Source organism: Saccharothrix sp. CCNWYY140 (genome assembly GCF_037401995.1).
Taxonomy (GTDB): Bacteria; Actinomycetota; Actinomycetes; order Mycobacteriales; family Pseudonocardiaceae; genus Actinosynnema.
Genome location: NZ_JBBEGC010000039.1, coordinates 1 through 57,337, shown reverse-complemented (window position 1 = coordinate 57,337; position 57,337 = coordinate 1). Strand labels below are relative to the sequence as shown.

Here is a 57,337-nt window from a genome sequence, read left to right as displayed (position 1 = left end):
CACCTGGACGTGGTGTTCCTGGGCGTGCACGGCATGGCCGAGCGGTCCGGGTTCACCACCCCGAACCTCAACGAGAGCGAGACCGACCGCGCCCTGGTCGACGCGGCCGGGCGGGTCGTGGTGGTCGCCGACCACACCAAGTGGGGCACGGTCGGCATCTCGACCATCGCCGCGCTGGACGAGGCGGACGTGCTGGTGACCGACGAAGGACTGCCCGAGACCGCACGGGGCGTGCTCGGGGAGCAGGTGGGTGAACTGGTCCTGGCGCACGTGCCGGGACGGGGAGAGGAAGAGTTCGCGTGAAGCGCACGGCGGGGAAACTTGCCGATGGTCGGGAGATCATCTACTTCGACGACACCCCGGAGGCGCCACCCCGCGTGGCCGTCGACACCCGGGACCTCCCGCGGACGCAGCCGCTGTCGGAGGTGCGTCGCGATCCCCTGACCGGCGAGTGGGTCGCGATGGCCGCCCACCGCCAGACCCGGACCTACAAGCCACCCGCCGACCTGTGCCCGCTGTGCCCGTCGACGCCGGAGATGCCGACCGAGATCCCCGAGGCGGACTACGACGTCGCGGTGTTCGAGAACCGGTTCCCGTCCTTCGCGCAGGGCCTGGCGGACCTGCCGTCCACTGTGGACGGGATGCCGATGGTGGCGCGGGCCGCCGGGCGCGGCCGGTGCGAGGTGGTGTGCTTCACCTCCGACCACACCACGTCGTTCGGCTCGCTGCCCGCGTCCCGGGTGCGGACCGTGGTGGACGCGTGGGCCGACCGGACCGCCGCGCTGAACGACATGCCCGGCGTGGAGCAGGTCTTCCCGTTCGAGAACCGGGGTGAGGAGATCGGCGTCACCCTGCACCACCCGCACGGCCAGATCTACGGCTACCCGTTCGTGACGCCCAAGACCGAGCGGATGCTGACCGTGGCGGGCGAGTACTTCTCGGCCCACGGCACCCACCTGATGGGTGACGTGCTGGCCGCCGAACGGGCGGTGGGCACGCGCGTCGTCGGGTCGTCCGAGCACTGGACCGCCTACGTGCCCGCCGCCGCCCGGTGGCCGGTCGAGGTGCACGTCGTGCCGCACCGCCAGGTGCCCGACCTGCCCGCGCTGTCGGAGGCGGAACGGGACGACTTCGCCCAGTTCTACCTCTCCGTGCTGCACCGCCTGGACGCCCTCTACCAGCGCCCCCTGCCCTACATCGCGGCGTGGCACCAGGCGCCGGTGCGGGTCGGTCGCGACCTGGCGTGGCTGCACCTGGAGGTGTTCTCCGTGCTGCGCACCGCCGACAAGCTGAAGTACCTCGCCGGGTCGGAGTCCGGTATGGGCGTTTGGGTCAACGATGCGACGCCTGAGCAGATCGCGGAGCGTCTACGCGGGTGATGTTCACCCTGAGGACTCACAACTGATGCCCAGGTCCGTTTAAGGCTCCTCTCAGGCGCACACCCCAGAGTGGTGGGCATGACCGAGAACGAGCCGCAGCAGCCGCAGGGCAGCCCGTGGGCGCCGAGCGGCGCCGGTCGTGCAGACGCCGGTGACCGGCAGCAGGGTGCCGGTCGGCCGGAGGAAGGTGGCCCCGGAGCTGTGCAGGGCAGCTCCGTGCCGCCCGGAGGAACCGGTGCCGGCGGCGCTGTGCAGGGCAGCGCCGCCGCGCCGGACAACGGCGAGCAGGGTGCTGCGCAGGGCAGCACCCCGCCGCCGACCAGCGCGTACGGTGTCCGGCAGGGGGACACCGCGCGCCTGGACACCGGTGGTGCGCACGCTCCGCAGGGGGAGAGCGCACCGCCGTCGACCGGTGGTCAGGGTGCTTCGCAGGGGAGCACCCCGACCCCGGACACCGGAACGCCGAGCGCCCCGCACGGGAGCGCCGCGTCCCCGGTACCCGGGTTCTTCGGGAACCCGATCGGCTCGCCGGGCGCTGTGCAGGGCAGCGCCGGGCAGTCGTACTCCGGCTGGGGGAGCGCCCAGCCATCCGGTGAGCCGGGCGTCCAGCAGGGGACGCCCGGCCAACCGGGTCCCTACTTCGCGCCACCCGGATCCGTCGTCACCCAGCCCCGGCCGAGGGAGCGGGGCCGCGGCAAGGTCGTCGCCGGCATCACCGCGCTCGTGCTCGGCGTCGGTGGCCTGGCGGGCGGTATCGGTGGCTACATCGGCTACCAGGCCGCCGAACGGTCCGGCCCGGTGACCAACGCCCTGAACGCCCCACCGCCCGCGCGGCAGACCGACAACCCGGCCACCGGCTCCATCGAGCAGGTGGCGCAGAAGGTGCTGCCGGCCGTGGTGCAGGTGCAGGTCAGCGGCGGTGCCGGGTCGGGGATCGTGGTCAGCTCGGACGGCTTGGTGCTGACCAACAACCACGTGGTCGAGTCCGCCGCGGCCGGCGGCCCGATGAAGGTCCAGTTCCAGGACGGCAAGTCGGTGCCCGCGAAGATCGTCGGCCGCGACCCCACGTCCGACCTGGCCGTGGTGAAGGCCGACGACGTGTCCGGCCTGGCGACCGCCGAACTGGGCAGCTCGGGCGACCTGCGGATCGGCCAGCAGGTGGTGGCGGTGGGTTCGCCGTTCGACCTGAACGGCACCGTGACGTCGGGCATCGTGAGCTCCCTCAACCGCCCGGTGAAGGCCGGCGGCGAGGACGGCAGCCAGACGACGGTCCTCAACGCCATCCAGACGGACGCGGCCATCAACCCGGGCAACTCCGGCGGCCCGCTGGTCGACATGCAGGGCCGGGTCGTCGGCGTGAACTCGGCGATCTACAGCCCCAACCGCGAGGGCTCGCAGGCGGGTTCGGTCGGCATCGGTTTCGCGATCCCCATCGACCAGGCCAAGCGCACGGCGAAGGAGCTGAGCGAAACCGGCAAGGCCACCCAGACGGTCCTGGGCGTGCAGGTGGTGGACAACCAGCAGGGCGGCGCCCTGGTCCGGGACGTCACGTCGGGCGGCGCGGCCGACCAGGCGGGCCTCAAGCCCGGCGACGTGATCACCCGCTTCGGCGACCGGCCCATCGCGACGTCGGACGCCTTGGTCGCCGCGGTCCGTTCGAGGGCTCCGGGCGAGAAGGTGCAGATGACGGTCGGCGGCAAGACCGTCGAGGTGACATTGGGCAGCCAGCCAGTGGAAACCCGCTAACCCTTCCCACACCCAGCCCATATCCCATCCCATAGACCCCGGCTCACGTGCCCGAGCCGGTCCAGAGGCCGCATCCCGGCAGGCCGCCCCTCACCTGCCGGCATGCGGCTCCTGTTTGCGGCTCCCGCCCTGTGGCGGACTTTCACCCGATCCAGCGACATGCAGGATCCGAGCCGTTTCGCCATCTCGCGCGTCCCGTAAACAAGGAGCGCGGCACGACGGCAGCCCCGCACCCCAGGCCCCGCCTGTGCCAGGCCCCGGCTGTGGGGCTCACGAGGTGGGGCTTACGAGGTGGGGCTTACGAGGTGGTGACGGTCGAGGTCGTGGGGCGGCTCGGCGGACCGGGTCGCCGTAGGTTGGGGTGGTGAGCGAGACCGGGCGGGTGCTGGTCGTGGACGACGACGTGACGGTGCGGGACGTCGTTCGGCGGTACCTGGAGTTGGCCGGGCACCACGTCGAACTCGTCGGCGACGGCGAGCAGGCGTTGCGGCGCGTCGCCGAGCGGGAGCCCGACCTCGTGGTGCTCGACCTCATGCTGCCCGGGATCGACGGGCTGGAGGTGTGCCGGCGGCTGCGGCAGCGCAGCGCGGTGCCGGTGGTGATGTTGACCGCCCTCGGCCAGGAGGAGGACCGCATCGCAGGGCTCACCCTCGGCGCGGACGACTACGTCACGAAGCCCTTCAGCCCGCGCGAGCTGGCGCTGCGCGTGACGTCGGTGCTGCGGAGGTCCCGCGCCGCCGCGACCGCGTCGCCGTCCGTGCTGGTCGACGGGGACCTGAGGGTGGACGTCGGCGCGCACACCGCGTGGCAGGACGGCGTCGAGCTGGCGTTGACCACCCGCGAGTTCGACCTGCTGGCCTTCTTCCTGACCCACCCCGGGACGGCGTTCTCGCGCGCCGAGCTGCTGTCGCGCGTGTGGGGGTGGGAGTTCGGCGACCAATCCACGGTGACCGTCCACGTGCGACGCCTGCGCGAGAAGGTCGAGGTCGACGCGGCTCGGCCGGTGCGCATCGCGACCGTGTGGGGCGTCGGGTACCGGTGGGACAGGGGTGCCTGATGCTCGTCGAGATCTCGCACATCCTCCCGTACGCGGTGCTGTTCTCGTTGCCGCTCGCGGTGCTGGGCGCGTTGTTGTTGCGGCGGTTCGTGCACGGGTCGTTGGCGGCGGCGTTGACCGTGCTCGCGATCGTGCCGGTGGTGGCGACGGTCGGCGGGGTGCTCGCGGTCAGCGGGTTCATGTTCACGTCGATGCTGGTCACGACCGTGCTGGTGTGCGGGCTGGTCGCGCTGGTCACCGTGCCGGCGGCGGTCGTGCTGGGACGGTCCATCGCGCGGCGCAGCGTGTGGGAGCGGGAGGCGCGGGCCCGGGAGCGGGCGGCGGAGGCGTCGCGGCGGGAGCTGGTGGCGTGGATCAGCCACGACCTGCGCACGCCGTTGGCCGGCATCCGGGCGATGGCGGAGGCGCTGGCGGACGGCGTCGTGACGCAGCCCGCCGAGGTCGCCGACTACGCGGGCCGGATCTCGGCGGAGGCGCGGCAGCTGTCCGGCATGGTGGACGACCTGTTCGAGCTGTCCCGGATCACCGCCGGCGCGTTGCGGTTGACGTTGTCCGAGGTGCCTTTGGCGGACGTGGTGAGCGACGTCGTGGCGGCGGAGCGGGCCGTCGCGGCGCGCAAGGGGGTGGAGCTCAAGGCGGACGCCGTGACCTGGCCGGTGGTGCTGGGCTCGGACCCCGAGCTGGCGCGGGTGGTGCGCAACCTGCTGGCCAACGCGATCCGCCACACGCCGCCGGACGGGACGGTCGCGGTGCAGGTGGACGTCGAGGGCGCGGAGGCGTTGGTGCGCGTGGACGACGCGTGCGGCGGCATCCCGGAGGCGGACCTGCCGCGGGTGTTCGACGTGGCGTTCCGCGGCACGCCCAGCCGGCAACCGGTCGGCGGCGGCCTCGGCCTGGCCATCGCGCGCGGTCTGGTGGAGGCGCACCGGGGCACCATCGACGCCCGCAACCACGGCGCGGGCTGCCGCTTCGAAGTCCGGTTGCCGTTGCGCACCGCGTGAGGCCGTGTCCGGGGGCCGGCCCGGTCGGTCCACTGGGTACGGTGATTCGCATGGAACGCAGCGCTCAGCGCCTGGGACGTGCCCTGGTCGTGATCGTGGACGACCGGGTAGCGCACGGTGAGCACGAGGACAGCACGGGGCCGCTGGTCACCGAGCTGCTGGAGGAAGCGGGATTCATCGTCGACGGGACCGTCGCGGTGGAGGGCGAGGTCGTGGGCATCCGCGCCGCGCTGAACACGGCCGTCATCGGCGGCGTCGACCTGGTCGTCACCGTGGGCGGCACCGGCGTGTCGCCGCGCGACGTCACACCCGACGCGACGCAGGGCGTGCTGGACCGGCCGATCGCCGGCATCGCGGAGGCCCTCCGGGCGTCCGGGCTGGCGGCGGGCGCGGTGGACGCGGGCATCTCGCGCGGCCTCGTCGGCATCTCGGGCAGCACCCTGGTCGTCAACCTGGCCGGCTCGCGGTCGGCGGTGCGCGACGGCATGGCCACCCTGTCGGCCCTCGTCCCGTACGTGATCGAGCAACTCTCGGGCTTGGACGAGGCATGACCGACCCGGCCGACGACGCTCCCGCCTCGGCAGCAGCCACTTCGGCCGCCGCCGAGGCGGCGCGTCGTCGCCGGTTGGCGGAGGTCTTCGGCGAGGTCCTGCCGGAATCACCGGACGAGCCGACCGCCTCCGCCCGCGACGAACAGTGGTACCGCGACAACCGCCCCCCACACCACGAGTAGCGACACACGAGTAGCCCGCGACCGCGATCAGGCGGCTTTGGAGGGCTGGAAGGGCTGCCTGGGTGGTTCAGGGAGCCCTGCCGGCTAAGGGAGCCCTGGGGTGGGTGCAGGGAAGCCCAGGTGGTTGAGGGAGCCCAGGGGCGGGCTGCGGTGGTTAGTTCAGGTTTTGGCGTTGTTGGGCGGCCAGGAGGTCGCGGATTTCCTTCAGGAGTTCCACGTCCGTCGGTTCGGCGGGGCCGGGTTCCTCGCCGCGCTTGCGGCGGTCCTTGATCTTGTTCATGGGCAGGACGAAGACGAAGTAGACGACCGCCGCGACGATCAGGAAGTTGATCGCCGCCGTGATGATCGCGCCGAAGTCGACAGTCGTCTTGTCCGTGCTGCCCAGTTGCACGGCCAGGCCGTCGACGTTGTTGCCGCCGAACAGCGCGACCAGCGGGTTGATCAGGTTGTTCGTGAACGCCGTGACGATCGCGCCGAACGCCGCGCCGATGACGACCGCGACCGCGAGGTCGACCACGTTGCCGCGCATGAGGAAGTCTTTGAAGCCTTTGATCACGACCGGCTCCTCCATTCGGGGGGACACTTGGGGGCTAGCGGAGGGTAACCGGTTGCGCTCCTCCCTGTGACACAGCGGGTGCGTGTGTCGGGTCAGTCCGTGGGGGCGAGGGTGGGTGGCAGGTTCAGCAGCGGGAACAGGACCGTGCCGAAGGTGGTGATCTCGGCGATGCGGTCGCCCTCGACGCGCAGCACGTCGAGCTTGAACGGCCGGAACAGGGTGTCGCCCGGCCGTCGCAGGTAGCTGGCCGCCGCCGGCATCCGGTTCACGCCGGTCGGCAGCAACCGCCAGTCGCCGTCCCGGTCGGGGCCCAGGGCCCGCTCCATCAACGGCGCCACGGCGGCCAGGCCGTCGAAGCACACCGGCAGCGGCGGCATGGTGACGCGCAGGTCCTCCGCCGCGATCGACACCGCGAGGGCGGCGTCGCAGCGCTGGTGCGCGTCGATGAACCGCTCGAGCAGGTCGCGTTCGGCCGGACTGGGCTCGGGCGCGGACCACTCGTGGCGGTGCGACGGCAGGTGCTGCCGCATCGTCGCGCGGGCGCGCTGGAGGGCGCTGTTGGTCGCGGCGACGCTCAGGTCCAGCAGGTCGGCGGTCTCCTTCGCCGACATGTCGAGCACCTCCTTGGCCAGCAGCGCGGCCCGTTGCCGGGGCGGCAGCACCTGGAGCGCGGCGAGGAAGGCCAGTTCGACCGTCTCCCGCGCCACCGCCACCACGTCCGGCTCGTCCTCCGCCGGGGCGAGCAGGGTGTCCGGGTACGGGGTCAGCCAGCTCACCTCCTGCCGCGCCGCCACCGGTCTGCGCGCCTTGGACCGGATCGCGTCCAGGCACGTCGTGGTCGCGATCCGGTACAGCCACGCCCGCACGTTGCCGCCGTCGAACGCGTCCCGCCCCTTCCACGCCCGCAGCAGCGTCTCCTGCACCGCGTCCTCGGCCTCGTCGTAGGAGGCGAGCATGCGGTAGCAGTGGACGTGCAGCTCCCGCCGGTGCCGGCGGAACGCCCCGTCCAGGTCGAGGTCCACGTCGGCGTTCATGGCGTCAGCGCACGCTCTTCGCCACCTGCTGGACGGCCCACGTGTTGCCATCCGGGTCGTCGAAGTAGACGAAGCTGTTGTAGTCCGCGTTCGCCGGGTCCGGCCCGGGCACCATCCCGCCCTCCTCGAAGTGCTGGACGCCCGAGTGCTTCACGCCGGCCGCGTCGAGCTGAGCGGCGGCGGCCTCGATGTCGGCGACCACCAGGTGGTTGCCCTTCAGCGAGCCCGGCTCCATCCCGCCGCCCAGGCCCTTGCCGAAGACGATCGAGCACCCCGACCCGGGCGGTGTCACCTGGACGACCCGGAACGCGTCACCGGCGCGGTGGTCGGTGTCGACGGTGAAGCCGAGCTTGTCGGCGTAGAACTCCTTCGCGCGGTCCACATCGGTCACAGGGACGACGACCACTTCCAGCTTCCAGTCCACGGTGTGCTCCTTCGCGTGCGTGCCTGCTGCTTACACCGAGTGGAACGTCGACCGCGGCCGACACTCATCGGTCTGGCGATGAATTCATGAAAAAGGCAGGTCAAAGCGGGCTCGGGTCAGCGCAGTGTCAGTGCCACGGGTTGCGCCAGCGACTCGGACGCGACCCGGGTCGCCGCCGCGCGGTCCAGGTTCAGCACCGCCACCTCGCCGCCCCGGACCGCCACCACCGAAGCCGCCTCGGCCAGCACGCGGTCCTGCGCCACCACGTCGACGCGGGCGCCGGTTGTCAGCAGACCCGCCACCGCGGGATCGCCCAAGCGGACGGCGACGGACGCCGTGTCCGGGTTCTCCGCCGACAGGCGCAGGTCTGTCAGCGGCTCACCGGCGCGCGCCGGCGACACCAGGGCACGCCCCACCGCCTGCTGTGGACCGACCGCCCCGCCTGGGGACAACTCGGGGGGTATTCGGTGGACAACCACATCCCCGGGGGTGAGCGGCACCCCGGCCGCCAGGTCGCGGGCCGCCACCGCGACCTCCACCCCGGCCGGGCCGGGCCACACCGCCACAACCACCGCCACCAGCAGGAACAGGGCCGCCAAGATCCTTCGAGTCGTGTTCATGGGCTCGACGGTAGGGAAGGATCGGGGGTCGGAAAAGCACGAACCCCCGAGTTGTGGACAACTCGGGGGCTGTGGACAACTTGGGGAAAGTTACGACGCCGCGGCGGCCGGAGCGGAGGACGACGACGACGTCGACGCGGGCTTCGACTCGCTCTTCGCGGACGAAGACTCGCTCTTCGAGGAGGAGGAAGAAGAGGACGAAGACGTCCGGTTGTCGGTCCGGTAGAAGCCGCTGCCCTTGAACACGACGCCCACCGCGCCGTAGAGCTTGCGCAGCTTGCCCTTGCACTCCGGGCACTCGGTCAGCGCCGAGTCGGAGAAGGACTGCACCGCTTCGAACCGGTGGTCGCACTCGGTGCATGCGTACTGGTAGGTCGGCACTGGTCGCCCCTCCACGGTCCTGGTCTGGCACTCGGACGCCCAGAGTGCCAACCACGATGATGCGCCGGCCGGCATACGTGGCGCAAACATCACAGGTCAACGTCACAAACGAACGACACGGACAACGTCACACCGGCAGCCGCACCAGCCCCGAAGGCGTCAACACGGCGTCCATCAGCACGTCGTGCTCCTCACGCGGCAGCGAAGGGACGAACTCCGACTCGCGGACCACCGCCACCAGAGGGCACCGGGCCATCGGCAGCGACCGGTCGTAGTGCCCGCCACCGCGCCCCAACCGGACACCCCGGTGATCCACCGCCAACGCCGGGACCAGCACCAACGCCGCCGAACCGATCGCCGAAGACCCCAACGCCACCCCCGCGGGCTCCCGCAGCCCGTACGGACCGGGCCGCACCGACCCGTCGTACTCCGCCCAGTCCAGCGGCGCCGCCCCCACCACGATCGGCAGCAACACCCGGTACCCCGCCGACCGCAGGACGTCGAGCATCTCCACCGACCCCGGCTCACCCCCGACCGCCAAGTACGCGCACACCGCCTCACCAGGCGAAACGCCGAAATGCGACACCGCGGAGAGCACCACGGACGTCAACGGCGCGGGCGAAGCGACCCGCCGCGCGGCGAGCAGCCGTGTGCGCTCCGTCGTCTTCCGGTTACGTTCATCGGACGTCATCGCGGATTCCCCTGACCACGCCGTTACGCTCGCTGTCCATGAGCGCCTTCCAGACAGCAATCGTGCCCGCGGCGGGACTGGGCACGCGCTTCCTCCCCACCACCAAGGCGGTGCCCAAGGAGTTGCTGCCGGTCGTCGACACCCCGGGGATCGAACTGGTCGCCACCGAGGCCGCGCAAGCCGGGGCGACCAAGCTCGTCATCGTCACCTCACCGGGCAAGGACGCGGTCGCCGAGTACTTCCGCCCCCAGCCCGAACTGGAACAGACGCTCGAAGCGCGCGGCAAGACCGACCTGGTCGAGAAGGTCCGCCGGGCGTCGAACCTGCTCAAGGTCGAAACGGCCATCCAGGACAAGGCCCTGGGCCTCGGCCACGCCGTCGGCTGCGCCGAGGGCAACCTGACCGGCGACGACGAGGCCGTCGCCGTCCTCCTCCCCGACGACCTCGTGCTGCCCACGGGCGTGCTGACCCGCATGGCCGCGGCCCGCGAGCGGTTCGGCGGCAGCGTGCTGTGCGCGTTCGACATCCCCAAGGAGCAGATCTCCGCCTACGGCGTCTTCGACGTCCGCGACACCGGGGACGACGACGTCAAGCAGGTCGTCGGCATGGTCGAGAAGCCCAAGCCCGAGGACGCCCCCTCCACCTACGCGGCGGCCGGCCGGTACCTCCTCGACCGGGCGATCTTCGACGCCCTCAAGCGCATCACGCCCGGCGCCGGCGGCGAGCTCCAGCTCACCGACGCCATCGCGCTGCTGATCAACGAGGGTCACCCGGTCCACGTCGTGGTCCACCGGGGTGGGCGACACGACCTGGGCAATCCGGCCGGATTCCTCAAGGCTGCGGTTGACTTCGCACTCGAGCACCCGGACTACGGGCCCGAGCTGGGGGAGTGGTTGCGGGAACGCCTCGGCAACTCCTGAACGAGGGTCGGCACATGAGGTCAGTGGAAGAGCAGCTCGCCAGGGTGATCGCCGCCGCCGTGCGGCCCGCCCCGGTGCGCGTGGCGATCTCCGAGTCGCAGGGCCTGCTCTGCGCGGAGGAGGTCGTCGCGGAGCGCGCGTTGCCCGGGTTCGACCAGGCGGCGGTGGACGGCTACGCGGTGCGCAGCGTGGACGTGCAGGCCGCCGGCGGGGAACCGGTCCAGTTGCCGGTGGTCGGCGAGATCCCCGCCGGCTCCCGCCAGCCCAGACGGTTGCAGCCGGGCCAGGCGGTCCGGGTCGCGACCGGCGCGCCCCTGCCGACCCTGGCCGACGCCGTCGTGCCCCTCGGGTACACCGACGGGCACGCGGCGAAGGTGACCGTCCACCGCGCGGTGCCGTCCGCGGCGTTCGTGCGGCGCACCGGCGAGGACGTGCAGACCGGTGACGTCGCCGTCCGCCGCGGCGCGACCATCGGCGCCGCCCAGGTCGGCCTGCTGGCCGCCGTGGGCCGCAACAAGGTCCTGGTCCACCCCCGGCCGCGGGTGTCGGTGATCTCCGTCGGCGAGGAACTGGTCGACGTGGACCGCACCCCCGGCCAGGGCCAGGTCTACGACGTCAACTCCTACGCGCTGGCCGCCGCCGCGCGGGACGCGGGCGCCGAGGTCAGCCGGGTCGGGATCATGTCGGTCGACCCGCGCAAGCTGCGCGAGGTCGTCGAGGGACGGCTGCTGCTGTCCGAGATCGTGGTCATCGCGGGCGGGGTCGGCGGCGTCGTGGGCGACGAGGTCCGCGCGGCGCTGGCCGACCTGGGCGACGTCGACTGCACGCGCGTGGCCATGCACCCCGGCTCGGTGCAGGGCTTCGGGCGGCTCGGGCCGGACGCGGTGCCCACGTTCCTGCTGCCCGCGAACCCGATGAGCGCCCTGGTCGTGTTCGAGGTGCTGGTCCGCCCGCTGATCCGGGCCGCGCTGGGCAAGCGCAACCCGTACCGGCGGGCGGTGGGCGCGCGGCTGCTGTCGCCGCTGACCTCGGCCAAGGGGCGGCGCGGCTTCCTGCGCGGCCAGTTGCTGCGCGACGCCGACAACGGCGAGTACCTCGTGCAGCCGCTGGGTACCTCCGGTGCGCACCTGCTGGCGTCGCTGGCCGAGGCCAACTGCCTGATCATGGTCGACCAGGACGTGACCGACGTGGCGGCGGGCGAGGAAGTGCTGGTCAGCTTCCTGGCCCAGAAGAGTTGAACTCGGGACGAGTCGATCGGAGGGGGATGGGCGCGGGTCTCGCGTGGGAAGGCGGCAGGCACCCCGGCTGGCCCGCGCGGCTCGGTCCGCTGCGGGTCGAGGCCGGTGTCGTCGCGCTGCGCCCGCCCAAGCTGTTCGACGCCTCCGCGTGGTCGCGGATCCGGATGCGCGACCAGGCCCACCTGGAGGAGTGGGAGCCCACCGCCGTCGACGGCTGGCCCGAGCGCAACGCCGCCATGTCGTGGCCGGCGCAGTGGTCGTCCCTGAAGTCCCTCGCCCGGCGCGGCCAGGCGCTGCCGTTCGTGATCACCGTGGACGGCGACCTGGCCGGGCAGATCACCGTGGGCAACATCGTGCGCGGGTCGCTGCGCTCGGCGTGGGTCGGGTACTGGGTCGCGGCCGACCGGGCCCGGGGCGGCGTGGCGACGGCGGCGTTGGCGCTGGTCGTGGACCACTGCTTCGGCGAGGCCGGGCTGCACCGGCTGGAGGCCACCGTGCGGCCGGAGAACAAGGCCAGCCTGCGGGTGCTGGCCAAGGCCGGTTTCCGCGAGGAAGGGCTGTTCCAGCGCTACCTCGATGTGGCCGGCGACTGGCGCGACCACCTGTGCTTCGCGATGACCGCGGAGGAGGCGTCCCCCGAGGGGTTGGTACGCCGATTGGTCGCCGCCGGGTTCGCCCGAACCGCCTGATCAGCGTGCCGAGCGGCTTATTCGGATCACCCGAAAGTGGGTGATAGACCACACTTTGGTACGTACGCCGGTCGGCGTGCCTCCGACACAGGTGTGACTGTTGTGACTAGCGTGGCGTACGAAGTCCGCGCGGGTAGGGGGAGGTGACGGGGATGCCGAGTTCGTTGATCATCGTGGGACTGGTGGTGGCCTGGCTGGTCGTCCTCGTCCCGATGGTGGCGCGCAAGCGCGCCGACGCGCGGACCAGCATGGAGGAGGGGTACGACGCCATGCCCGACGCCGAGTTCGACGAGTACGACGACTACGCCGACGCCGAGTTCGAGGAGGTCGCGCACCGGCCCTACCGGCCCGGCCGCGGCGGCTTCGACCCGGAGACCGCGGCGATCGTGGCGCAGGCGAAGTACGCGTTCCGCCGTCGCGTCGTGGGCACGTTGCTGCTGCTCGCCCTGGTCACGGGCGTGGTGGCGGGCGTGCTGTACCCGCTGGCCTGGTGGGGCCACGCGGCCGTCGACGTGACCCTGGTCGGCTACCTCGTGTACCTGCGCCGCCAGGTCCGCATCGAGGAGGACGTCCGGGCCCGCCGCCTGGCCCGCCTGGCCCAGGCCCGCCGCCGGCCGTCCCCGCGCCCGGCGGTTGTCGCCGACGCCGAGGTCGACGTCGAGGAGGAGCCGGGCCTGACCCCGCAGCCGCGCTTCGAGCACCACGTCCGCCCCGGCACGGTCGTGGTGGACGCCGACGACGAGGACCCGGTGTTCGTCGAGCTGGACGGCCCGGAGGCGCTGCCGTACCGGCGGGCGGTGGGCGAGTAGAGGGGGGTGGCGGAACCACCCCCCGACGCCTGATATGCTTTCGCCGCACCACCGAGAACGACAACTGAACACGGGGCTGTAGCGCAGTTGGTAGCGCGACTCGTTCGCATCGAGTAGGTCAGGGGTTCGATTCCCCTCAGCTCCACCAGAGTACGACGTGCACGAACCCAGGGCGGATGCCGGTGAACCGGTCTCCGCCCTTTTTGCTGCGTGCGTTCAACCGGCCCCTGCGGTGAAGTCGGCGGTTCCCCTTAGGCTGCCGCTGTGCCCGTGTCGCGGAAGCGGAAGAAGAAGTCCGGCAAAGCTCCTGGGTCGTCGAGGCCCCGCGTTGATCAGCAGGTGCCGGGCGGTGATCTCGGTGTGCTGGATCGCGAGTTCGGGACCGCTTGGCGAGAACTGACCGCCGCCCGGGAACAGGCGGAGGTGCGGCGGGCCGCGTGGGCCGAGGTGGCGGCGACGGAGTTGGTCGCCGATTTCGTGCGGGTTGTGGCGGATCAGCCGGACGTGGACGTGGAAGACGCGTTGTGCCTGCGGTTGGGGACGCTGTTGGGCGAGGCGGCGCGGTTGCCGGTGGACGAGGACGTGCAGCCGCGGCACATCGCCGACGCTGTGGTGAAGGCGGCTGTGGCCGGCGGTGCGGACGCTTCTCGGGTGCTCACCGCGGTGGCGGGCGTCCTGCCGAATCCGTACGGCGCGGCTGCGGCGGCCGGGATCGCCCGGAACGCGGTGGGGCGGCGGGTGCCGCCGGGTCCGAGGGTCAGTGGTCCGGTGTTGTGGACCCGGGACCGGTACGGCAGCCGGTTCGGTGTCGTCACGCCGATCGCCCGTGCGGACGGGTCGGAGCGTTGGTACTTGTGGGACCTCGACGCCTGCGGGCACGAGGTGTGCACCGTGCACAGCCGCTTCCACCCCACGCCGGAGGCGGCGGTGGCGGACTGGCGGGACGGGGTCGGCGAGATCGCCGCCGCAGGCACGGAGTTCGTCCCGGTCGACGACCCGTGGCTGCTCTCCCAGCTGATGGCGGTGGATCCGGGGATGCACGACCACGGTGGGGAGAGCGAGGCGCAGTTCGCCGAGTTCTTCCGGGCGAGGCGGTTGGCCGAGCTCGTCAAGCAGGCGGTGGCGCGGCGGGGACGTCCACCTGCCCGGGGTGTGGACGTCGCCACGGCGGCGGCCGAGTTCGCCGCGTGGCTGCGTGCCCGTGGCACCCATGAGGCGTCGGACGATCTGGACGAGTTGGCCTGGGAACTGGCCGACTCGTGGTGCGTCTACGACCTCGACGCGTTGTTCACCGCTTGTTCCCCGCACCGGGTCGCCCTGTTCGTGCCGTTCGTGCGGGACTACTACGGCGAGGATTACGCCGGCGAGTTGGTGGCCCTGCTACCCGAATGGACCCGGTGGCTGGCCGAGCGCAACGCGACGCCGCCCGAACTGGCCGAGCGTTGTGTGCCCTACGCCCACGGCCTACAACACCCGCAGCTCGGAGTCGGCGAACCCGACTATTACGCCCGCGTCGTCGAGTAGGTCGGCGGCGCACGTCGTATCCCGTTGCCCAGAACCGCCTCCTCCCCTTGTAGGGAGGGATGCGATGACCACCACCGTGAGCTTTGTCGCTCACCCGGACGACGACCTGCTGTTCATGAACCCGGACATCCTGTCCGACGTGCAGGCCGGTTATGACGTGTGGGTGGTGTACCTGACAGCTGGGGATCTGTTGTGCGGTGAGGGGTTTCCCGCGTGTGGCATGGAATACGCCGACATGCGCATCCACGGTGCACGGGCCGCTTATGCGCGCGCGGCGCATGTGGCCAACCAGTGGACGTTCGAGACGTTGACGTTGGGTGGGCACGAGATCGCCACGAACACGTTGGACGGCACGCGGGTGCGGTTGTTGTTCACGTTCGTCCACGCCGCAGGGGGCAGTGACCAGACCGGGGACCTGGCGCGGATGGTGTTGGACGAGAGCTTTGTGGCGCAACCCATCGACGGTCGCGCGCCTTATACGCGTTCGTCGTTCATCGGGATGCTGCATGATGTCTTGGCCACGGCCCAACCGGACTACGTGCGGACGTTGAGCACCGTTGGGCACCGTGAGACCGACAGGGACCACGTCGACCACGTCGCCGGCGCGATCTTGGCTTCCCTCGCCGATCTGGACGGCGATGGGCGGACGTGGGTGCGGCGTGACGAGTACGACGGGTACGTGATCCGGCAGCGGCCGGAGAACTGGTCCGGGTACTGGAAGGACGAGAAAACCGCCGTGTGGCAAGCGTACCGGCCGCACGACCCGATGCTCCGCCCCGGCGACTGGGACCACCTGATGGGTCGCCAGTACCGGCAGCGCGTCTTCGAGGTCGGCGACCCGTGGACACCGCCGCCGGACTTCACCGGGTAGCCGTGCCGCTACCATCGGCGCGGTGCGATTCGTGGCCGATCTCCACATCCACTCCAAGTACTCGCGGGCGTGCAGCCGGGACTGCGACCTCGAACACCTGACCTGGTGGGCCCGCCGCAAGGGGATCTCGCTGGTGGGCACCGGCGACTTCACCCACCCGGCGTGGCACGACCACCTGCGTGACACGCTCGTCCCGGCTGAGCCCGGCCTGTTCCGGTTGCGCGAGGACCTGGACCGCGACATCGACCGGACCCTGCCGCCGTCGCTGGCTTCGCGGACCGTGCGGTTCATGCTGTCCGTGGAGATCTCGACGATCTACAAACGCGACGGCCGCACGCGCAAGGTGCACCACCTCGTGTACATGCCCGACCTGGACTCGGCGGCGGAGTTCAACCGGCGCATGGCGCGCATCGGCAACATCGCCTCGGACGGGCGCCCCATCCTCGGCCTGGACTCGCGGGACCTGCTGGAGATCACGCTGGAGTGCGGCGGCTACCTGGTGCCGGCGCACGTGTGGACGCCGTGGTTCGCCGTGCTGGGCTCGAAATCCGGCTTCGACGCCGTGGCCGACTGCTACGCCGACCTCGCCGACCACGTGTTCGCCGTGGAGACGGGCCTGTCCAGCGACCCGGAGATGAACTGGCGCGTCTCGTCCCTGGACCGCTACCGCCTGGTCAGCAACTCCGACGCCCACTCGCCACCCGCGCTGGGCCGTGAGGCGACCGTGTTCGACACCGAGCTGGACTACCACTCGGTGCGGCGCGCGCTGGAGACCGGGGACGGGCACGCCGGGTCGATCGAGTTCTTCCCCGAGGAGGGCAAGTACCACGTCGACGGGCACCGCAAGTGCGGTGTGCGGATGGAGCCCGTCGAGACGTTGGCGCACAACGGGATTTGTCCGGTGTGCCGCAAGCCGTTGACGGTGGGGGTGCTGAGCCGGGTCGAGGAGCTGGCCGACCGGGATTCGGGATTCCGGCCCGAGGGGGTGGCGGGGTTCGTGAACCTGGTGCCGCTGCCGGAGATCATGAGCGAGATCGTCGGGACGGGGCCGAAGAGCAAGAAGGTGCTGGCGGAGGTCGACCGGCTGACGGCGGCGTTCGGGCCGGAGCTGGAGATCTTGCAGGACGTGCCGGTGGACGACCTCGCGGCTCATTCCACGTTGTTGGGGGAGGCTGTCGAGCGGTTGCGGCGGGGGCAGGTGGTGCGGGACGCCGGGTATGACGGTGAGTACGGGGTGATCCGGCTGTTCGAGCCGGGGGAGTTGGAGCGGCGGGGTTCGGCTTTGTCGCTGTTCGAGTTCGCGGTTCCGGAGCCGGTGTCCGCCGGTCCGGTGTCCGAGCCGGTCGTCGGTTCGGGTGTCGCGGTTGGCGAGTCGGTTGTCGGTTCGGGCGTCGTGCACGTCGAGCCGGTCGTTGGTTCGGGTGTCGCGGTTGTTCATCCACAGGCCGCGAGTTGTCCACAGCCTGCGGTCGTCGAGGGCTCGATGTCGGACCCCGGCGGTAGACTGGAGCAGGGACGCCCCCGGGAGGGTGGGGGTCTGCCTGGGGGGCGGATTGGGTCCGGCGAGGGTGCGTTTTCGCTGTTGGAGGCGCTTGATCCGGATCAGCGGGTGGCGGCCGGTAGTGGTGGCGGGCCGTTGTTGATCATTGCTGGGCCTGGGACCGGTAAGACGCGGACGTTGACCCACCGGATCGCGCACCTGGTCGTCGAGCGGGGTGTGCCGGCCGAGGAGTGTCTCGCGATCACGTTCACCCGGCGGGCCGCCGAGGAGATGGCTGAGCGGCTGGAGGTGCTGGGGGCGCGGGTTGTGGTGGCGACCTTCCACTCCTTGGGGGTGCGGATCCTGCGGGAGCACCACGCGGAAGTGGGGTTGTCGCCCTCCTTCGGCATCGCGGATCCCGACCGGCAGGTCGAAGTCGCCCGGACGGTGTGCGGGGACGACAAGGAGGCTCGGCGGCTGGTTGCCGAAGGGGCCGAGGTCTACAAGAAAGCCTTGCGGGCGCAGGACCTGGTCGACTTCGACGACCTGGTGGAGCTGCCGCTCGGCCTCCTCGAAACCCGGCCCGATCTGGTCGACGCCTACCGCGCCCGCTTCCGCTGGATCTCCGTCGACGAGTACCAGGACGTCGACGAGCGCCAGTACCGACTCCTCCGCCTGCTCGCGCCCGCCGACGGGAACCTCACGGCGATCGGCGACCCGGACCAGGCGATCTACCGGTTCCGGGGCGCGGACGTCGGCTTCTTCCTGCGCTTCCGGCAGGACTTCCCCTCGGCGCGGGAAGTGCACCTGACCCGCAACTACCGATCCAGCCCGGCGGTCGTGCGTGGGGCGTTGGCGGTGGTCTCGCCGTCCACGTTGGTGCCCGGCCGTGCGCTGGAACCGCACGGGGACCACGGGGACGCGCCGATCGGTGTGCACCACGCGGCGTCCGAGCAAGCCGAAGCGGCGTTCGTGGCGCGGACGATCGAGCAGGTGCTCGGTGGGGCGTCGTTCCACGCGTTCGACAGTGGACGGGTGACCTCGGACGGCACCCAAGGGCTCGGGTTCTCCGACTTCGCCGTCCTGTACCGGACCGACCGGCAGTCCAAGGCCCTGGTGGACGCGCTCACCCGGTCCGGGCTGCCGTTCCAGAAGCGGTCGCACGACCGGTTGTTGGACCGGCCCGGGGTGGCGCGGATCGTGCGGGAGCTGGCGTTCACCGCCGGTGAGTCCATTGTGGACAGGGTTCGTGCGGTGGCGGGTGAGGACCACACCGCCTACGAACTGCTCAAGCCGCTGGCGCTGGACTGCGGCACGGACTTCGAGCGGTTCCACACGACGCTCGCGCTGGGCGTCGAGGTGGACACGTGGGACCCGCGGGCGGATCGGATCTCGTTGCTGACGCTGCACGCGTCCAAAGGGCTGGAGTTCCCCGTGGTGTTCATCGTCGGCTGCGAGGACGGCCTGCTGCCGCTGCGGTGGCCCGGTCAGGACGACGACACCGACGAGGAGCGCCGCCTGCTGTTCGTCGGGATGACCCGGGCGCAGCGGCACCTGTTCCTCAGCCACACCTCGGTCCGGCCGCGCTCGCCGTTCCTGGCCGACCTGGGCGACTTCCGGCGGATCGGTGACGAGCAGCCCCAGCGGCGGAGCAAGGGGACGCAGGTCAGCCTGTTCTGAAAGATCACGAGTGGTATGGACCATAACGCGGTGTTATGGCTGAACTGGCATATCCGCCAGGCCACGCGGCCGGCTAGCGTCGAGGGCAAGGCCCCGCATCCCGTGTCACCACCCCTGCAAGGAGACAGCGGATGACTCGACGCATCGCCGCCGCCGTCGCCGCGACGGTCCTGAGCGCTGCCGGTGTCGCAGCGGTCGTGGCCGGCAGCGCGACCGCAGGCCCGCCACCAGCACCGGAGAGCGACCTGGTCGCCGCCCTGTCGCGCGACCTCGGCCTGACCCCTGACCAGGCCCGGACCCGACTGGTCCGCGAGGCGCAAGCGGCCCGCGCGGACCACGACCTCAAGGCGCGGCTCGGCGCCGCCTACGCCGGCGCGTGGCTGGACAAGGACGCCGCGCTGACCGTCGCGGTCACCAACGAGGCCCGGGTCCAGGCCGTGAAGGACGCCGGGGCCACGCCCAAGGTGGTCAAGCGCAGCCAGATCCAGCTCGACGCGCTCAAGGCCAAGCTCGACGCGAACAAGGACGTCCCCGCCGGCGTGCCCGCCTGGTACGTCGACCTGCCCTCGAACTCCGTCGTCGTCCTGGCGCGGGACCTCGGCAACGCCAAGGCGTTCGCCAAGGCCAGCGGCTTGGACGAGGCGGACGTCCGGATCGAGGCGTCGACCGAGGACCCGCGCCCGCTGATCGACGTGATCGGCGGCAACGCGTACTACATGAGCGGCGGCGGACGCTGCTCGGTCGGGTTCTCGGTCAACGGCGGCTTCGTCACGGCCGGCCACTGCGGCACCACCGGCCAGGGCACCACGCAGCCGACCGGCACGTTCGCCGGGTCCAGCTTCCCCGGCAACGACTACGCCTGGGTCCGCGTGGGCGCCGGCAACACCATGCGCGGCCTGGTCAACCGCTACCCCGGCACCGTGCCGGTGGCCGGGTCGACCGACGCGCCGGTGGGCGCCTCGGTGTGCCGGTCCGGCTCCACCACCCAATGGCGCTGCGGCACCATCCAGCAGCGCAACACCTCCGTCACCTACCCCCAGGGCACCGTCTCCGGAGTGGTCCGCACCAGCGCCTGCGCCGAACCCGGCGACTCGGGCGGCTCGTGGCTCTCCGGCGACCAGGCCCAGGGCGTCACCTCCGGCGGGTCCGGGAACTGTTCGTCCGGCGGGACCACGTACTTCCAACCGGTGAACGAGATCCTCCAGGCCTACGGCCTCCAGCTGGTCACCAGCGGTGGCACGACGTCACCGACGTCGCCGACCACCACGACCAGCAACCCCGGCCAGACGACCTGGCAGCCGGGCACCACGTACGCGATCGGCTCCCTCGTGACGTACGGCGGTGTCGGGTACCGGTGCTTGCAGGGGCACACGTCCCAAACCGGCTGGGAACCGCCCAACGTGCCCGCCCTGTGGGAGCGCGTGGGCTAGCGGCGAGCCACATGCGCGGGGGAGGGGTCCGGCGCCCGTCGTCGGACCCCCCTTCCGCGCACACCGGGGGTGCGAGGCGGCTGCGGAGACGCCTCCCCCCACCGGGACCGCGCGGGCGTTTGCGGAGGCGCCCCGGGTCCCACCACCGGGTGGCGGGGCGTTTGCGGAGACGCCCCGCCCCCACTTACAGGTGCGCGCCCCCGGTGGCGTCGATCCACGCCCCGGTCACCCACCGCGCGTCCGCCGAGGCCACGAACGACACGACGTCTGCGATGTCCCCGGGCTGCCCGATCCGTCCCAGCGCCGACCGCGCCGCCATCGCCGCCTCCGCCTCCGGGTTGCCCCGCAGCCACCCGGCGTTGACGTCGGTGTCCACGACCCCCGGCGCGACCGTGTTCACCGTGATCCCGCGCGGCCCCAGGTGCTGGGCCAACGTCCGCGTGAACGTGTCCAGCGCCCCCTTGGTCATCGAGTACGCGATGCCCTCCGGGAACGCGATCCGCGTGACGCCCGACGAGATGTTCACGATCCGCCCGCCGTCCCGCAGCAACGGCAGCGCCCGCTGCACCACGAAGAAGGGCGCCCGCACGTTGACCCCGAACACCTCGTCGAACTCGTCCGGTGTCACGTCCTCGATCGGGTTGAGCAGCCCGATCCCCGCGTTGTTCACCACGACGTCCAGCTCCGGCAGGTCGGCGAACAGCGCGTCCACCTCGTCCGGCAGGGACGCCCGCACGGCGAACGCCCCGCCGCCCGCCGCCGCCACGACCTCCTTGGCCGCCACCTCGTCGCGCCCGTAGTGCACGACCACGCGCAAGCCGTCCGCCGCCAGGCGCAGCGCGATCGCCCGCCCGATGCCCCGGCTCGCCCCCGTCACCAGCGCTGTCCTCATCGTCCCGCCAATCTGTAGTGACTGTTACAGAATGCCACTGTAGCGGTCGTTATAAAATGGCGGGCGTGGCGGGGCGCAGGCGTGGGTTCGACCGGGAGGAAGTCCTCGACCAGGTGACGCGCGCCTTCTGGCGGGCGGGCTACGACGCCACCTCCGTGGCCGACCTCACCAAGCTCACCGGAGTGAACCCGCCGAGCCTCTACGCGGCCTTCGGCGACAAGAAAGCCCTGTTCAACGAGGTCGTCGAGCGGTACTGGCGGACCTACGGCGCGTTCACCACCCGAGCCCTCGACGAGGAGCCCACCGCGCGCAGGGCCGTCGAGCGGGTGCTGCGGGAGGCTGCCGTCGAGTACACCGCCGACGACCGGCCGCGTGGCTGCCTGGTCCTCAGCGCCCCCGAACTGGGGCACCTGCGCGAGGTCGCCCTCGCCGCGGTGGAGGACAAGATCAGGAACGACGTCGCCGCCGGTCGGCTGCCCGCCCGAACCGATCCGCACGCCCTGGCCGTGTACGTGGCGGCCATCGTGCGCGGCATGTCGGACCTCGCCCGCGACGGCGCGACGCGCGACGAACTCCGCCACGTTGCGGATGCGGCCATGTCGGCGTGGCCCTCACCCGTACCCTGAGGGGCGACGAGAAGGGGTGGTGGAGGGCGTGGAGCTGGCCAAGTCGCTGCTGGACTGGCTGCACGGCTTTACCGGCATCCCCCTGTGCCCGGGTGACTGGGCGTGGACCACGACGGCCCTCGGCGCGCTGATCGGCGTGCTGCCGACCATCGCGGCGCTGCTGTCGATCACCATCCGCCGGGTCGTCGGCAACTCCTACGGGCCGGTCACCGGGGCGATGTTCGCCGTCCTGGGCGTGACCAGCACGCTCGTGCTGCCGTGGGTGCTGTTCTCCGGAACGTTCGAGACCCTCCAGCGCGGGTCGCTCTACGGGATGGAATCGCTGTCGACGTCGCCGTGCGTGGCGTTCACCCAGCAGCGGTACCTGGTCAACGCGCCGTCGATCATCCGGGCGGTCAGCGGCCAGTCCGACAAGGTCTTCCTGATCGCCGCCGGGATCACCGCCGTGCTCGCGCTGCTGTGCCTGGTGTTCGTGATGATGCAGGCCGGCTCGGCGTTCCGGCTCGGACCCAACTGGCCCCGACGGGTGTTCTGGCCGCCCTTCCTGGTGCTGTTGGTGGCCACGTCGTTGCTGCCCGTGACGCTGGTGGGGCACCTGCTCCTCGGGTTCTTCCCGATTGCGCTGATCGGCTCACTCGTCGTGCGGATTTTCGGGTTGACTACCGCCATGCTCAACCGCCCCGGCCGGGACCGCGGTGCCCCGGCCACGCCGCAGCAGCCCGCGTCCTCGTCGCACGGCCCGTCGGCCCGGCCGACGCCGCAGCAGCAGGCCGTGTCCGCGCGGCAGAACCCCCCGCCGCACAACCCCCAGCAGAACCCGCCGCCGTACCAGCCGGCCGGCAAGCCGCCGCCCTACCAGCCCGCGCACATCCCGCCGTACCGGCCGATCCCGCCGTACAACCCGACGCCGCCGCCGATGCAGAAGCCGGTCCAGCCGCGCCAGTACCCGCCGACGCGGGTCGCCGAGGTGCCGCCGGTGCCGGGCGCCGAGCCGCCGCGCCCCACGCGCGTGGAGCAGCAGCCCGCCCAGCTCGCCGACACGCCCGGTCCGCTGCCCTTCGGCCCCGGCGCGACCCCGTCCACCCCGACGCCACCGGCCGACTCCGGCAAGGTGTGGAACCCGGCGGGCGGCCGGTTCCGGCGCGTCCGACAGCTCGGGCGGGGCGGGTTCGGCACGGTGTGGCTCGCCGTGGACACCCAGCTCGACCGCACGGTCGCCGTGAAGCTCGCGCACGCGCCGGACAACGACACCGAGCAGCGCATGTTGCGCGAGGCGCGGGCGCTGGCGGCGGTCCGGCACCCGAACTGCGTGCGCGTGTTCGACATCGTGCAGGACCCGGACGGCCTGGCCATCGTCATGGAGTACATCGACGGCCAGCCGCTGTCCGACGTGGTGCTCAAGAACGGGCTGCTCCAGGACACCCTCGCCGCCCGCCTCTGGGTCAACATGGCCGACGCGCTGGCCGCCGCCCACGAGCAGGGCGTGCTGCACCGGGACGTGAAGCCGTCCAACGTGATCGTCGACGGCAGCGGCACCGCGCACCTGATCGACTTCGGCATCGCCCGCTCGAAGGGCGACAGCACCCTGACCGCCACCGGCATGATGGTCGGCACCCCGGACTTCCTGGCCCCTGAGACCGCGCGCGGCGAGGCGGCCAGCCCGGCCTCGGACTCCTGGCAGCTGGCCGCCACGGTCAGCTACGCCCTGACCGGCCACCCGCCGCGCGGGTCGCGGGACAACCCGATCTCGTCGCTGATGGCGGCGGCGCAGGGCGAGCCGTGCGTGAAGCTGCCCCAGCACAGCGCCCACACGCGGCTGCTCACCAACGCCCTGGACGCCGACCCGGCCAAGCGCCCGTCGCTGTCGTCGGTGCGGGCCGAGCTGGGGTCGTGGCTGTCGAAGGCCGGCGTCAGCACCGAGGGCCCGGTGACGCGGCTGATCGACCGGCCCGAGCCGCCGACCAGGCCAGTGCGCTGACCACGGCCGGCACCAGCAGCCACCAGCCGGAGAACCCCAGCACCACCAGCGTGAACGCCAGGGCGACGGCCGGCGGGGCCTTGCGCGGCAGCAGCTTGACCGCCGCCGCCATGCCCGCCGCCGTCACCGCCGCGAGCGTCGTCGCGGTGACACCCATGAGCGTGGCCAGGTCGACCCGCCACACCGCCGTCACCACGAGCAGCACCGCGCACCACCCGGCCTGCACGCCGAGGGACCTCTTCAGGCCCATCGCCGTGCCGAGTTCCTTGGCCCCGGCCAGGTAGGTGTTGACCGCGCCGAAGGTCAGCAGCACGGCCGCGACCGCCGTCGTGGCGCGGGCGGCCGGCCCGAAGGTCTGCTCCAGCAGCACGGCCAGCGGCACGTCCCCCGGCACCGCGACCGTCGTGACCGCCAACCCCAGGTAGAGGACTGCGACGACGACCAGGGTCCGCCGGGTCGCCCGGCGCGGGTCGGCCGCGCCGGACAGGTGGCTGCCCGCCTCCCAGCCCGCGAACGCGAAGAACAGCACGGTCGCGGCCGTGCCGACGGCGAGCCAGCCGTGCGGCGCGAAGGGCGTGAAGTCGGCGGTGGTGACGTGCGGCAGGCGGAACGCGATCGCGGTCGCCACCAGGGCCGTGAGCAGGCCGACCAGCAGCACCTGGGCGGTGGCCGAGACGTGGAACCCGGCGTGGTTCGCGAGGAACGCGGCGGCGAGGATGAGCGTCCCCCACAACAACGGGTGCCCGCCCGCCGCGTGCGCCACGTACTGCCCGCCGACGAGCGCGCCACCCAAGACCCCGACCGGCACGCCCACGGCGTAGAACCACCAGGCGACGGTGTTCTGCGCCCGAGGACCGAAGGCGTGCCCCACGAACCCGGCCACACCGTGTCCGCCGGGGTAGCGGGTGCCCAGTTCGGCGAACGACATCGCCACCGGGACGCTCAGCACCAGCAACAACACCCAGGCCGGCAACGACGCCGGGCCGGCGGCTCTGTTCGCCAGCGCGGGCAGCACCAACACCCCCGGCCCCAGCACCGCGCCGAGGTACATCGCGGTCAGCCTCATGACATCAACGGCAGCTTGCGGGTCAGCTTCGTGACCACGTCCCGCGGCCCGTGCAGCGCGACCGCCACGAACTCCGGGTCGTGCGCGCGGGCGAGGTCTTCGAGGTAGGCGTCGTAGGCGCGGGCGCGGCGGGCGACCTCGGTGAACCCGATCGCGGTGACCCCGGCGGCGGCGTGCAGGTCCTTGATCGTGGCGGCGTCGGCGGTGAGGACGGGGACCGGGTGGTCGGTGATGCCGAGGTGGGTGGCGCCGTCGGCGTCCTTGCCGTCGTCGCCGAGGGTGTCGGGCAGGCGCGCGCCGAGGCTCAGCCCGAGGACGACGGCGGCGTTGGCGGCGAGGTTGGGCGGCAGGTCGGCGCGCAGGACGAGGACGATCCTGGTGGACAGCACAGCGCGTTTCCATTCATTCGATCGGTGGAATGCGCCCGAAGTTAGCCACCCGGTGCCCACTCAGGGTTGTCTGCCGAACCCTATTCGGTGGGACGTGCGATGATCCACCAGTGGACGAACTTGATTCGGCGATCATCCGCCATCTCCAGACAGATGCCCGGCTGACCAACCGGGAACTGGCCAGACGACTGGGCGTGGCCCCGTCCACCGCCCTCGAACGCGTCCGGCTGCTGCGCGAGCGCGGCGTGATCAAGGGCTACCACGCCGACATCGACCTGACCGCCCTGAACCGCCCGGTGGAGGCCTTCGTTGCCTGCCGCATCCGCCCGTTGAGCCGCGCGGTGATCGACAACTTCAAGGCGGCCCTGACCGCGCTGCCGGAGGTGCTGGCGACCTACGTCTGCGCGGGCGACGACGACTTCCTCATCCACGTCGCCGTCCAGGACCTGGAACACCTGCACGAGTTCCTCATCGACCGGCTCAGCGAACGCCGTGAGGTCCTGAGCTTCCGCAGCTCGGTGATCTTCGAAAGCACCCGCAACGCCGTCCTGACCGAACTGCCGCGCTGACAGCGCAACCACTGCGGCTGAACGGGTGAAGCGGGATCGGGGTCGTAACGAACCTTCGGTCGACGCCGAACTACGCCATGTTTCCGATCAGCCGTACGTGCAGCGAGGTGACCGATGTCGTCCGAGGAGAACTGGCACGCCGCGAGGCTGATCCCCACATCGGGCATCAACGGCGCGGAGGAACAGGAACGCCGGGCGACCTCGGCACTGCTGGCCGTCATGTCCTCCGTCCGTGAATTCGGGCGGGCGCTCACCCAGCCCTTCGGCGCGCCGGCGGCCACCGTGCGGACCTTCATCGAAGTGCCGTTCGAACTCGACGGCCGCAAGTTCATCCCGGACGGCCTCATCCGGGTCACCCGCGGCCAGCGGACCTGGACCGCGCTGGTGGAGGTCAAGACGGGCACGAACGAGTTGCAGCGCGAGCAGCTGGAGAACTACCTCGACGTGGCGCGCGACCAGGGGTTCGACGCGCTGATCACGATCTCCAACGAGATCCCCCCATTACCGGACCAACACCCGACCCCGGTCGACCGCCGCAAGGTCAAGAAGGTCGCGCTGCACCACCTGCCCTGGACGCAGGTGCTCTGCGAAGCGGTGATGCAGAAGGAGCACCGGGGCGTCGCCGACCCCGACCAGGCGTGGGTGCTGGGCGAGCTGATCCGGTACCTGGAACACCCGAGGTCGGGGGCGATGGCCTTCGAGGACATGGGGCAGTCCTGGGTGCCGCTCCGCGAGGCGATCCAGGCCGGCACGCTGCGCGCCACCGACAAGGTCGCGCCCGAGGTGGCCCTGCGGTTCGACGCGTTGATCAGGTTCGCCTGCCTGCAACTCGGGCGCAAGCTGGGCACCGAGGTGACGCCCGCCCTGCCGCGCCGGGAGGTGGCCGACCCGCAGGCCCGCGTGACCAAGCAGGTCGCCCAACTGGTCGCCGAGGGCAGGTTGAGCGCGGGCATCCAGATCCCCGGCACCGTGGGCACCCTCCACGTCACCGCCGACCTGCGCGCCGGCCAGGTGATCTGCTCCGTCGACGTCGACGGACCCCGGGAAGGGCGTTCCACCACACGGGTCAACTGGCTGGTGCGCCAGTTGAAGGACGCACCGGAAACGCTTCGGCTGGAAGCCTTCGCACTGCACGCGCGGGGCGCGGGCGCTTCGGAGCTGCTGCGCACCGTGCGGGCGAATCCGGGTGTTCTCGTGGTCGACCCGGCTCGGGAGATCCGCGGTTTCCGCGTGGCGCACTCGATTCCGGCCGGCACCAAGCGCGGCACCGGTCGGAACTCGTTCATCGACTCGGTGCTCGGCGCCGTGATGGGGTTCTACGAGGACGTCATGCAGAACCTGAAGTCGTGGGCCGCGGTGCCGCCGCGCATCCGGTCCGAGGAGTCGTTCACGCCGCCGGCCGACGTGCCCGCCGCGCTCGTGTCCTCCGCGCCGTCGTCGCAGGACGGCGCGGAGACCGCGGCCCCGGCACGTGACGAGGTGTCCGCGGACTCCGCCTGACCGCTACCGCCAGGACGGCAGCCAGCGCTGGGCCTCCCACATCTCCGGTGTTATCGGGATGCCGTTCAAGATCGGCCACAGCCACACGAAGTTCGCCACGACCAGACCCACGTACAGGGCCACGGTCAGCAGGCCCGTGCCGCGGCGTTCCTGGCCGGAGTTCGCCGCGCCCAGGATCTCGCCCAGCGCCAGCGCGATGCCGAGCACCAGGAACGGCGCCATCGGGGTCACGTAGAAGAAGTACATCTGCCGGTCCACGTTGATGAACCACGGCAGGAAGCCCGCGCCGTACCCGACCAGCACCGCCGCGTAACGCCAGTCCAGCTTCGCGATCGACTTCCACATCGCCCACGCCAGCACCGGGAACGCCAGCCACCACATCGCGGGCGTGCCGATGAGCATGATCGCGCCCACGCACGACGCCGCGCCGCAGCCGGTGACGGCGCCCTCGTAGTAGTAGAGCATCGGGCGCAGGCCCATCGGCCACGTCCACGGCTTCGACTCCCACGGGTGCCGGTTGGTGTCCGACGTGACCAGCTTGGTGTGGAACTCCAGCACGTTGCTGCTGTAGTACCAGAGCGCGCGCAGCGGGTCCGGGACCCACGAGTCGTCCGGCAGCTTGGCGCCCACCACGTGCCGGTCGATGGCGGTCTCGCTGGCGAACCACGCCCACCACGTGGCCAGGTAGGCCAGGATCGGGATGACCAGCAGCCCGAACAGCGACGGCAGCAGGTCGCGCACGATCGTGCCCACCCACGGCCGCTCCACGCCCGCCGACCGCCGGGCCAGCGCGCTCCACAGCACGGACAGCACGCCGAAGAACGCGATGTACCACAGGCCGGACCACTTCACGCCGCACGCGAGCCCCAGCGCCACACCCGCGCCGAACCGCCACCACCGGAAGCCCAGCGCCGGTCCGAGCACCGACTGGGTCGCCCAGCCCTCCCGCACGGCCACCGCCAGCCGCGACCGCACCTGGTCACGGTCGGCCACCAGGCACGCGAACGCCACCACGACGAAGAACGCCAGGAAGATGTCCAGCATCCCCATCCGGGACTGGACGTGGCTGACGCCGTCCGCGATGAGCAGCACACCGGCGATCGCGCCGATCAGGTCCGACCGCGACATGCGCCGCGCGATCCGCACCACCAGCAGGATGGTCAACGTCCCGACCACGGCCGAGGCGAATCGCCAGCCCACGCCGTCGTAGCCGAACAGCCACTCGCCGATCGCGATGAGCTGCTTGCCCAGCGGCGGGTGGACGATCAGCTCGTAGCCGGGGTTGTCCTCGTACCCGTGGTTGCGCCACACCTGCGCGCCCTGCGGCACGTAGTGCTTCTCGTCGAAGATCGGGGTGCCCTTGTCGGTCGGGAACCCGAGGTTCCAGAACCGCACCACACCGCCGAGCAGGGCGACGGCCAGCGTGACCAGCCACCCGCGCAGGGGGCTGCTCAGCGGTCCCGGTTCGAGCTGCTGCGCCCGCGTCGCGCGGTCGTTGCCCGGTGGGGGGCTGGTCGGGGGCACGTCCCCGACGTCGACCACGTCGTCTGCGGACTGCGGTGCGATCAGGCTCACGGGGCCGATCGTAGGGTGAACGGTGTGAGACCTGTATCCGGATCAGGCCGTTTGGTGCTCGCCGCTACTCCGCTCGGCGACGTCCGAGACGCCTCGCCGCGTCTGGTCGACGCCCTGGCGACGGCGGACGTGGTGGCGGCCGAGGACACCCGCCGCCTGCGCTCGCTGGCGTCGGCGCTCGACGTCGAGGTCGGCGGGCGGGTGGTGAGCTTCTACGACCAGGTGGAGACCAGCCGCCTGCCGGGCCTGCTGGAGGCGCTGCACGCGGGCCAGACGGTGCTGCTGGTCACCGACGCCGGGATGCCCAGCGTGTCCGACCCGGGCTACCGCCTGGTCGCGGCGTGCGTGGAGGAGGGGCTGGTGGTGACGTGCCTGCCGGGTCCTTCGGCGGTGACCACGGCCCTGGCCGTCTCGGGCCTCCCGTCGGACCGGTTCTGCTTCGAGGGCTTCCCGCCGCGCAAGCAGGGGGAGCGGCTGCGCTGGTTCGCCGCCTTGGCTTCGGAACCGCGCACGTGCGTGTTCTTCGAATCACCCCATCGGCTGGCAGCCACTCTGGCGGACGCGGCTTCGGTGCTCGGGGAGGACCGGCGTGCGGCGGTGTGCCGGGAGCTGACGAAGACGTATGAGGAGGTCAAGCGCGGCGGGCTGGGGGAGCTGGCCGCGTGGGCGGCGGAGGGCGTGAAGGGCGAGATCACGGTGGTCTTGGGGCCGGCTGCCCCGACCGAGGGTCCCTCGATGGAGTCGTTGATCGCCGAGGTGAAGCAGCGGGTCGCGGACGGTGAGCGGCTGAAGGCGGCGGCGGCCGAGGTGGCGCAGGCGGCGGGCGTGAGCAAGAAGGCCCTGTACGACGCCGTGGTCAGCGGCGGCTGACCGGCTCGTCCACCTCGGGCGACCACGCGTCGCCGTCCAGCTCGGCGGAGGCCAGGTCACGGGCAGCGGCCACGTTGGCCGCGAACTCGTCGTCGACCTCGGCCTTGCCGGCCCACCTCTCGAACAGCTCCCGCACCGCGCTCCCGTTCACGCGTCCATGATCGCCCAGCGCGGACGCCGGTTGGCGGCAGCTGCCAACGGCGAGCCGCGCGAAACCGGGTGGCGGCACCTCCGTAGGCTTGGACCATGAGTGCCTCCGTGTTGACCGCGGTGGCGTGGCCGTACGCCAACGGGCCCCGCCACATCGGTCACGTATCAGGGTTCGGTGTCCCCTCCGACGTGTTCTCGCGGTACATGAGGATGTCGGGGCACCGGGTGCTGATGGTGTCCGGCACGGACGAGCACGGCACCCCCATCTCCGTCCAGGCGGAGAAGGAGGGGCTCACCGAGCGCGAGCTGGCCGACAAGTACAACCGGGTCATCGCCGAGGACCTGCACGGGCTGGGCCTGTCCTACGACCTGTTCACCCGCACCACCACCGGCAACCACTACAAGGTGGTGCAGGACCTCTTCCTCGCCCTCTGGAACAACGGCTACGTCGTCCCCAAGACCGAGATGGGCGCGATCAGCCCGTCCACCGGCCGCACCCTGCCCGACCGCTACATCGAGGGCACCTGCCCGATCTGCGGGTACGACGGCGCGCGCGGCGACCAGTGCGACAACTGCGGCAACCAGCTCGACCCGATCGACCTGAAGAACCCGCGCAGCCGGATCAACGGCGAGACGCCGAAGTTCGTCGAGACCGAGCACCTGTTCCTGGACCTGCCGCAGTTCATCGACGCGCTCGGCGGCTGGCTCCAGACCCGCACCGAGTGGCGGCCGAACGTGCTCAAGTTCAGCCAGAACCTGATCAAGGATCTCCGCCCGCGCGCGATCACCCGCGACCTCGACTGGGGTGTGCCGATCCCGCTCGACGGGTGGCGCGACCAGCCGCTCAAGCGGTTCTACGTGTGGTTCGACGCGGTGATCGGGTACTTGAGCGCGTCCGTCGAGTGGGCCCGCCGCAGCGGGAACGACGACGCCTGGAAGGAGTTCTGGACCGGCGACGCCCAGGGCTACTACTTCATGGGCAAGGACAACATCGTCTTCCACTCCCTCATCTGGCCCTCCCTCCTGCTCGGCCAGAACGGCCAAGGCGCCAAGGGCGGGCAACCGGGGGTGTTCGGCGAGCTGAACCTGCCCACCGAGGTCGTGTCCAGCGAGTTCCTCACCATGAGCGGCTCGAAGTTCTCCACCTCGCGCGGCACCGTCATCTACGTGACGGACTTCCTGCGCGAGTTCGGCCCGGACGCGCTGCGCTACTTCATCTCCGTGGCAGGCCCCGAGAACCAGGACACCGACTTCACCTGGGACGAGTTCGTCCGCCGCACCAACTTCGAGCTGGCCAACGAGTGGGGCAACCTGGTCAACCGGTCGATCTCGATGGCGCACAAGAACGTCGGCGCCATCCCGACCCCGGGCGCCCGCACCGACGCCGACCACGACCTGCTGAACCTCTCGAAGCAAGCCTTCGACGTCGTGGGCGGCAACCTGCGCCGGTCGCGGTTCAAGCAGGCGGCCACCGAGGCGATGAAGGTCGTCGGCGCGGCCAACCGCTACCTGTCCGACCAGGAGCCGTGGAAGCTCAAGGACGACCCGGCCCGCCGGGACACCGTCCTGCACACCGCGCTCCAGGTCGTCCAGGACGCGAACGCGCTGCTCACGCCGTTCCTGCCGCACTCGGCGCAGAAGGTGCACGAGGCGCTGGGCGGCACCGGCGTGTGGGCGGCGCAGCCGTCGATCAACGAGGTCACCGACCTGGACGTGCCCGACCGCAAGTACCCGGTGCTGACCGGTGACTACGCGGGCGAGCAGGCCAAGTGGGAGTCCACGCCGATCGAGGCGGGCCGCCCGCTGGCCAAGCCCGCGCCGCTGTTCGCCAAGCTCGCGCCGGAGTTGGCGGAGACCGGCCCGGAGTGGGCCCCCATCGTCACGTCGTGACACCGCGCAAGGGCGAGCGGCCACCGGTCCCGGAAGCGCTTCCGGCGCCGGTGGTCGACGCCCACACCCACCTCGACGCCTGCGGGGCGGAAACACCCGAGCAGGTACGGGAAATGCTCGACCGGGCGAACGCCGCCGGTGTCGACCGGGTGATCACGGTCGGGGACACCGTTGAGTCCGCCCGCTGGGCCGCCCAGGCCGCCACGTGGGACGACCGGGTCTTCGCCGCCGTCGCCCTGCACCCGACCCGGACGTCGGAGTTCACCGACGCCGACCGGTCCGCACTGGAGCGACTGGCCGCCCAACCCCGCGTCGTCGCGGTTGGCGAGACCGGGTTGGACTACTACTGGGACTACGCCCCGCCGGCCGCCCAGCACGACGCTTTCCGTTGGCACATCGAGCTTTCCAAGCGCGTCGACAAGCCGCTGATGATCCACGACCGGGACGCGCACGACGACATCCTGAAGATCTTGGACGAAGAGGGTGCGCCGTCCACTGTGGTCTTCCACTGCTTCTCCGGCGACCTGGCCTTCGCGCGGTCCTGTGTGGAGCGCGGGTTCGTGCTGTCGTTCGCCGGCACGGTGACCTTCAAAAACGCCCACGCCCTGCGGGAAGCCGCGCGGTGGGTCCCGGTGGACCACATGCTCGTCGAGACAGACGCGCCGTTCCTGACGCCACATCCCTTCAGGGGACGCCCGAACGAGCCCTTCTGCGCCAACTACACCCTCCGTGACATTGCGACACTGCGTGATCAAGATCCAGCCGACCTTGCGTCAACTGTCACCCGGAACGCCGAGCGCGTCTTCAATCTCCGTGACTTGGTGCAGTCGTAGTAGTGCTTACGACGATCGGCGGACCTGCTTGCTCCCCTGACGGGGTGAGCGAACTCACAACACCGATCGGGGTGTTTGCACAACCCCGGCGCACCCGTTACGGTCCCGTGACCGTGCCCCACGTTTGAAGTCCGGTGGGGCGCACCCGCAGTCGGGGCGGGTCTACGTAGCCAGAAGCGAGAAGTCGACACGCACGGGAGTTGCCGGAGATCACTAGCTGACCGCCGACACCGAACGTGCGCGGAGCACGGCTTCGCGCCTTCAGGAGGTATGGAACCCCGTGAACTCGTTCAACGAGGACACCGACTGGTTTACGCCCGTGAAATCGACCAGCGTCGATGTCCTGGACAGACCCGAGTCGGACTGGTCCGACTGGGAGACCACCGTCTTCAGCATCACGCCGGACGACGTCCTGGAGGTCCTCGGACCCGACGCGGACGAACTGCTGGCCACCGCGAACGTCGACGTCGACGAGCTGATCAAGCTCATCAACGCCGAGACCACGCTCCTCCCCCCGATCATCATCCCGGACGAGGTCTCCCAGGACCGCGTCGCCGGCGGCCTGGCGCTCGAGCAGCCCAGCGCACCGCCCGCCGCCCTGGTCGAAGCCGCCGGGAAGTGGAAGCGCCGCTTCCTCAAGGCCGCCGTCGCCACCGTCCTGGTGGGCATCTCCGGCGGCGGCGCCACCGCCATCGCGATGGACAAGGCCGTCACCGTCGACGTCGACGGCGAGGCCAAGACGGTCCACACCTACGAGTCCACGGTCGGCGAGATCCTCGCCGACGAGGGCATCACGATCGGCGAGCACGACGCGCTCAGCCCGTCCCCCCAGGCGAAGGTCTCCGACGGCGGCAAGATCTCGTTGGACCGCGGTCGCCTGGTCAAGCTCACCGTCGACGGTGAGCAGCGCGAGGGCTGGGTCCGCTCCGTCACCGTCGACGAGGCCCTGGACCAGCTGAAGGTCAACGACGAGGGCGCGTGGCTCTCGCACGACCGCGGCATGGACGTCCCGCTGTCCGGCTTGTCGTTGGAGGTCAAGAGCCTCAAGACGATCACGCTGTACGACGGCGGCAACCAGCCGCAGCAGATCCAGACCACCGCCGTGACGGTGGACGAGCTGATCAAGTCCCAGAACCTCACGCTCGGCCCGGACGACAAGTTGGAGACCGCGGGCGACCTGCGGATCACCAACGGCGCCGAGGTCCACATCTCGCGCACCGGCGTGTCGGTGATCAACGCGACGGAGGCCATCGCGCCGCCCGTCGAGGAGGTCCCGGACGACACGATGATGAAGGGCCAGAAGGAAGTCCTGGACCCGGGCGAGGCCGGCGAGCAGATCGTCACCTACCGCGTGACGATCAAGAACGGCCAGGAGACCAACCGCGAGAAGCTGGGCGCGAAGGTCACCAAGGAGGCCAAGCCGAAGAAGGTCAAGGTCGGCACCAAGCTCCCGCCGGACGGCGAGATCTGGGACCGGCTGGCCTACTGCGAGGCGACCGGCAACTGGGCCATCAACACCGGCAACGGCTACTACGGCGGCCTCCAGTTCAACAAGGGCACGTGGGACGCGTACGGCGGCGAGCAGTACGCCGAGTACCCCCACCAGGCCACCCGCGAGCAGCAGATCGCCATCGCCACGAAGCTCCGCGACGCCCGCGGCGGCTACTCCGCATGGCCCCACTGCCAGCAGAAGCTGGGCCTGCCGTAACACGGCCGCGACTCCGTCGCGGCGGCGAGGCCGCCTGAAAGTCGGCCCATCGCGTGGGTTTTCCCGACGATCGGAAAAGCTGACCGTCGGGAAAACCCACGCGACAGGCCGACGCGGCCTCGCGGGCGCGGCTGGGGGAGAATCACCGAGTGACTGAAGCTTCATCGCCGGCCGGGCCGGGGGGCAGTGCGCTCCTCGGCCCGGCCGACGTTCGTCGGCTGGCCGCCGAGCTGGACATCCGCCCCACCAAGAAGCTGGGGCAGAACTTCGTGCACGACCCCAACACCGTGCGCAAGATCGTGGCGTCCGCCGACCTGAAGCCCGACGACGTGGTCCTGGAGGTCGGCCCCGGCCTGGGCTCCCTGACGCTGGCCCTGCTGTCCTCCTGCCGCGCCACGGTGGCCGTCGAGATCGACCCCGTCCTGGCCGCACGCCTGCCCAAGACGGCCGCTGAGCGCGCTCCTGGGCTGGTCGACAGGCTCACCGTGATCGAGGCCGACGCGATGCGCGTCACGGCCGACCAGTTCCCCGAAGAACCCACGGCCCTGGTCGCGAACCTCCCTTACAACGTGGCGGTCCCCGTAGTACTGCACCTCCTGGCCGAACTGCCGACGCTGCGCACCGGCCTGGTGATGGTCCAGTCGGAGGTCGCCGACCGCATGGCGGCGGGTCCGGGGAGCAAGGTCTACGGCGTTCCGAGCGTGAAACTGGCCTGGTACGCCGACGCCCGCCGCGCCGGGCCGGTGTCGCGCCAGGTGTTCTGGCCGGTGCCGAACGTGGACTCCGCGCTGGTCGCGTTCGAGCGCCACGCCCCGCTGTCCACGGTGGACCGGAAGGTCCTGTTCTCGTTGGTGGACGCGGCTTTCGCGCAGCGGCGCAAGGTCCTGCGCGGCGCCCTCGCCGGGTGGGCCGGGTCGGCCGCGAAGGCCGAGCAGTTGCTCCTCCGAGCGGGTGTCGATCCCGGCGCGCGCGGCGAACAACTGGACGTCGGAGAGTTCGTCCGGATAGCCGAAGCTGCCTCATCAAACTAGCCGGTGATCTTTCGGCCGAAAGTGTGATTTGACGAACGATCCGCGTCCGGGCTTGCGTTGAAGCAGGTCCGTCGGGTGTACTCGTGCTGCCATCCCGAGCGGCCGAGAGACCTGGCTCTAAGACGCCGCAGCAACCACCTCCCATGAGGCAGGTGCTTCAGCCAGGATCGATGGAGGATCACGTGCCCAGGATGCGAATGCTCACTCGACGGCGAGTCGTCGACCACGGCCGCCGCTCGGTATCGGCCTGTCGCAGCCACTAGAAGCCCTGGCGCCTTCTCAAGTCCTCGCCGCCCTTCGCGCGTGCTTTCCGCGCGGGGCATCTACCTGAGCTGAGTCCCCGGACGCGCACGCCACGTGCGTGCGCTGCCGCGTGCAGTCGTGGAGCGAAAACGTGATCACTGTCGAGAACCTCACCAAGACCTTTCCCGGGAGTACCGGTCAGGTTCGCGCGCTGGACGGCGTGAACCTGGACGTCGCCGCGGGCACCGTCCTCGGCGTCGTCGGCCCCAGCGGGGCGGGCAAGTCGACGCTGGCCCGGTGCGTCGCGCTGCTCGAGCGCCCCGACAGCGGCGCGATCCGCGTCGACGGCACCGACCTGGTGTCCCTCGGCGGCACCGCGCTGCGCAACGCCCGCCGCCAGATCGGCGTTGTGCCGCAAGGGGATTCGCTGCTGCGCCAGCGCACCGCCGCGGGCAACGTGGCGCTGCCGCTGGAGTCCGCGGGCCTGCCCGGTCCGCAGCGCCGCACCCGCGTCGCCGAACTGCTCGACCTGGTCGGCCTGACCGACAAGGCCGGCTCCTACCCCGACCAGCTCTCCGGCGGCCAGCGCCAGCGCATCGCCGTCGCCCGCGCCCTGGCGGCCAGCCCGTCGGTGCTGCTGGCCGACGAGCCGACGTCCGCCCTGGACCCCGAGACCACCGGTTCCGTGCTGACCGTGCTGGACCGGGCGCGGGCCGAGCTGGGCGTGACGGTGCTCGTGGTCACCCACGACATGGGCGTGGTCCGCAAGATCTGCGACGACGTCGCGGTGCTGGAGGACGGCCGCGTGGTGGAGCACGGCAAGGTGCTCGACCTCATCGCCGACGCCGGTTCCCGCACGGCCTCGTCGCTGCTGCCCGCCGTCGACCAGAACCCGGCCGCCGAGAAGGCCTACGACCGCGTCGCGGACGTGGTGCTGGTCGGCTTCGCCGCGGTCGGCGCGCTGCTGCCGGAGGCCACCACCCGGTTCGGCGTCGAGCTGAACCTGCTGGGCGGCGGCCTGACCCGGCTCGGCGAAACCCCGGTCGCGCGCTTCCGCGTCGGCCTGAACGGAGAACGCGCCGACTCGGCGCTCGAATTCATCGCGGACGCGGGTGGGGCAGTGCGGCGGACCCTGACCGGTCCGCAGGGAGTAGCTGCGTGAGGTCCGCAACACCCTGGCCCACCGTGTTCGACGGTGTCCTGGTCGCCACCGGGCAGACGTTGTACATGGTGGCCGTCTCCACCCTGATCGCTGTGCTGCTCGGCATTCCCGTCGGCATCTGGCTGCAACTCACCGCTCCCGGTGGGTTGCGGCCGAAGCCGGTGGTGCACAACCTGCTCGGTTTCGTCGTGGACCTGGGGCGGTCGATGCCGTTCCTGGTCCTGCTGATCCTGCTGATGTCGTTCACCCGGTTGTTGCTGGGCAACACCATCGGGCCGACGGCGGCGATCGTCCCGCTCGCGGTGGGCGCGATCCCGTTCGTCGGCCGGCTGGTGCAGAACGTGCTGGCGGAAGTCCACTTCTCGGTGGTGGAGGCCGCGGTGACCACCGGCGCCTCCACCTTCAAGATCGTCCGCTCGGTCCTGATGCGCGAGTCGCTGCCCGCGATGATCAACGCCATCGGGGTCACCGCCATCGCCATCCTGGGCTACTCCGCGCTGGCCGGCGTGGTGGGCGGCGGCGGCCTCGGCGACGTGGCCGTCCGCATGGGCTACCAGCGCTTCGACGACCGCTACCTCTGGAGCACGGTGGCGGTCCTCGCGGTCATCGCCACGCTCATCCAGGTGATCTCCAACCGCGTCGCGCGGGCCGTGGACCGGCGCCGGCACGCGTCCTCCGTCTGAAACCCGGACCACCCGAGCCGGGTTCGAACCACCCGACCCCGAAGGAAAACCCCCTGATGCGTATTCGTGCTGCCCTCGTCGCCGTGCTGCTGACCGCGGTGGGCTGCGGAAGCGGCCAGACCGGCGGCGCCGCCTCGGACCCGAACGCGGCGCTCAAGGTGGGCGTGAGCCCCGTCCCGCACGCCCAGGTGCTGCGCTACGTCGCCGACAACCTGGCCAAGGACAAGGGCCTGAAGATCGAGGTCGTCGAGTTCACCGACTACGTCCAGCCCAACACCGCCCTGGTGGACGGGTCGCTGGACGCCAACTACTTCCAGACCGTGCCCTACCTGGAGACCTTCAAGTCCGAGAGCGGCGCGAAGCTGGAGTGGATCGGCCCGGTCCACATCGAGCCGCTCGGCGTGTACTCCAAGAAGCACAAGAAGCTGTCCGACCTGCCCAGCGGCGCCCGGGTCGCGGTCGCGAACGACGCCACCAACGAGGCCCGCGGCCTGAGGCTGCTCCAGGACAACGGCCTGATCAAGATCAAGGCCGGCGCGGAGAAGACCGCGACCATCAGGGACATCGCCGAGAACCCCAAGAACCTGGAGTTCGTCGAGCTGGAGGCGGCCCAGCTGCCCCGGTCCCTGGAGGACACCGACGCCTCCGTGGTGAACGGCAACTACGCGATCGACGCCGGCCTGAAGCCCGCGAACGACGCCTTGGCGCTGGAGAAGGCCGAGGGCAACCCGAACGCGAACGGCCTGGTCACGCGAGTCGAGCTGAAGGACGACAAGCGGATCAAGGACCTGCTGGAGCTCCTCCAGTCGCAGCAGGTGAAGGACTACATCAAGCAGACGTTCTCGGGTTCGGTCCTGGCGGTCTGACCCGGCCTCCCAAGCCTGCGCGCTCCCGGCTCCGGCCGGGGGCGCGCAGTGCTGTGCGGGTCGGACCCGGCGTGAGGGGCCGGCGCGGCCGGTGAACGGCACCCCGTCGATCATCGGCGACAACCCGTAGGCTTCTTGTGTGCTCGCCGTCGTTCCGCCACCGGTCACCGTCCGCGTCCCGGCCAAGGTCAACCTGCACCTGGCCGTCGGGGAGACGCGCGCGGACGGCTACCACGACCTGGTCACCATCTTCCAGGCGCTGTCCCTGACCGACGAGGTGACGGTCGCGGTCACCGACGACCCCGGGGTCGAGGTGCACGGGGAGGGCGCGGACGTCGTGCCCACCGGGCCGTCCAACCTGGCCTGGAAGGCCGTCCGCGCGCTGGCCGCCCACGTCGGCAAGGACGTGGAGGACCCGAAGGTCCGGGTGGTGATCCGCAAGTCCATCCCGGTCGCCGGCGGCATGGCCGGCGGCAGCGCCGACGCCGCCGCCACGCTGGTCGGGCTGGCCGCGCTGTGGCGGCTGGAGATCGGGCGCGACGAGCTGGCGGGCCTCGCCGCCAAGATCGGCGCGGACGTCCCGTTCGCCCTCTACGGCGGCACCGCGCTGGGCACCGACCGGGGCGACCAGATCGTCCCCGTGCTGGCCCGGCACACGTTCCACTGGGTGCTCGCGTTCGACCGGCGCGGCCTGTCCACGCCCGAGGTGTTCGGCGAGCTGGACCGGCTGCGCGCCGACGGCGACCCGCCCCGCGTGGGGCCCGCCGAGGCCGTGCTGGAGGGCCTGGCGTCGGGCGACCCGCGGCAGCTCGCGCTGCTGCTGGGCAACGACCTCCAGGCCGCCGCCGTGTCCCTGCGCCCCAACCTGCGCCGCACGCTGCGCGCCGGGGTCGACGCGGGCGCGCTGGCGGGCATGGTGTCCGGCTCGGGGCCGACGTGCGCGTTCCTGTGCACGGACGGCGACTCGGCGGTCCGCGTCGCGGCCGAGCTGGCCGGCGCCGGGGTGTGCCGGACGGTGCGGGTCGCCCAGGGGCCGGTGCACGGTGCGCGGGTCGTCGGGGTCGAGGAGGCTCCGCGGCCGACGCCGCCCGAGGTGCACGCGTGACCCGCCCGACCCCGCCCGTGAGCTTCGAGCACGTGACTAGCTGAAGGTTGTGTTGATGGCCAACTTGGTCAACTTGGAGACGGTCTCCAAGTCGTTCGGTGTGCGCCCGTTGCTGGACTCCGTCTCCCTCGGGGTCGGTGAGGGCGACCGGATCGGGGTCGTGGGCCTCAACGGCGGCGGCAAGACGACCCTGCTGGAGGTCCTCGCGGGTCTCGCCGAACCGGACGACGGGCGCGTCAGCCGACAGCGTGACGTCCGGATGGCGGTGGTCACCCAGCGCACCGAACTGGCGCCGGACTCGACGGTCCGCAACGCCGTGATCGACCCGTTGGGGTTCGACGCCGAACACGAGTGGGCGGCGGACGCGCGGGTGCGCAACATCCTGGACGGGCTGGGCATCACCGCGCTCGGGCTGGACTCGGTCGTGGGCACCATGTCCGGTGGCGAGCGGCGCCGGGTCGCGCTCGCGGCGGCGCTGGTGCAGGAGCTGGACCTGGTCGTGCTGGACGAGCCGACCAACCACCTCGACGTCGAGGGCGTCCGCTGGCTGGCCGACCACCTGCTGGCCCGCCGGACCGCGCTGGTGGTCGTGACCCACGACCGGTGGTTCCTGGACACCGTGTGCACGCGCACGTGGGAGGTCGTCGGCGGGCGCGTCGAGCAGTACGAGGGCGGCTACGCGGACTGGATCTTCGCCCGCGCCGAGCGCGCCCGGCTCGCCGACGCCATCGAGGAGAAGCGCCGCAACCTGGCCCGCAAGGAGCTGGCGTGGCTGCGCCGCGGCGCGCCCGCGCGGACCTCCAAGCCGCGGTACCGGATCGAGGCCGCCGAGGCGCTGATCTCGGACGTGCCGCCGCCGCGCGACTCGGTCGAGCTGCTTGCCTTCGCCAAGCGGCGGCTGGGCCGGACGGTGCTGGAGCTGGAGGACGCGACCCTGACCGTCGGCGACCGGACGCTGGTGCGGGACCTGACCTGGCGGGTCGGCCCGGGTGACCGGGTCGGCATCGTGGGCGTGAACGGGTCCGGCAAGACGACGTTGCTGCGGGCGCTGGCCGGCGAGCGCGAGCTGGACGCCGGCAAGCGCGTGCAGGGGCAGACCGTGAAGCTCGCGCACCTCTCGCAGGAGCTGCACGACCTGGACGGGTCGATGCGGGTCCTGGAGGCCGTGGAGGAGATCGCGCGGCGGGTCGTGCTGGGCAAGCAGGAGATGTCCGCGTCCCAGCTGGCCGAGCGGTTCGGGTTCTCGTCGCAGCGGCAGTGGACGCCGGTCGGCGACCTGTCCGGCGGCGAGCGGCGGCGGTTGCAGCTGTGCCGGCTGCTGATGGCCGAGCCGAACGTGCTGCTGCTCGACGAGCCGACCAACGACCTGGACATCGACACGTTGCAGCAGCTGGAGGACCTGCTGGACTCGTGGCCCGGGACGCTGGTGGTGATCTCGCACGACCGGTACCTGGTGGAGCGGGTGTGCGACCAGGTCGTGGCGCTGTTCGGGGACGGGCGGCTGACCGACCTGCCGGGCGGGATCGAGGAGTACCTGCGCCGCCGGGACGCCCAGCAGGCCGTGGCCCCCGTCGCGGCGACCCCGGCCGCGAAGGCCCCGTCGTCGGCGGCCGACCAGCGCGCGGCCCGCAAGGAGCTGGCGCGGCTGGAGCGGCGGTTGGAGCAGCTGCACAAGAAGGAGGCGGAGCTGCACGCCAAGCTCGCCGAGGCGGCCACCGACCCCGAGCGGCTGATGGCGCTGGACGCCGAGCTCAAGAACGTGCTGGCCGAGGCCGAGGACGTCGAGGCCCAGTGGCTGGAGGCCGCCGAGACCGCCGAGGGCTGAGCCGACCGCCGCTCCCACCGCACGCGGGAGCGGCGCGGCCGGCCGCCGGCGGGACCGGTCAGCGGCGGGTGCGCAGGCGGGGCTTGTGGTCCATGTGGGACAGGCCCTTCCAGGCCAGGTTCACCAGGTGGGCCGCCACCTCGTCCTTCTTCGGCTTGCGGACCTCCAGCCACCACTGGCCGGTCAGCGCCACCATGCCCACCAGCGCCTGGCTGTAGAGGGCGGCCAGCTTGCGGTCGTAGCCCTGGCGGGAGAAGTGCAGGCCCAGGATCGACTCCACCTGGGAGGCGATGTCGTTCAGCAACGACGAGAAGGTGCCGGTCGAGGAGGCCACGGGGGAGTCGCGGACCAGGATGCGGAAGCCGTCCGTCGAGCCCTCGATGTAGTCCAGCAGCGCGCAGGCCGCCTGTTCGAGCAGTTCGCGCGGGTGGCCGCCGGACAGGGCGTTGACTATGTGGTCCATCAGGTACTGCATCTCGCGGTCGACCACGACCGCGTAGATGCCTTCCTTGCCGCCGAAGTGCTCGTAGACCACCGGTTTCGAGACGCCCGCCCGGTGGGCGATCTCCTCGATCGAGGTGACCTCGAAGCCCTTCTCGGCGAACAGCGCGCGGGCCACGTCCAGGAGCTGTTCGCGTCGTTCCTTGCCGGTCATGCGCACGCGCGGGACCGGGGTGTCGTCTGCTCGCCGTCGTCCCGCCACTCCGGTCACCCTAAACACCCGCCCCTCACCAAGTGGGCGAGGGGCGGGTGAACCATTCACTTCTTGACGCTGATCCGGGCCAGCCGCTGCTCGGTCGGCCAGCGCACGTCACGTGCCCAGCCGAACTTCTCGAACAGCCAGATGAGCCGGGCGGACGTGTCGATCTGACCGCGCTTCACGCCGTGGCGGGCGCAGGTCGGGTCGGCGTGGTGCAGGTTGTGCCACGACTCGCCGAAGGACAGGATCGCCAGCGCCCAGACGTTGGCGGAGCGGTCGCGGGCCGCGAAGGGGCGGTCGCCGACCATGTGGCAGATCGAGTTCACCGACCACGTGACGTGGTGCAGGAACGCCACGCGCACCAGGCCCGCCCAGAAGAACGCGGACAGCGCGCCGGCCCAGGACATGGTGATCAGACCGCCCAGGACCCCCGGCGCGAGCAGGCTGATCGTGGTCCACAGCCAGAAGAGCTTGTCGACCTTCACGAGGTCCTCGTCGGCCAGCAGGTCCGGCGCGAAGCGCTGCGCGTTGGTCTTGTCGCGCTCGAACAGCCAGCCCATGTGGGCGTGCCAGAAGCCCTTGGCCAGCGCGACCGGGCCGGAGCCGTACAGCCACGGCGAGTGCGGGTCGCCCTCGCGGTCGGAGAAGGCGTGGTGGCGGCGGTGGTCGGCGACCCAGACGATCACGGGACCCTGCAACGCCATGCTGCCCGCGATGGCCAGGCCGATCTTGAGCGCCCGGTTGGCCTTGAACGAGCCGTGCGTGAAGTACCGGTGGTAGCCGATGGTCACGCCGAGGCCGGACAGGTAGTAGAACGCCACGAACAGCGCGACGTCCACCCAGCCCAGCCCCCACCCCCAGGCGAACGGCACCGCCGCGATCAGGGCCAGGAACGGCACCACCACGAACACGTAGACGCCGAGTTGCTCCACGTGGCCGCGACGGCCCTCGATCATCGGCTTGGGGCCTTTGTCTTCCGGACCGGGCGGCGTTTGCCTGCTCTCCAGGGTGCTGGTCATACGTCTACCTCTTTGTTCGGGGGCACTGGTCACGGCTACCTACGGCACCGTAACTTACGGAAGCGTAAGTTAGGGCGGCCTCGTCCCGCCACACCCGGGCCGAAACTCACGGCGTGTTCTCAGGATCCCGGGCGTGTCGATCACGGCGGGCGCATCATTCGGTGATGGGGACACCGAACGTTCGCCGCAGACGTCGGTTGCGGATCGCAGTGCTCGTGGTCGTCGTGCTGTTCTTGCTGGTCAGCGGTGGCTTGATCGGCGTGGGCTGGTACTACAGCGGTCAGCTGCTGGAGCCCGCCCAAGCCCGTCCGGGCTATCCGGAGACGGTCACCGGAACGGGTGACGGGACCGTCTCGCTGGCGGAGTCGCGGGTGAGTGTGTTGCCGGGCACGTGGGGGCTCGTGTGGCCCGACGGCGCGGCCCGGGTGGGCGGGATCACGGACCGCTCGAACGGCACCGTCACCCGCGAGCTGGTGGGCGCCGCGCCGCCCGTCGGCGCGAAGGTGCGCTTGGAGACGGCCGTGTGGACCGGCGACCCCAAGGCCGCGCTCGGGCTGGAGTACCGGGACGTCGTCGTGCGCACGGAACTGGGCGACGCGCCGGCCTGGCTGGTGCCCGGCACGTCGTCGACGTGGGTGGTCGCGGTGCACGGTCGGGGCGGGTCGCGGACCGAGGCACTGCGGGTCGTTCCCGCGCTGCACGGGGTCGGGTTACCCGTTCTCGCCGTGACCTACCGGAACGACGCCGGCGCGCCCCCTTCGCCGGACGGGTTGTTCCACCTGGGTGACACCGAGTGGCGGGACGTCGAGGCGGCCGTCCGGTACGCGCTGGAGCACGGCGCGCGGGACGTGGTGCTCTACGGGTGGTCGATGGGCGGGGCGATCGTCGGGCAGTTCCTCGGGCGCTCCGCGGAGGCCGACGAGGTGGTCGCCGTGGTGCTGGACGCGCCCGTGACCAACTGGACCAGGACGCTGGAGTTGCAGTCGCGCAACCGCGGGGTGCCCACGCAGCTGGTGCCGGTGGCCGAGCTGGTGTCGGACTGGCGGGCCGACCTGGAGTTCGAGCGGTTCGACCTGGTCGAGCACCCGCCCGCGCACAAGCCCCGGACGCTGCTGTTCCACGGCGGCGCGGACGGCACGGTCCCGGTGTCGACGTCGCGGGACCTGGCGGCGGCCTCCCACCGGCTGGGGTGGCCGATGAGGTACGTCGAAGTGCCCGCCGCGGACCACACCTCGGCGTGGAACGTGGACCCCGCCGCGTACGAGCGGACCGTGACCGAGTTCGTGGGTTCACTCACCGGACCGTCCTGAACTGCGAAAACACGCAGGGTCATGATCGGGTTACCATGAGATTGCGGCCAGTTGAGTGGTCGTGCTGACCTACCGGGACCACTCGTGACAACATGTGTCCGCACGGGCGAGGGCTCCTCGCCCGATCCGCCATGGTGTAAAGGCAGCACCTCGGATTTTGGTTCCGATGGTCCAGGTTCGAATCCTGGTGGCGGAGCGAGAGCGGCCGAGCCGGGGCGTCCGGCCCGGTGACCCTGCGTCTGCATGGGGGTGTGAGTCGCTGCACGAGGAAGCGGTCGACGAGCAGGGCAACGTGGTGCCGGCGCTCCACGAGATGTCCGACGCGTGGCTGGTCGGCCGCGCGTCCGAGCTTGTCGCCGTGGCCCAGAGCAGCCACCTCTCCGACCAGTTGGAGGCGACCCACGAGGTCGACAAGCTCCTGGCCGAGGCGCAGGCCCGCGGTGAACCGCGGATCGTCGGCCAGCTGCTGCGCGCGGCGGCGGTCGTCCGGCTGGTCACGCCCGGACTCGTGGACATGTCCGACTCCATGCTGGACGAGCTGCTCGCCCACACCCGCCGGCACGGCCTGGTCGTGCTGGAGGCCGAGGCGCACGCGCTGCGCGGCAGGCGCTACCTGCTGGGCGGGTTCGAGGACAAGGCGCTGACCGAGGTCGCCAGCGGCCTGGCCATGCTGGACGAGGACCTCGCCCCGGACCCGATGCTGGACAAGCGCACCTGGGACCGGCTGATGGCCAGCGCCCTCCAGAGCACCGGCCTGGTGCTGACCCAGCTCGGCGTCTACGAGATGGCCGACCAGGTGCTGGCGCGGGCGCACAACGCGATCCGGGACAGCGCCGGGCCGCACCTGATCTACATCCACCTGATGAACCGCGCCCGGATGCTCATCGGCTGGGGCCTGCGGCTGGAGCGCGTGGACAACCACGAGGAGGCGGCGACCAAGTTCGCCACCGCGTCCGCGATCGCCGAGGCCGTCGAGGGACCGTTCCGCGAATCCCTGCACCCCGGCCGGCGGGACCGGTCGGCGGCCGAGCAGGTGCCGGTCATCGGCGCCGCGCACGCGCTGGCCAAGCCGGGACCCGAGCACATCGCGCCGCTGTGGCGGCTGCGCGAGCTGTCGATGTACGCCCGCGAGCTGATCATCGTGTCCATCGCGCTGTCCCGCTGCCTGGCGCTGGAGGAGCTGCCGCAGCAGGCGTTGCAGGTGCTGGCGGACGCGCGGACCCGGCTGGAGCACGACACGTCCGAGCCGACCCTGATGCTGTGCCTGGTGCGCGAGTACGCGCAGCTGTCCGGCCCGCACGGCGAGCACACGACGTCGGCCTTGCAGTTCTACGCCAACGCGCTGGAGGTGGAGCTGTGGCAGATGCAGGAGGCCCGCACCGCCACCCTGGTCACCCGGCGCGACCACGAGCGGCTGACCCGGGCGCACGGCGCGATCGCGCAGCAGGCCTTGCAGGACCCGCTGACGGGCCTGCCCAACCGGCGGGCGCTGGACGACCGGCTGGGCGCGCTGATCAGCGCGCAGACCCACCCGATGGCGATCGCCCTGGTCGACCTGGACGGGTTCAAGGTCGTCAACGACAAGCACTCGCACGCCGAGGGCGACGACGTGCTGCGGGTCATCGCGTCCACGCTGCGGCAGGCGCTGCGCGGGGACGACCTGGTCGCCCGGTACGGCGGTGACGAGTTCGTGGTCCTGCTGCCCGGTGCGCCCCTGCACGCGGCCGAGGCGGCGCTGGGACGCGCGGTGGACGCGGTGGCGGCCCTGCCCGGCGACCTGTCGCGCGGGGTGACGCTGTCGGTGGGCGTGATCTCGGTGCGACCCCGGGAGTCGGCGCACCAGGCGCTGGCGCGCGCGGACTCGGCGATGTACCTGGCGAAGCGGCGCGGCGGTTGCCGGGTGGCGGCGGTCGAGGGCGAGGCGTCCGCCGAGAGCTGAGGCGCTCGGTGGCGGGGTCGGCACGGTTCGTGGTGGCTCGCCGTGATTGCGGGCACACCGGTGGCGGCGGCGGTGTCCGTTTCGGCGGTGTGGTCCGGACCAAAGCTTCGATCACTCGATCGGTGGGCATTCCACGGCGTGGCCGGCGTGGAAGTGCTGGGGGGCTTGCCATCCCCGCGTTCCGGCGTCGTCAGGGGCCGCGTCCGCGGCGGGTGTCAGGGCTGTTCGGGGCCGTCGGGAGGGGCGTCCGAGCGGTGTCGTGGCGGGGTCCGGCAGGTAACTGCCAGGTTGCCGCCGCGGCGGGCGAGGGCCCCTCGGAGGCTTAGTATCAGCATCTGGCGGGAGCCAGGCCTTCCCGCTGGCAGGCACGCACTCAGCTAGGGAGAGCGCTGATGCTCGAGGGTGTTCCCACCCCAGTCAGCACGATCGTCCTCGCAGCGGGTGAAGGCACCCGCATGCGCTCAGCCACCCCCAAGGTGTTGCACCGGATCGCCGGTCGCTCCCTCGTGGAGCACGCGGTCCGCGCCGCCGCCGGGACCGATCCCGACCACCTCGCCGTCGTCGTCGGACACGGCCGGGCCGCGGTCACCGAGCACCTCGACAGCCTGTCCACCGCGCTGGACCGCAAGGTCACCGTCGCGGTGCAGGAGCAGCAGAAGGGCACGGGTCACGCGGTCGGGTGCGGCCTGGCCGAGCTGCCCGCCGACCTGACCGGCACGGTCCTGGTCACCTACGGCGACGTCCCGCTGCTGGACGCGCAGACGCTGAGCGACCTGCTCGTCGAGCACGGCGGGGCGGGCAACGCCGTCACCGTGCTCACCGCCGTCGTCCCGGACCCCACCGGCTACGGCCGGATCCTCCGCACGGAGTCCGGCGAGGTCGCGGCGATCGTCGAGCAGAAGGACGCCACCCCGGAACAGCGGGCCGTCAACGAGATCAACTCCGGCGTCTACGCGTTCGACGCCGAGGTGCTGCGCGACGGGCTCTCCCGGCTGTCCACCGACAACGCCCAGGGCGAGCTGTACCTGACCGACGTCCTGTCCATCGCGCGCGGCGACGGCAAGCGCGTCGGCGCGGTGGTCACCGCCGACCCGTGGCTGGTGGAGGGCGTGAACGACCGCGTCCAGCTGGCCCGGCTGGGCGCCGAGCTCAACCGCCGGATCGTCGAGCGGTGGATGCGCGAGGGCGTCACCGTCGTCGACCCGGCCACCACCTGGCTGGACGCGGACGTGCGGATCGGCCGGGACGCCGTGGTCGAGCCGGGCGTGCAGCTGCGCGCGGGCACGGTCGTCGGCGAGGGCGCGGTGGTCGGTCCGGACACCACGCTCAGCGGCTGCTCCATCGGCGCGGGCGCCTCCGTCGTGCGCACGCACGGCAGCGGCGCGCAGATCGGCGCGGGCGCGTCGGTCGGCCCGTTCGCCTACCTCCGCCCCGGCACCAAGCTCGGCGCCGACGGCAAGATCGGCACGTTCGTCGAGGTCAAGAACTCCGACATCGGCACCGGCTCCAAGGTCCCGCACCTGAGCTACATCGGCGACGCCACCATCGGCGAGCACTCCAACATCGGCGCGGCCAGCGTCACCGTGAACTACGACGGCGTGCACAAGCACCGCACCGTCATCGGGTCCCACGCCCGCACGGGCTCGGACAACATGTTCGTCGCCCCCGTCACCGTCGGGGACGGCGCGTACACCGGCGCCGGGACCGTCGTGCGCCGCGACGTGCCACCGGGCGCGCTGGCCGTGTCCGGCGGCCCGCAGCGCAACCTCAACGGCTGGGTCCTCACCCGCAGGCCCGGCACGGCCGCCGCTCAAGCGGCACAGGACGCCCTGGCGTCGCAGAATGCCGACACAACCGCCGAGGAAGGGCGTTGACCGTGAACCCCACCATGCCCGGTACCCCGAAGAAGAACCTGATGCTCTTCGGCGGTCGCGCCTACCCCGAGCTGACCGAGCAGGTGGCCAAGCACCTCAACGTGTCGGTGACCCCGCAGTCGGCCTACGACTTCGCCAACGGCGAGATCTTCGTGCGGTTCGAGGAGTCCGTGCGCGGGTGCGACGCGTTCGTCATCCAGTCCCACTGCGCGCCCATCAACCAGTGGCTGATGGAGCAGCTGATCATGGTGGACGCGCTCAAACGCGCCTCCGCCAAGCGGATCACCGTGATCATGCCGTTCTACCCCTACGCGCGGCAGGACAAGAAGCACCGCGGCCGTGAGCCGATCTCGGCCCGCCTGGTGGCCGACCTGTTCAAGACCGCCGGCGCCGACCGCCTGGTCGCCGTCGACCTGCACACCGCCCAGATCCAGGGCTTCTTCGACGGCCCGGTGGACCACCTGTGGGCCATGCCGCTGCTGGCCGAGCACATCCGCGACAAGTACGCGGGCCGCGAGCTGACCGTGGTCTCCCCGGACGCCGGCCGCACCAAGCTGGCCGAGAAGTGGGCCGACACCCTGGGCGGCGCGCCGATCGCGTTCATCCACAAGACCCGCGACCCGCTGCGCCCGAACGAGGTCGTCGCCAACCGCGTGGTGGGCCAGGTCCAGGGCCGCCTGTGCGTGGTGATCGACGACATGATCGACACCGGCGGCACCATCACCAAGGCCGTGGAGCAACTGCTGGCCGAGGGCGCGTCCGACGTGGTCATCGCCGCCACCCACCCGGTCCTGTCCGGCCCGGCGGTGGACCGCCTGCGCGACTGCGGCGCCCGCGAGGTCGTGTTCACCGACACCCTGCCGATCCCGGCGGAGAAGCGCTTCGACGCGATGACGGTGCTCCCGATCGCGCCGCTCCTGGCCAGGGTCATCCAGGAAGTCTTCGAGGACGGCTCGGTGACGAGCCTGTTCGACGGCAACGCCTGATCGCACGACCCGTTCGCGGTGATCGACCGGACGCACGCGGTCCGGCATGATCCCGTGAGTGGTGGTGGACCCGGGAAGTCCTCGTGTGCCGGAGAGCGCACGGGGACTTTCCCCGGTCAACGTCGTGACCGGGGCCGAGGCGTCCCGGATCGTCCAGATCGGCGTCCTCCACGGTGATCTGGTCGTGCCGGCGGCCGACCCAGTCGAGACGGCCTACCACCGGCAGGTCGCGCGGCTGGCCCCGCCGCGACTGCTGGACCGGGCCGACGAACTGGCCGAGCTGGCCCGGTTCTGCACGTCCCCGGACACCGCGGGCGCCTACCGCTGGTGGCAGGCTGGGCCGTGGTCGGGCAAGACCGCGCTCCTGGCGTGGTTCGCCCTGCACCCGCCGCCCGGCGTGCGGGTCGTCTCGTTCTTCGTCACCGGCCGCCACGCCGCACAGAACGACCGCGACGCGCTGGTCGAGAACCTGCTGGAGCAACTCCTGGCGCTGCTCGGGCGAGCCCTGCCCGCGCTGCTGACCGAGTCCACCCGCGAAGCGCACCTGCTCGACCTCCTCGCCCGAGCGGCCGACCTGTGCCGCCGGCGCGGTGAGCACCTGGTGCTGCTCGTGGACGGCATCGACGAGGACCGCGGGGTGACCGACGGCCCGGACGCGCACAGCATCGCCGCGCTGCTGCCCGTCCACCCGCCCGACGGCCTGCGGGTCGTCGTGGCCGGCCGCCCCGAACCGCCGGTCCCGCCGGACGTCCCCGCCCACCACCCGCTCCGGCGGCCGGAGGTGGTCCGACCGCTGGCCGGGTGCGCCGCGGCCCGGGTCGAGCAGGCCGACCTGGTGCGCGAGCTGCGGGTGCTGCTGGCCGCCGAACGGACCGCGGACCTGGTGGGACTGCTCACCGCCGCGGGCGGTGGCCTGGCGGCGGCCGACCTCGCCGAGCTGACCGGCCGGTCCCGCCGCGAGGTGGACGACCTCCTGGGCACCGTCGCGGCCCGCAGCCTCAGCCGCCGCGACGGCCGGCACCACCCCGAGCGGACCGTCTTCCTGCTCGCCCACGAGGAGCTGCACCGGGAGGCGGTCGAGCTGCTCGGCCCGGCCCGGCTGTCCGCCCACCTGGACCGGGTGCACACCTGGGCGGCGACCTACCGGGCGCGCGGCTGGCCCGAGGACACCCCCGAGTACCTGCTGAGCGGCTACTTCGCCCGGTCGATCGAGACCGGGGACGCGGCGGCCTTCACCGCGTGCGCCACCGACCCGTCCCGGCACGCGCGGCTGCTGGCGGTGTCCGGCGGGGACGCGGCGGCGCTGGCCGAGGTCGTCCGGGCGCAGCGGGAGCTGGCCTCGGGCCGGACACCACCCGTCGTCGACGTGGCCAGGCTCGCCGTGCACCGGCTGCGGCTGCGGTCGCGGATCAGGGCCAACCACCCGATCGGGTCGCCCGTGCTGTGGGCGGTGGCGGGCCGGCTGGACCGCGCCCGCGCACTGGCCGAGTCGACCGACGAGGCCCAGCGGCCCGACGCGCTGCTCCTGGTGGTCGAAGCGGCGGCGCGGCACGGGCACCTCGCCTGGGCGGCCGGGGTCGCCGACGGCCTGCCCGTCCACCGGCACCGCGTGCACGCCCTGGAACGGGTGATCCGCGCCGCCGCCGACTCCGGCCACCCCGACTTCGCCCGCGCGCTGCTGGAGCGGGTCGGGAGTCCGGGGCACGGTGCCGACGTCACGCCGTCCCTGGTCCGGTCGCTGCTCGCGGTCGGCGTCGTGGACCGGGCGCGGGCGCTCGCCGAGTCCATCCCCTCCGACCGGAGGCGGGACCAGGCCCGTCTGCTCGTGGTCGAGGCGCTGTGCGCACGCGGCGAACCGGCCGCGGCGGCCGAAGTGGTCGGGTCGATGGCCCACGAGCGGGACCGGGCGTGGGCGGCGGTGACCCGGGCGTGTGCCGGTCGGGGTGAGGCAGAGCGAGCCGAGGAGTGCGCGGCGCGCATCGAGCACCCCGAGACCCGTGACACAGCCCTGGTGGACCTGGTCCGGGGACTGGTCGGGCACGGTGCGCCGGATCGGGTGGAAGCGGTGGCCCGGCGGGTACCCGATCCGGTGGCTCGTGGCCGAGCGTTGCTCGTGGCGGCCGAAGGGTGGCGCGCGGCGGGCCGGCCCGACCGGGTGCGCGCCCTGGTGGAGGAGGTCGACGGCTGGTGGCGGCCGGGAGCGGAACGGCCGGGGTTGGCCGTGGTCGCCGTCGAAGCCGCCATAGCCTCCGGTGACCCGGAGCGGGCTCGGAGTCGCCTCGCCGAGGTCGTGGGGTCGACGACCTTCGCCCACCGCACGCGGGCGACCGGCCGGGCGCTCACGGGGCTGCTGCGGGCGGCTCGCGCGCTGGACGACGGCGAAGTCGTCGCGCGGTGCGTCGAGGCGGTGGTGTCGTCGGCGCGGTCCACCGCCGGTGACCAGTGGGACCTGGCGTTGTCCCTGATCGCCCAGGCGGCGGCCGAGGCGGGCGCACTCGGCCACGCCCGCGACCTCGCCGTGGCCGTCGCCGAGCCCGCCCACCGCGACCGAGCGTTGTCCGCGGTGGTCGCGGCGGCCGTGGCGGCACGCGAGCCGGACCTCGCGGAGCACCTCGTCACCGAGATCCGGGACCCGGCGGCACGCACCCGGGCGCTGACCGCCGTCGTGTCCCTGGCCGTGGCCGCCGGCGACCACGAACGGGCGTCCGCGACGCTGCGCCGGTGCGAGGACGTCGCCCGCGCCGACGCGGATGCCGCGAGCCACGCCCGGCTGGCCGCCGCGCTGCTCGGCACAACCACGACCACCGGCGACCCCGACCCGAAACGGGCGCTGCGCCGGTTGCGGCAGGCGGCCCTGCGGGAGGTCGAGCGCGACCCCCTCCGGGCGCGGCGCATGCTCGCCCGGTACCTGGTGGACGAGGACCGGCCGGAGCACCTCGTCACCGCCGTGCGCCGGGTCGCGCCCGAGGCCCTCGCGGCGATCGCGGACGAGGCCGCCCGCCGGGATCCGCCGCCCGCCGCGAATGCCTGAACCCGCCTGGGGAACCCCCGATTAGGACCAGTTCCGGGAGCGGCCTACACTGGTCGGGTTGCCTCGGCGAGGGCGAGCGTCACGCTTGTCGTGATCGACGCGGCGGTTGTGGTGATGCCGCGCGTGCCCACCTCTCCGCGCCGCCCGCCGTCGTAGGCCGACACCCGCCAGCACCCCGCTTTGAGTACCGCCCGACGTTCAAGGCCAGACCGTTAGGAGAGCCCCACCGTGTCCGAGGTCCGTCTCGCCGCAGAGGAGCGCACCGAGTTCGGCAAGGGCGCCGCCCGCCGCACCCGTCGTGCCGGAAAGATCCCCGCGGTGCTCTACGGCCACGGCTCCGACCCGAAGCACCTGGCCCTGCCGGCGCTCGAGTTCGCCCGTGTCGTCCGCGAGCACGGTCACAACGCAGTTCTGACGCTGGACATCGACTCCACCAGCGAACTCGCGCTGACCAAGACCGTCACCACGCACCCGATCAAGAACTACATCGAGCACGTGGACCTGCTGCTGGTGCAGCGGGGCGAGAAGGTCACCGTCGACGTGCCGATCGTCGTCACCGGTGAGCCCGCCGCCGCCACGCTCGTCACCCAGGACCTGACCACGGTCCAGATCGAGGCCGAGGCCCTGCACATCCCCGAGCAGATCGAGCTGTCGATCGAGGGTGTCCAGGCCGGGACCCAGATCCACGCGTCCGACCTGGTGCTGCCCTCCGGCGCCGGTCTGGTGACCGACGCCGAGGCGCTGGTCCTCGCCGTGAACGCCGCTCCGACCGCCGCCGAGCTGGACGGCGGCGAGGGCGAGGCCGCGGACACCGAGGCCTCCGAAGAGAGCTGAGCCCATCACGTCGGGCTGGTCGAACGGCACGTCACCCCCGCCTCCGGGTGGGGGCGGCGTGCCGTTCGCGTCGCTGAGCCCGGCGCAGGTGCGCTCGACGTCCTTCCCGCGCGGCAGGCGCGGCAAGGGCTACGACCCCGCGCAAGTGGAAGCGTTCCTGATCCGGATCGCCGACGCCCTGTCCGGGCGCGCGCAGCTGCACCCCGACGAGGTGCGGCGGGTCGTCTTCCACGAGGTGCCCGGCGGCTACGACCAGCGGTCCGTGGACGACTTCCTGACCCGCATGGAGTGGCAGCTGCGGGCCGGGCTGGTGCCGCCCACCGGCCTGCGCACCGGCGCGGACCTGCTGGCGGTGAAGATCCCCCGGTCGGGTGGCGGCTACGATCGCGGCGAGGTCGACGCGTTCCTCGCGCGGGCCGCGGCCTCCCTGGACGGGCGTGGCCGGATGACGTCCACCGAGGTCCGCCACACCAGGTTCAGCACCACGTCCGGGCTGCGGCGGGGCTACCAGACCCGCGCGGTGGACGCCCTGTTGGACGAGCTTGAGCAGGAGTTGCGGTTCCGTGGCCGATGACATCGCCCTGGTCGTGGGACTGGGCAACCCCGGTCCGAAGTACGAGGGCAACCGGCACAACGTCGGCTTCATGGTCCTCGACGTGCTCGCCGACCGGATCGGCGGCAAGTTCAAGGCGCACAAGGGCGGCGCCGAGGTGCTGGAGGGCCGGCTGGGCTCGCGCAAGGTCGTCCTGGCCAAGCCGCGCGGCTACATGAACACCTCCGGCGGCCCGGTCGCCGGCACGGCCCGGTTCTACAAGGTGCAGCCCGCGGACATCGTGGTCGTGCACGACGAACTGGACCTGCCCTTCGCCGCGGTCCGGATGAAGCTCGGCGGCGGCGAGAACGGCCACAACGGCCTGCGCTCGATCACGAAGTCCCTGGGCACCAAGGACTACCACCGCGTGCGCTTCGGCGTGGACCGCCCGCCGGGCCGCATGGACCCGGCGGACTACGTGCTGCGCGACTTCTCCCTGGTGGAGCGCAAGGAACTGGCGTTCGAGCTGGACCGGGCGGCGGACGCCGTGGAGGCCCTGCTGGAACTGGGCCTGGAAGCGGCCCAGAACAAGTTCCACTAGCCCCTGGAGGTCTACTTCGTCGGCACCAGGCTGGTCGCGGCGGAGCGGCGGAGCTTGCCGGACGGGGTCTTGGGCAGGCTGCCCGGCTTGAGCACCACCACGGTGAACGGGCGCAGGCCCACGGCGTCCACCACCCGGGCGCTGATCTGCTTGGTCAGCTCCTTCACGGCGTCGTCCTCGCCGGCCAGCTTGGACTCCACGACCACGGCGAACCGCTCCCGCCGCGTCCCCGCGTCCAGACGCACCGCCACCGCGTTGCCCGCCCGCACGCCCTCGACGGACGTCGCCGCCCGCTCGATGTCGGTCGGGTAGATGTTGCGGCCACCCATGATGATCACGTCCTTGCGCCGCCCGCACACGACGACCTGGCCGTCCACCACGTAACCCTCGTCGCCGGTGTCCAGCCAGCCGTCCGCGTCCTGCGTCGCCCGCGGCCCGTCCACGGTCAGGTAGCCCGGCGTCACGGCCTCGCCGCGCACCCGCAGCTGCCCGACCTCGCGCTCACCGCGCACCGCGCCCGACTCGTCCACCACCTGGACCTCCAGCCCCGGCAGCGGCGGGCCGAGCAGCGGGAACGTCCGCGCCCCCGACCCCGGCTCCACGGGCACCGCGCGGCGGCCCGCCTCCAGCTCGTCCGGGTCGACGTGGTCCACGGCCATGCCGGTGAAGACCGGCGCGAACGCCACGCCCAGGGTCGTCTCCGCCATGCCGTACGCGCACAGCACGCACTCGGCGGGCATCCCGAACCGCGCGCCCGCCTTCGTGAAGGCCGCGACGGCGGTCGGGTCGATGGGCTCGGCGCCGTTGAGCGCGATCCGCAGCCGGGACAGGTCCCACGTGCCGTCCTCGACGCCGTCCATGCGGCGCGCGGCGATGGCGTAGGCGAAGTTCGGGGCGGCGGTGATGGTGCCCTGGTAGCGGCTGATCAGGTCCGGCCACAGGGTCGGGCGGGACAGGAAGTCGACCGGGGTGACCTTCACCAGGTCGATGCCGAACAGCATCGGCACGGTCAGGAAGCCGACCATCCCCATGTCGTGGAACAGCGGCAGCCACGACACCATCCGGTCGGTCTCCGGGTCCAGCCGGGCCGCCTCCTCCATCGCCTTCGCGTTGGACCACAGGTTGCCGTGGGTGATGCGGACGGCCTTCGGGTCGGCGGTGGAGCCGCTGGTGAGCTGGAGCAGGGCGGTCGCGGACTCGTCCACCTCGACCGGTGCGGGCAGCGGGTCGCCGTCCAGCTCGTCGAGCTTGCGGTAGGAGACGCCGTTCTCGTCCAGGACACCGGACAGCGCGTCGAACGGGCTGCCCAGCAGCACCAGTTCCGCGCCGATCATGGCCAGCACGCGCAGGGTGTCGGCGGCCCACTCGGCGAGGTCGGTGCGCGGCGTCGGCTGGTGCAGCATGGTGATGCTGCCGCCGGACAACCACACGGCCTGCACGGCGGGCGCGATCGAGGCCGGGTCCCCCGCGAGCACGGCCACGGAGTCACCCCGCGCCACGCCGCCCGCGACGAGCGCACCGGCCATCCTCCTGGCCTTCTCGTGCACGTCCGCCCACGTCCGACGCGTCGGAGCGGTCGGCTCACCCGTCGTCATCCCTCGATCGTTGGCACTCGCAGCGGTTGCCACCATCGTGTCCACGAACCGGCTCATGGGCGTCAGAGTAGAACGATCTCCACCGCATTGAGCCAATAGGGCGAAACAACTTCACCTCCGTCCGGCGATACTCCCCGGTACACGGGAGAAGGAGGCATGAGGGTGGGGTTCGAAGCGCGCCAGCAAGCGGCACCACGGTCCGCCGCGGCGTTCGGATCGACCGCGGCACTGGGACCTGCCGCAGGATCGCGCCCGGCTCAGGCACCACGTCCAGCCGCGGCACCCGGCCCCGTCACGGGACCACGTCCCGTCACGGCACCGGGCCTCGTCGACGCACCACGTCCCGTCGCGGCACCGGGTTTCGTCGACGCACCGCGCCCCGTCGCGGCACCACGCCCCGTAGACGCACCGCGCCCGCACGCGCCCGCACACCCCGCGCCGCTGCTCAGCGCGCAGGACCTGCGCCAGGTCGCGTTCCACCGCCCGCCACCCGGCATGCCCGGCTACGAGGAGCGCCAGGTAGACGACTTCCTCGACCGCATCGAGGCCACCCTCCTGGGCCGCGACGACGTGACCGAGCAGGACGTCCGCCGCATGCGCTTCCGCCCCGCCCACCCCGGCTACCACGCGACCGAGGTGGACGCCTTCCTGGAGCTGGTCGCGGAAACCCTGAGATCGACCCCGCAACGCAGACAGGCCGTCGCCCCGGCCCAGGGCGCGCACGCCACGTCCACCGGCATGCGCCCAGCCCCGAGACTGACCCCGCAAGACGTCCGAGGCGTGCGCTTCCACAAACCCCGCCCCGGCAACCGCGGCTACCACGAGGGCGAAATCGACCACTTCCTGGACCGCATCGAAGCCACCCTCCTGGGCCGAGACACCCTGACCGCCCTGGAAGTCCAGGACCACGAGTTCTCGTACGCCCCACCGGGAATGATCGGCTACGACGAAGACGACGTGGACACCTTCCTGGACTTGGTGGTCGTCACCCTGGAACAAATCACCGCCCCACCAGTACGCCCAAGACCCGGCGTAGGCACCCGCCCCCTAACGGCAAGAGACGTCCGCACGGTCGAGTTCGGCAAACCCCCACGTGGCCGCCGCGGCTACCACGAATCCCAGGTCGACAAGTTCCTGGACCGCATCGAGAACACCCTCCTGGGCAACGACGACCTCACCGCACAGGAAATCCGAGAAGCCAAGTTCAGCCGCCCCCTGTTCGGCCGGAGGGGCTACGACGAGACCGAGGTCGACGCCTTCCTGTCCAGAGTCGAGAAACAACTCTCCGACGGCCCGCCCCGACCCGCGACCCTGCCCCCGATCACGTCGTGGAAGCAGCTGAGGATGATCAAGCTGCCGATGGCGGGTCCTACGCGGAGGGGGTACCGGACGTCGCAGGTGGACCGGGTGCTGGAGGAGATCGGCATCGCGTTGGACGGGATGATCGGAGCTTCGTCGGCGGAGGTCGCCAAGACCCGGTTCGCGTTGTCGTTGATGAACGGGCAGGGGTACGACTGCGCCTTCATCGACGAACTGATGCCAATCCTGGCCGCAGAACTCCGCAAACGAGGCCGCTGACCTACCCCGCCCCAAGCCCCGGTTGTGCGGCTTTTCACGCGCGCAGCGCGTCCTTCGCGCGCGGAGCGCGCGGTAGGTGTTACCTACAAGTGGAGGGCCTCGGTTCCCCCACCG

52 protein-coding genes, 2 tRNA genes and 1 riboswitch (1 of these 55 cut by a window edge) are annotated in these 57,337 nt (G+C 71.8%); of the genes, 40 read left to right on the top strand and 14 right to left on the bottom strand.

Annotated features, from left to right (window positions below; translation table 11 throughout):
• The 7 genes from WBN91_RS19215 to WBN91_RS19185 form a co-directional block, all read left to right on the top strand.
• Positions 1 to 303, top strand: the 3' portion of a protein-coding gene (locus WBN91_RS19215) for a DeoR/GlpR family DNA-binding transcription regulator (protein WP_121223266.1). It extends 498 nt beyond the left edge of the window; only the last 303 of its 801 coding nucleotides appear in the window; its start codon lies beyond the left edge, outside the window; the stop codon is at positions 301 to 303.
• The gene (gene galT, locus WBN91_RS19210) at positions 300 to 1,379 is read left to right on the top strand and encodes a galactose-1-phosphate uridylyltransferase (protein ID WP_337725142.1); all 1,080 of its coding nucleotides are present in this window, start codon (positions 300 to 302) and stop codon (positions 1,377 to 1,379) included. Before WBN91_RS19215 ends, galT begins: the two co-directional genes overlap by 4 nt.
• Positions 1,380 to 1,457: 78 nt before the next feature.
• Complete coding sequence (locus tag WBN91_RS19205) at positions 1,458 to 3,125, top strand: trypsin-like peptidase domain-containing protein (RefSeq protein ID WP_337725141.1); 1,668 nt, start codon at positions 1,458 to 1,460, stop codon at positions 3,123 to 3,125.
• A 361-nt stretch (positions 3,126 to 3,486) separates the two neighbouring features.
• Entirely contained in the window at positions 3,487 to 4,182 is a 696-nt protein-coding gene (locus WBN91_RS19200) for a response regulator transcription factor (RefSeq protein ID WP_337725140.1), read from the top strand.
• Entirely contained in the window at positions 4,182 to 5,183 is a 1,002-nt protein-coding gene (locus WBN91_RS19195) for a sensor histidine kinase (RefSeq protein ID WP_337725139.1), read from the top strand. Before WBN91_RS19200 ends, WBN91_RS19195 begins: the two co-directional genes overlap by 1 nt.
• A gap of 50 nt (positions 5,184 to 5,233) precedes the next feature.
• Positions 5,234 to 5,734, top strand: coding sequence for a MogA/MoaB family molybdenum cofactor biosynthesis protein (locus WBN91_RS19190; RefSeq protein ID WP_121223263.1), 501 nt, complete (start codon positions 5,234 to 5,236; stop codon positions 5,732 to 5,734).
• A complete protein-coding gene (locus WBN91_RS19185; RefSeq protein WP_337725138.1) occupies positions 5,731 to 5,916 on the top strand; it encodes a hypothetical protein in 186 nt (61 codons plus the stop codon). Before WBN91_RS19190 ends, WBN91_RS19185 begins: the two co-directional genes overlap by 4 nt.
• Positions 5,917 to 6,070: 154 nt before the next feature.
• On the opposite strand, the gene mscL is transcribed toward WBN91_RS19185, so the two are convergent.
• The 6 genes from mscL to WBN91_RS19155 form a co-directional block, all read right to left on the bottom strand.
• On the bottom strand, positions 6,071 to 6,472 hold the full coding sequence (mscL, locus tag WBN91_RS19180) for a large-conductance mechanosensitive channel protein MscL (protein ID WP_337725137.1): 402 nt from the start codon (positions 6,470 to 6,472) through the stop codon (positions 6,071 to 6,073).
• Between the two features lie 92 nt (positions 6,473 to 6,564).
• Positions 6,565 to 7,506, bottom strand: coding sequence for an RNA polymerase subunit sigma-70 (locus WBN91_RS19175; RefSeq protein WP_337725136.1), 942 nt, complete (start codon positions 7,504 to 7,506; stop codon positions 6,565 to 6,567).
• A 4-nt stretch (positions 7,507 to 7,510) separates the two neighbouring features.
• Complete coding sequence (locus WBN91_RS19170) at positions 7,511 to 7,930, bottom strand: glyoxalase superfamily protein (RefSeq protein ID WP_337725135.1); 420 nt, start codon at positions 7,928 to 7,930, stop codon at positions 7,511 to 7,513.
• Between the two features lie 116 nt (positions 7,931 to 8,046).
• Positions 8,047 to 8,550: an SAF domain-containing protein gene (locus tag WBN91_RS19165; RefSeq protein WP_337725134.1), complete on the bottom strand. Its 504-nt coding sequence runs from the start codon at positions 8,548 to 8,550 to the stop codon at positions 8,047 to 8,049.
• 90 nt (positions 8,551 to 8,640) lie between these two features.
• Positions 8,641 to 8,931: an FmdB family zinc ribbon protein gene (locus tag WBN91_RS19160; protein WP_337725133.1), complete on the bottom strand. Its 291-nt coding sequence runs from the start codon at positions 8,929 to 8,931 to the stop codon at positions 8,641 to 8,643.
• Positions 8,932 to 9,058: 127 nt separating this feature from the next.
• A complete protein-coding gene (locus WBN91_RS19155) occupies positions 9,059 to 9,622 on the bottom strand; it encodes a 5-formyltetrahydrofolate cyclo-ligase (protein ID WP_337725132.1) in 564 nt (187 codons plus the stop codon).
• Positions 9,623 to 9,660: 38 nt separating this feature from the next.
• Between WBN91_RS19155 and WBN91_RS19150 the strand changes: the two genes are divergently transcribed.
• The 9 genes from WBN91_RS19150 to WBN91_RS19110 all read left to right on the top strand — a co-directional run bounded on the left by WBN91_RS19150 (position 9,661) and on the right by WBN91_RS19110 (position 20,263).
• The gene (locus WBN91_RS19150) at positions 9,661 to 10,542 is read left to right on the top strand and encodes a UTP--glucose-1-phosphate uridylyltransferase (protein ID WP_337725131.1); all 882 of its coding nucleotides are present in this window, start codon (positions 9,661 to 9,663) and stop codon (positions 10,540 to 10,542) included.
• Between the two features lie 14 nt (positions 10,543 to 10,556).
• The gene (gene glp, locus WBN91_RS19145; protein WP_337725130.1) at positions 10,557 to 11,780 is read left to right on the top strand and encodes a molybdotransferase-like divisome protein Glp; all 1,224 of its coding nucleotides are present in this window, start codon (positions 10,557 to 10,559) and stop codon (positions 11,778 to 11,780) included.
• Positions 11,781 to 11,806: 26 nt separating this feature from the next.
• On the top strand, positions 11,807 to 12,469 hold the full coding sequence (locus tag WBN91_RS19140) for a GNAT family N-acetyltransferase (RefSeq protein ID WP_337725129.1): 663 nt from the start codon (positions 11,807 to 11,809) through the stop codon (positions 12,467 to 12,469).
• 152 nt (positions 12,470 to 12,621) lie between these two features.
• Complete coding sequence (gene sepX / locus WBN91_RS19135; RefSeq protein ID WP_337725128.1) at positions 12,622 to 13,278, top strand: divisome protein SepX/GlpR; 657 nt, start codon at positions 12,622 to 12,624, stop codon at positions 13,276 to 13,278.
• Between the two features lie 72 nt (positions 13,279 to 13,350).
• Positions 13,351 to 13,426: transfer RNA gene (locus tag WBN91_RS19130), tRNA-Ala, on the top strand.
• 212 nt (positions 13,427 to 13,638) lie between these two features.
• The gene (locus WBN91_RS19125; RefSeq protein ID WP_337725127.1) at positions 13,639 to 14,802 is read left to right on the top strand and encodes a hypothetical protein; all 1,164 of its coding nucleotides are present in this window, start codon (positions 13,639 to 13,641) and stop codon (positions 14,800 to 14,802) included.
• A 64-nt stretch (positions 14,803 to 14,866) separates the two neighbouring features.
• Complete coding sequence (locus WBN91_RS19120; protein WP_337725126.1) at positions 14,867 to 15,673, top strand: PIG-L family deacetylase; 807 nt, start codon at positions 14,867 to 14,869, stop codon at positions 15,671 to 15,673.
• A 22-nt stretch (positions 15,674 to 15,695) separates the two neighbouring features.
• Positions 15,696 to 18,833: a UvrD-helicase domain-containing protein gene (locus WBN91_RS19115; RefSeq protein WP_337725125.1), complete on the top strand. Its 3,138-nt coding sequence runs from the start codon at positions 15,696 to 15,698 to the stop codon at positions 18,831 to 18,833.
• 131 nt (positions 18,834 to 18,964) lie between these two features.
• The gene (locus WBN91_RS19110; RefSeq protein ID WP_337725124.1) at positions 18,965 to 20,263 is read left to right on the top strand and encodes a carbohydrate-binding protein; all 1,299 of its coding nucleotides are present in this window, start codon (positions 18,965 to 18,967) and stop codon (positions 20,261 to 20,263) included.
• A 184-nt stretch (positions 20,264 to 20,447) separates the two neighbouring features.
• Here WBN91_RS19110 and WBN91_RS19105 read toward each other — a convergent pair whose 3' ends face one another.
• Positions 20,448 to 21,155 carry an SDR family oxidoreductase gene (locus tag WBN91_RS19105; RefSeq protein ID WP_337729391.1) on the bottom strand — a complete coding sequence of 236 codons (708 nt, stop codon included), beginning with the start codon at positions 21,153 to 21,155 and terminating at the stop codon, positions 20,448 to 20,450.
• A gap of 56 nt (positions 21,156 to 21,211) precedes the next feature.
• On the opposite strand from WBN91_RS19105, the gene WBN91_RS19100 reads away from it, so the two are divergent.
• Both WBN91_RS19100 and WBN91_RS19095 read left to right on the top strand, forming a co-directional pair.
• Positions 21,212 to 21,781 (top strand): TetR/AcrR family transcriptional regulator, encoded by a 570-nt coding sequence (locus WBN91_RS19100; protein ID WP_337725122.1) that lies wholly within the window; start codon positions 21,212 to 21,214, stop codon positions 21,779 to 21,781.
• 16 nt (positions 21,782 to 21,797) lie between these two features.
• Positions 21,798 to 23,759, top strand: coding sequence for a serine/threonine-protein kinase (locus WBN91_RS19095; RefSeq protein ID WP_337725121.1), 1,962 nt, complete (start codon positions 21,798 to 21,800; stop codon positions 23,757 to 23,759).
• Here WBN91_RS19095 and WBN91_RS19090 read toward each other — a convergent pair.
• Both WBN91_RS19090 and WBN91_RS19085 read right to left on the bottom strand, forming a co-directional pair.
• Positions 23,692 to 24,825, bottom strand: a complete 1,134-nt coding sequence (locus tag WBN91_RS19090) for an APC family permease (protein ID WP_337725120.1) — start codon at positions 24,823 to 24,825, stop codon at positions 23,692 to 23,694. The two genes, WBN91_RS19095 and WBN91_RS19090, sit on opposite strands and share 68 nt — an antisense overlap.
• The gene (locus tag WBN91_RS19085) at positions 24,822 to 25,214 is read right to left on the bottom strand and encodes a DUF2000 domain-containing protein (protein WP_337725119.1); all 393 of its coding nucleotides are present in this window, start codon (positions 25,212 to 25,214) and stop codon (positions 24,822 to 24,824) included. Before WBN91_RS19085 ends, WBN91_RS19090 begins: the two co-directional genes overlap by 4 nt.
• 110 nt (positions 25,215 to 25,324) lie before the next feature.
• On the opposite strand from WBN91_RS19085, the gene WBN91_RS19080 reads away from it, so the two are divergent.
• Positions 25,325 to 25,783 (top strand): Lrp/AsnC family transcriptional regulator, encoded by a 459-nt coding sequence (locus tag WBN91_RS19080; protein ID WP_337725118.1) that lies wholly within the window; start codon positions 25,325 to 25,327, stop codon positions 25,781 to 25,783.
• 114 nt (positions 25,784 to 25,897) lie between these two features.
• A complete protein-coding gene (locus tag WBN91_RS19075; RefSeq protein ID WP_337725117.1) occupies positions 25,898 to 27,283 on the top strand; it encodes a hypothetical protein in 1,386 nt (461 codons plus the stop codon).
• A 3-nt stretch (positions 27,284 to 27,286) separates the two neighbouring features.
• Here WBN91_RS19075 and WBN91_RS19070 read toward each other — a convergent pair whose 3' ends face one another.
• On the bottom strand, positions 27,287 to 28,858 hold the full coding sequence (locus WBN91_RS19070; protein ID WP_443217751.1) for a dolichyl-phosphate-mannose--protein mannosyltransferase: 1,572 nt from the start codon (positions 28,856 to 28,858) through the stop codon (positions 27,287 to 27,289).
• Between the two features lie 15 nt (positions 28,859 to 28,873).
• On the opposite strand from WBN91_RS19070, the gene rsmI reads away from it, so the two are divergent.
• Positions 28,874 to 29,728, top strand: coding sequence for a 16S rRNA (cytidine(1402)-2'-O)-methyltransferase (rsmI, locus tag WBN91_RS19065; RefSeq protein ID WP_443217750.1), 855 nt, complete (start codon positions 28,874 to 28,876; stop codon positions 29,726 to 29,728).
• On the opposite strand, the gene WBN91_RS19060 is transcribed toward rsmI, so the two are convergent.
• Complete coding sequence (locus WBN91_RS19060; protein WP_337725115.1) at positions 29,715 to 29,879, bottom strand: hypothetical protein; 165 nt, start codon at positions 29,877 to 29,879, stop codon at positions 29,715 to 29,717. The genes rsmI and WBN91_RS19060 overlap by 14 nt on opposite strands.
• Positions 29,880 to 29,974: 95 nt before the next feature.
• Between WBN91_RS19060 and metG the strand changes: the two genes are divergently transcribed.
• The 9 genes from metG (at position 29,975) to WBN91_RS19015 (ending at position 41,224) form a co-directional block, all read left to right on the top strand.
• Positions 29,975 to 31,768 carry a methionine--tRNA ligase gene (metG, locus tag WBN91_RS19055; protein ID WP_337725114.1) on the top strand — a complete coding sequence of 598 codons (1,794 nt, stop codon included), beginning with the start codon at positions 29,975 to 29,977 and terminating at the stop codon, positions 31,766 to 31,768.
• Entirely contained in the window at positions 31,765 to 32,601 is an 837-nt protein-coding gene (locus WBN91_RS19050; RefSeq protein WP_337725113.1) for a TatD family hydrolase, read from the top strand. Before metG ends, WBN91_RS19050 begins: the two co-directional genes overlap by 4 nt.
• 319 nt (positions 32,602 to 32,920) lie before the next feature.
• Positions 32,921 to 34,309, top strand: coding sequence for a transglycosylase family protein (locus WBN91_RS19045; RefSeq protein WP_443217749.1), 1,389 nt, complete (start codon positions 32,921 to 32,923; stop codon positions 34,307 to 34,309).
• Between the two features lie 149 nt (positions 34,310 to 34,458).
• On the top strand, positions 34,459 to 35,340 hold the full coding sequence (gene rsmA, locus WBN91_RS19040; RefSeq protein WP_337725111.1) for a 16S rRNA (adenine(1518)-N(6)/adenine(1519)-N(6))-dimethyltransferase RsmA: 882 nt from the start codon (positions 34,459 to 34,461) through the stop codon (positions 35,338 to 35,340).
• 86 nt (positions 35,341 to 35,426) lie between these two features.
• Positions 35,427 to 35,517, top strand: a riboswitch (SAM riboswitch).
• Positions 35,518 to 35,734: 217 nt separating this feature from the next.
• On the top strand, positions 35,735 to 36,745 hold the full coding sequence (locus WBN91_RS19035) for a methionine ABC transporter ATP-binding protein (protein WP_337725110.1): 1,011 nt from the start codon (positions 35,735 to 35,737) through the stop codon (positions 36,743 to 36,745).
• Positions 36,746 to 36,768: 23 nt separating this feature from the next.
• Positions 36,769 to 37,428: a methionine ABC transporter permease gene (locus WBN91_RS19030; protein WP_337725109.1), complete on the top strand. Its 660-nt coding sequence runs from the start codon at positions 36,769 to 36,771 to the stop codon at positions 37,426 to 37,428.
• A gap of 56 nt (positions 37,429 to 37,484) precedes the next feature.
• On the top strand, positions 37,485 to 38,294 hold the full coding sequence (locus WBN91_RS19025) for a MetQ/NlpA family ABC transporter substrate-binding protein (protein WP_337725108.1): 810 nt from the start codon (positions 37,485 to 37,487) through the stop codon (positions 38,292 to 38,294).
• 139 nt (positions 38,295 to 38,433) lie between these two features.
• A complete protein-coding gene (locus WBN91_RS19020; RefSeq protein WP_337725107.1) occupies positions 38,434 to 39,399 on the top strand; it encodes a 4-(cytidine 5'-diphospho)-2-C-methyl-D-erythritol kinase in 966 nt (321 codons plus the stop codon).
• Positions 39,400 to 39,454: 55 nt separating this feature from the next.
• On the top strand, positions 39,455 to 41,224 hold the full coding sequence (locus WBN91_RS19015) for an ABC-F family ATP-binding cassette domain-containing protein (protein WP_337725106.1): 1,770 nt from the start codon (positions 39,455 to 39,457) through the stop codon (positions 41,222 to 41,224).
• Between the two features lie 58 nt (positions 41,225 to 41,282).
• Here the strand turns inward: WBN91_RS19015 and WBN91_RS19010 are convergent, their stop codons facing one another.
• Positions 41,283 to 41,879, bottom strand: a complete 597-nt coding sequence (locus tag WBN91_RS19010) for a TetR/AcrR family transcriptional regulator (RefSeq protein ID WP_121223234.1) — start codon at positions 41,877 to 41,879, stop codon at positions 41,283 to 41,285.
• 104 nt (positions 41,880 to 41,983) lie between these two features.
• Positions 41,984 to 42,943: an acyl-CoA desaturase gene (locus tag WBN91_RS19005; protein WP_337725105.1), complete on the bottom strand. Its 960-nt coding sequence runs from the start codon at positions 42,941 to 42,943 to the stop codon at positions 41,984 to 41,986.
• Positions 42,944 to 43,107: 164 nt separating this feature from the next.
• Between WBN91_RS19005 and WBN91_RS19000 the strand changes: the two genes are divergently transcribed.
• The 9 genes from WBN91_RS19000 to pth all read left to right on the top strand — a co-directional run bounded on the left by WBN91_RS19000 (position 43,108) and on the right by pth (position 54,050).
• On the top strand, positions 43,108 to 44,253 hold the full coding sequence (locus tag WBN91_RS19000) for an alpha/beta hydrolase family protein (protein ID WP_337725104.1): 1,146 nt from the start codon (positions 43,108 to 43,110) through the stop codon (positions 44,251 to 44,253).
• 125 nt (positions 44,254 to 44,378) lie between these two features.
• Positions 44,379 to 44,449, top strand: a tRNA-Gln gene (locus tag WBN91_RS18995).
• Entirely contained in the window at positions 44,420 to 46,192 is a 1,773-nt protein-coding gene (locus WBN91_RS18990; protein WP_337725103.1) for a GGDEF domain-containing protein, read from the top strand. The genes WBN91_RS18995 and WBN91_RS18990 overlap by 30 nt, the downstream gene beginning before the upstream one ends.
• Before the next feature lie 392 nt (positions 46,193 to 46,584).
• Complete coding sequence (gene glmU / locus WBN91_RS18985; RefSeq protein ID WP_337725102.1) at positions 46,585 to 48,066, top strand: bifunctional UDP-N-acetylglucosamine diphosphorylase/glucosamine-1-phosphate N-acetyltransferase GlmU; 1,482 nt, start codon at positions 46,585 to 46,587, stop codon at positions 48,064 to 48,066.
• A 14-nt stretch (positions 48,067 to 48,080) separates the two neighbouring features.
• The gene (locus WBN91_RS18980) at positions 48,081 to 49,052 is read left to right on the top strand and encodes a ribose-phosphate diphosphokinase (protein WP_337725150.1); all 972 of its coding nucleotides are present in this window, start codon (positions 48,081 to 48,083) and stop codon (positions 49,050 to 49,052) included.
• A gap of 124 nt (positions 49,053 to 49,176) precedes the next feature.
• Positions 49,177 to 52,083, top strand: a complete 2,907-nt coding sequence (locus WBN91_RS18975; RefSeq protein WP_337725101.1) for a hypothetical protein — start codon at positions 49,177 to 49,179, stop codon at positions 52,081 to 52,083.
• Positions 52,084 to 52,311: 228 nt separating this feature from the next.
• The gene (locus tag WBN91_RS18970; RefSeq protein ID WP_337725100.1) at positions 52,312 to 52,917 is read left to right on the top strand and encodes a 50S ribosomal protein L25/general stress protein Ctc; all 606 of its coding nucleotides are present in this window, start codon (positions 52,312 to 52,314) and stop codon (positions 52,915 to 52,917) included.
• A gap of 58 nt (positions 52,918 to 52,975) precedes the next feature.
• Entirely contained in the window at positions 52,976 to 53,491 is a 516-nt protein-coding gene (locus WBN91_RS18965; protein WP_337725099.1) for a DivIVA domain-containing protein, read from the top strand.
• Positions 53,481 to 54,050 carry an aminoacyl-tRNA hydrolase gene (gene pth, locus WBN91_RS18960; RefSeq protein WP_337725098.1) on the top strand — a complete coding sequence of 190 codons (570 nt, stop codon included), beginning with the start codon at positions 53,481 to 53,483 and terminating at the stop codon, positions 54,048 to 54,050. Before WBN91_RS18965 ends, pth begins: the two co-directional genes overlap by 11 nt.
• Positions 54,051 to 54,061: 11 nt before the next feature.
• On the opposite strand, the gene WBN91_RS18955 is transcribed toward pth, so the two are convergent.
• A complete protein-coding gene (locus tag WBN91_RS18955) occupies positions 54,062 to 55,702 on the bottom strand; it encodes a fatty acyl-AMP ligase (protein ID WP_337725097.1) in 1,641 nt (546 codons plus the stop codon).
• Positions 55,703 to 55,801: 99 nt separating this feature from the next.
• On the opposite strand from WBN91_RS18955, the gene WBN91_RS18950 reads away from it, so the two are divergent.
• Positions 55,802 to 57,223 (top strand): DivIVA domain-containing protein, encoded by a 1,422-nt coding sequence (locus tag WBN91_RS18950; protein ID WP_337725096.1) that lies wholly within the window; start codon positions 55,802 to 55,804, stop codon positions 57,221 to 57,223.
• Positions 57,224 to 57,337 lie beyond the last annotated feature (114 nt).

Excerpts from the sequence above, each read along its gene's own strand:
- WBN91_RS19205 (WP_337725141.1), top strand. The coding sequence starts at position 1,458 with ATGACCGAGAACGAGCCGCAGCAGCCGCAGGGCAGCCCGTGGGCGCCG.
- WBN91_RS19195 (WP_337725139.1), top strand. The coding sequence starts at position 4,182 with ATGCTCGTCGAGATCTCGCACATCCTCCCGTACGCGGTGCTGTTCTCG.
- WBN91_RS19190 (WP_121223263.1), top strand. The coding sequence starts at position 5,234 with ATGGAACGCAGCGCTCAGCGCCTGGGACGTGCCCTGGTCGTGATCGTG.
- WBN91_RS19185 (WP_337725138.1), top strand. The coding sequence starts at position 5,731 with ATGACCGACCCGGCCGACGACGCTCCCGCCTCGGCAGCAGCCACTTCG.
- WBN91_RS19175 (WP_337725136.1), bottom strand. The coding sequence starts at position 7,506 with ATGAACGCCGACGTGGACCTCGACCTGGACGGGGCGTTCCGCCGGCAC.
- WBN91_RS19165 (WP_337725134.1), bottom strand. The coding sequence starts at position 8,550 with ATGAACACGACTCGAAGGATCTTGGCGGCCCTGTTCCTGCTGGTGGCG.
- WBN91_RS19155 (WP_337725132.1), bottom strand. The coding sequence starts at position 9,622 with ATGACGTCCGATGAACGTAACCGGAAGACGACGGAGCGCACACGGCTG.
- WBN91_RS19150 (WP_337725131.1), top strand. The coding sequence starts at position 9,661 with ATGAGCGCCTTCCAGACAGCAATCGTGCCCGCGGCGGGACTGGGCACG.
- glp (WP_337725130.1), top strand. The coding sequence starts at position 10,557 with ATGAGGTCAGTGGAAGAGCAGCTCGCCAGGGTGATCGCCGCCGCCGTG.
- WBN91_RS19140 (WP_337725129.1), top strand. The coding sequence starts at position 11,807 with ATGGGCGCGGGTCTCGCGTGGGAAGGCGGCAGGCACCCCGGCTGGCCC.
- sepX (WP_337725128.1), top strand. The coding sequence starts at position 12,622 with ATGCCGAGTTCGTTGATCATCGTGGGACTGGTGGTGGCCTGGCTGGTC.
- WBN91_RS19120 (WP_337725126.1), top strand. The coding sequence starts at position 14,867 with ATGACCACCACCGTGAGCTTTGTCGCTCACCCGGACGACGACCTGCTG.
- WBN91_RS19110 (WP_337725124.1), top strand. The coding sequence starts at position 18,965 with ATGACTCGACGCATCGCCGCCGCCGTCGCCGCGACGGTCCTGAGCGCT.
- WBN91_RS19105 (WP_337729391.1), bottom strand. The coding sequence starts at position 21,155 with ATGAGGACAGCGCTGGTGACGGGGGCGAGCCGGGGCATCGGGCGGGCG.
- WBN91_RS19100 (WP_337725122.1), top strand. The coding sequence starts at position 21,212 with ATGGCGGGCGTGGCGGGGCGCAGGCGTGGGTTCGACCGGGAGGAAGTC.
- WBN91_RS19090 (WP_337725120.1), bottom strand. The coding sequence starts at position 24,825 with ATGAGGCTGACCGCGATGTACCTCGGCGCGGTGCTGGGGCCGGGGGTG.
- WBN91_RS19075 (WP_337725117.1), top strand. The coding sequence starts at position 25,898 with ATGTCGTCCGAGGAGAACTGGCACGCCGCGAGGCTGATCCCCACATCG.
- metG (WP_337725114.1), top strand. The coding sequence starts at position 29,975 with ATGAGTGCCTCCGTGTTGACCGCGGTGGCGTGGCCGTACGCCAACGGG.
- WBN91_RS19025 (WP_337725108.1), top strand. The coding sequence starts at position 37,485 with ATGCGTATTCGTGCTGCCCTCGTCGCCGTGCTGCTGACCGCGGTGGGC.
- WBN91_RS19015 (WP_337725106.1), top strand. The coding sequence starts at position 39,455 with ATGGCCAACTTGGTCAACTTGGAGACGGTCTCCAAGTCGTTCGGTGTG.
- WBN91_RS19010 (WP_121223234.1), bottom strand. The coding sequence starts at position 41,879 with ATGACCGGCAAGGAACGACGCGAACAGCTCCTGGACGTGGCCCGCGCG.
- WBN91_RS19005 (WP_337725105.1), bottom strand. The coding sequence starts at position 42,943 with ATGACCAGCACCCTGGAGAGCAGGCAAACGCCGCCCGGTCCGGAAGAC.
- WBN91_RS19000 (WP_337725104.1), top strand. The coding sequence starts at position 43,108 with ATGGGGACACCGAACGTTCGCCGCAGACGTCGGTTGCGGATCGCAGTG.
- WBN91_RS18990 (WP_337725103.1), top strand. The coding sequence starts at position 44,420 with ATGGTCCAGGTTCGAATCCTGGTGGCGGAGCGAGAGCGGCCGAGCCGG.
- glmU (WP_337725102.1), top strand. The coding sequence starts at position 46,585 with ATGCTCGAGGGTGTTCCCACCCCAGTCAGCACGATCGTCCTCGCAGCG.
- WBN91_RS18980 (WP_337725150.1), top strand. The coding sequence starts at position 48,081 with ATGCCCGGTACCCCGAAGAAGAACCTGATGCTCTTCGGCGGTCGCGCC.
- WBN91_RS18955 (WP_337725097.1), bottom strand. The coding sequence starts at position 55,702 with ATGAGCCGGTTCGTGGACACGATGGTGGCAACCGCTGCGAGTGCCAAC.
- WBN91_RS18950 (WP_337725096.1), top strand. The coding sequence starts at position 55,802 with ATGAGGGTGGGGTTCGAAGCGCGCCAGCAAGCGGCACCACGGTCCGCC.